This window comes from Pseudomonas taeanensis MS-3 (assembly GCF_000498575.2).
GTDB classification, from domain to species: Bacteria; Pseudomonadota; Gammaproteobacteria; order Pseudomonadales; family Pseudomonadaceae; genus Aquipseudomonas; species Aquipseudomonas taeanensis.
The window spans coordinates 402,232-459,902 of the sequence record NZ_AWSQ01000001.1; the positions used below are offsets into that span (position 1 = coordinate 402,232).

At 62.3% G+C, this 57,671-nt stretch carries 47 protein-coding genes (2 of these 47 only partly in view); 19 read left to right on the forward strand and 28 right to left on the reverse strand.

Annotated elements, in window-relative coordinates; genetic code table 11:
- On the reverse strand, nucleotides 1-139 hold the beginning of the coding sequence (locus TMS3_RS01715; RefSeq protein ID WP_025163513.1) for an RNA pyrophosphohydrolase. 341 nt of this gene lie to the left of the window's left edge; only the first 139 of its 480 coding nucleotides appear in the window; it begins with the start codon at nucleotides 137-139; its stop codon lies beyond the left edge, outside the window.
- A gap of 143 nt (nucleotides 140-282) precedes the next feature.
- Here TMS3_RS01715 and TMS3_RS01720 point away from each other — a divergent pair, with 143 nt between their 5' ends.
- Complete coding sequence (locus TMS3_RS01720; protein ID WP_025163514.1) at nucleotides 283-936, forward strand: histidinol-phosphatase; 654 nt, start codon at nucleotides 283-285, stop codon at nucleotides 934-936.
- Nucleotides 937-1,001: 65 nt separating this feature from the next.
- On the opposite strand, the gene TMS3_RS01725 is transcribed toward TMS3_RS01720, so the two are convergent.
- Nucleotides 1,002-1,442 (reverse strand): DUF2269 family protein, encoded by a 441-nt coding sequence (locus TMS3_RS01725; RefSeq protein ID WP_025163515.1) that lies wholly within the window; start codon nucleotides 1,440-1,442, stop codon nucleotides 1,002-1,004.
- A gap of 4 nt (nucleotides 1,443-1,446) precedes the next feature.
- A complete protein-coding gene (gene ilvA / locus TMS3_RS01730) occupies nucleotides 1,447-2,994 on the reverse strand; it encodes a threonine ammonia-lyase, biosynthetic (RefSeq protein WP_268787833.1) in 1,548 nt (515 codons plus the stop codon).
- 196 nt (nucleotides 2,995-3,190) lie between these two features.
- Between ilvA and rpiA the strand changes: the two genes are divergently transcribed.
- Entirely contained in the window at nucleotides 3,191-3,862 is a 672-nt protein-coding gene (gene rpiA, locus TMS3_RS01735) for a ribose-5-phosphate isomerase RpiA (RefSeq protein ID WP_025163517.1), read from the forward strand.
- Between the two features lie 166 nt (nucleotides 3,863-4,028).
- Here rpiA and TMS3_RS01740 read toward each other — a convergent pair whose 3' ends face one another.
- The 3 genes from TMS3_RS01740 to TMS3_RS01750 all read right to left on the reverse strand — a co-directional run bounded on the left by TMS3_RS01740 (nucleotide 4,029) and on the right by TMS3_RS01750 (nucleotide 7,328).
- On the reverse strand, nucleotides 4,029-4,937 hold the full coding sequence (locus TMS3_RS01740; RefSeq protein ID WP_025163518.1) for an SdiA-regulated domain-containing protein: 909 nt from the start codon (nucleotides 4,935-4,937) through the stop codon (nucleotides 4,029-4,031).
- 100 nt (nucleotides 4,938-5,037) lie between these two features.
- Nucleotides 5,038-5,703 carry a fumarylacetoacetate hydrolase family protein gene (locus TMS3_RS01745; protein ID WP_025163519.1) on the reverse strand — a complete coding sequence of 222 codons (666 nt, stop codon included), beginning with the start codon at nucleotides 5,701-5,703 and terminating at the stop codon, nucleotides 5,038-5,040.
- A gap of 233 nt (nucleotides 5,704-5,936) precedes the next feature.
- Entirely contained in the window at nucleotides 5,937-7,328 is a 1,392-nt protein-coding gene (locus tag TMS3_RS01750) for an FAD-binding oxidoreductase (RefSeq protein WP_025163520.1), read from the reverse strand.
- 188 nt (nucleotides 7,329-7,516) lie between these two features.
- On the opposite strand from TMS3_RS01750, the gene serA reads away from it, so the two are divergent.
- Nucleotides 7,517-8,746, forward strand: a complete 1,230-nt coding sequence (gene serA, locus TMS3_RS01755; protein WP_025163521.1) for a phosphoglycerate dehydrogenase — start codon at nucleotides 7,517-7,519, stop codon at nucleotides 8,744-8,746.
- Nucleotides 8,747-8,891: 145 nt separating this feature from the next.
- On the opposite strand, the gene TMS3_RS01760 is transcribed toward serA, so the two are convergent.
- Both TMS3_RS01760 and TMS3_RS01765 read right to left on the reverse strand, forming a co-directional pair.
- Nucleotides 8,892-9,383: a DUF523 domain-containing protein gene (locus TMS3_RS01760; protein WP_025163522.1), complete on the reverse strand. Its 492-nt coding sequence runs from the start codon at nucleotides 9,381-9,383 to the stop codon at nucleotides 8,892-8,894.
- A gap of 12 nt (nucleotides 9,384-9,395) precedes the next feature.
- Nucleotides 9,396-10,031 carry a 2OG-Fe(II) oxygenase gene (locus TMS3_RS01765; RefSeq protein WP_029866051.1) on the reverse strand — a complete coding sequence of 212 codons (636 nt, stop codon included), beginning with the start codon at nucleotides 10,029-10,031 and terminating at the stop codon, nucleotides 9,396-9,398.
- An 87-nt stretch (nucleotides 10,032-10,118) separates the two neighbouring features.
- On the opposite strand from TMS3_RS01765, the gene TMS3_RS01770 reads away from it, so the two are divergent.
- Nucleotides 10,119-10,886: a DUF2059 domain-containing protein gene (locus TMS3_RS01770; protein ID WP_025163524.1), complete on the forward strand. Its 768-nt coding sequence runs from the start codon at nucleotides 10,119-10,121 to the stop codon at nucleotides 10,884-10,886.
- Between the two features lie 9 nt (nucleotides 10,887-10,895).
- Here TMS3_RS01770 and TMS3_RS01775 read toward each other — a convergent pair whose 3' ends face one another.
- Nucleotides 10,896-11,828 (reverse strand): phospholipase BipL, encoded by a 933-nt coding sequence (locus tag TMS3_RS01775; RefSeq protein WP_025163525.1) that lies wholly within the window; start codon nucleotides 11,826-11,828, stop codon nucleotides 10,896-10,898.
- A gap of 286 nt (nucleotides 11,829-12,114) precedes the next feature.
- On the opposite strand from TMS3_RS01775, the gene TMS3_RS01780 reads away from it, so the two are divergent.
- Nucleotides 12,115-12,705 carry a DUF6436 domain-containing protein gene (locus TMS3_RS01780; RefSeq protein ID WP_025163526.1) on the forward strand — a complete coding sequence of 197 codons (591 nt, stop codon included), beginning with the start codon at nucleotides 12,115-12,117 and terminating at the stop codon, nucleotides 12,703-12,705.
- Nucleotides 12,706-12,752: 47 nt separating this feature from the next.
- The gene (locus TMS3_RS01785) at nucleotides 12,753-15,134 is read left to right on the forward strand and encodes a penicillin acylase family protein (RefSeq protein WP_025163527.1); all 2,382 of its coding nucleotides are present in this window, start codon (nucleotides 12,753-12,755) and stop codon (nucleotides 15,132-15,134) included.
- Nucleotides 15,135-15,169: 35 nt separating this feature from the next.
- On the opposite strand, the gene TMS3_RS01790 is transcribed toward TMS3_RS01785, so the two are convergent.
- From TMS3_RS01790 to TMS3_RS01845, 12 genes are all read right to left on the reverse strand, one after another.
- Nucleotides 15,170-15,511, reverse strand: coding sequence for an FKBP-type peptidyl-prolyl cis-trans isomerase (locus TMS3_RS01790; protein ID WP_025163528.1), 342 nt, complete (start codon nucleotides 15,509-15,511; stop codon nucleotides 15,170-15,172).
- A gap of 350 nt (nucleotides 15,512-15,861) precedes the next feature.
- Nucleotides 15,862-17,799, reverse strand: coding sequence for a DNA topoisomerase III (locus TMS3_RS01795; protein WP_025163529.1), 1,938 nt, complete (start codon nucleotides 17,797-17,799; stop codon nucleotides 15,862-15,864).
- A gap of 149 nt (nucleotides 17,800-17,948) precedes the next feature.
- A complete protein-coding gene (locus TMS3_RS01800; protein WP_025163530.1) occupies nucleotides 17,949-18,437 on the reverse strand; it encodes a GFA family protein in 489 nt (162 codons plus the stop codon).
- A 44-nt stretch (nucleotides 18,438-18,481) separates the two neighbouring features.
- Nucleotides 18,482-19,168: a cupin domain-containing protein gene (locus TMS3_RS01805; RefSeq protein ID WP_025163531.1), complete on the reverse strand. Its 687-nt coding sequence runs from the start codon at nucleotides 19,166-19,168 to the stop codon at nucleotides 18,482-18,484.
- Between the two features lie 182 nt (nucleotides 19,169-19,350).
- Nucleotides 19,351-20,250 (reverse strand): ABC transporter permease subunit, encoded by a 900-nt coding sequence (locus TMS3_RS01810; protein WP_025163532.1) that lies wholly within the window; start codon nucleotides 20,248-20,250, stop codon nucleotides 19,351-19,353.
- A complete protein-coding gene (locus TMS3_RS01815; protein WP_200929606.1) occupies nucleotides 20,247-21,128 on the reverse strand; it encodes an ABC transporter permease subunit in 882 nt (293 codons plus the stop codon). The genes TMS3_RS01810 and TMS3_RS01815 overlap by 4 nt, the downstream gene beginning before the upstream one ends.
- A 26-nt stretch (nucleotides 21,129-21,154) precedes the next feature.
- A complete protein-coding gene (gene potA, locus TMS3_RS01820) occupies nucleotides 21,155-22,297 on the reverse strand; it encodes a polyamine ABC transporter ATP-binding protein (protein WP_025163534.1) in 1,143 nt (380 codons plus the stop codon).
- Between the two features lie 53 nt (nucleotides 22,298-22,350).
- Nucleotides 22,351-23,445, reverse strand: coding sequence for a polyamine ABC transporter substrate-binding protein (locus TMS3_RS01825; RefSeq protein WP_025163535.1), 1,095 nt, complete (start codon nucleotides 23,443-23,445; stop codon nucleotides 22,351-22,353).
- A gap of 271 nt (nucleotides 23,446-23,716) precedes the next feature.
- Entirely contained in the window at nucleotides 23,717-24,811 is a 1,095-nt protein-coding gene (locus TMS3_RS01830; RefSeq protein WP_025163536.1) for a polyamine ABC transporter substrate-binding protein, read from the reverse strand.
- A 163-nt stretch (nucleotides 24,812-24,974) separates the two neighbouring features.
- Nucleotides 24,975-26,339, reverse strand: a complete 1,365-nt coding sequence (locus TMS3_RS01835; RefSeq protein ID WP_025163537.1) for an aspartate aminotransferase family protein — start codon at nucleotides 26,337-26,339, stop codon at nucleotides 24,975-24,977.
- Nucleotides 26,340-26,400: 61 nt separating this feature from the next.
- A complete protein-coding gene (locus tag TMS3_RS01840) occupies nucleotides 26,401-27,759 on the reverse strand; it encodes a glutamine synthetase family protein (RefSeq protein ID WP_025163538.1) in 1,359 nt (452 codons plus the stop codon).
- A 43-nt stretch (nucleotides 27,760-27,802) separates the two neighbouring features.
- Nucleotides 27,803-28,555 carry a gamma-glutamyl-gamma-aminobutyrate hydrolase family protein gene (locus TMS3_RS01845; protein WP_025163539.1) on the reverse strand — a complete coding sequence of 251 codons (753 nt, stop codon included), beginning with the start codon at nucleotides 28,553-28,555 and terminating at the stop codon, nucleotides 27,803-27,805.
- A 276-nt stretch (nucleotides 28,556-28,831) separates the two neighbouring features.
- On the opposite strand from TMS3_RS01845, the gene TMS3_RS01850 reads away from it, so the two are divergent.
- The 5 genes from TMS3_RS01850 (at nucleotide 28,832) to aguA (ending at nucleotide 34,774) form a co-directional block, all read left to right on the forward strand.
- The gene (locus TMS3_RS01850; protein ID WP_025163540.1) at nucleotides 28,832-30,211 is read left to right on the forward strand and encodes a glutamine synthetase family protein; all 1,380 of its coding nucleotides are present in this window, start codon (nucleotides 28,832-28,834) and stop codon (nucleotides 30,209-30,211) included.
- A 202-nt stretch (nucleotides 30,212-30,413) separates the two neighbouring features.
- Nucleotides 30,414-31,499 (forward strand): extracellular solute-binding protein, encoded by a 1,086-nt coding sequence (locus tag TMS3_RS01855; protein WP_025163541.1) that lies wholly within the window; start codon nucleotides 30,414-30,416, stop codon nucleotides 31,497-31,499.
- A 187-nt stretch (nucleotides 31,500-31,686) separates the two neighbouring features.
- Nucleotides 31,687-32,325: a TetR/AcrR family transcriptional regulator gene (locus TMS3_RS01860; RefSeq protein ID WP_025163542.1), complete on the forward strand. Its 639-nt coding sequence runs from the start codon at nucleotides 31,687-31,689 to the stop codon at nucleotides 32,323-32,325.
- Between the two features lie 256 nt (nucleotides 32,326-32,581).
- Complete coding sequence (gene aguB, locus TMS3_RS01865) at nucleotides 32,582-33,460, forward strand: N-carbamoylputrescine amidase (protein WP_025163543.1); 879 nt, start codon at nucleotides 32,582-32,584, stop codon at nucleotides 33,458-33,460.
- Between the two features lie 207 nt (nucleotides 33,461-33,667).
- The gene (gene aguA, locus TMS3_RS01870; protein ID WP_029866053.1) at nucleotides 33,668-34,774 is read left to right on the forward strand and encodes an agmatine deiminase; all 1,107 of its coding nucleotides are present in this window, start codon (nucleotides 33,668-33,670) and stop codon (nucleotides 34,772-34,774) included.
- On the opposite strand, the gene TMS3_RS01875 is transcribed toward aguA, so the two are convergent.
- The 6 genes from TMS3_RS01875 to TMS3_RS01900 form a co-directional block, all read right to left on the reverse strand.
- A complete protein-coding gene (locus TMS3_RS01875; protein ID WP_029866054.1) occupies nucleotides 34,771-36,498 on the reverse strand; it encodes a SulP family inorganic anion transporter in 1,728 nt (575 codons plus the stop codon). The genes aguA and TMS3_RS01875 overlap by 4 nt on opposite strands.
- On the reverse strand, nucleotides 36,498-37,361 hold the full coding sequence (locus TMS3_RS01880; protein WP_025163544.1) for an MBL fold metallo-hydrolase: 864 nt from the start codon (nucleotides 37,359-37,361) through the stop codon (nucleotides 36,498-36,500). Before TMS3_RS01880 ends, TMS3_RS01875 begins: the two co-directional genes overlap by 1 nt.
- Nucleotides 37,362-37,503: 142 nt before the next feature.
- Nucleotides 37,504-37,923, reverse strand: a complete 420-nt coding sequence (locus TMS3_RS01885; protein ID WP_025163545.1) for a DUF6691 family protein — start codon at nucleotides 37,921-37,923, stop codon at nucleotides 37,504-37,506.
- Nucleotides 37,924-37,925: 2 nt separating this feature from the next.
- Nucleotides 37,926-38,387: a YeeE/YedE family protein gene (locus tag TMS3_RS01890; protein ID WP_025163546.1), complete on the reverse strand. Its 462-nt coding sequence runs from the start codon at nucleotides 38,385-38,387 to the stop codon at nucleotides 37,926-37,928.
- Nucleotides 38,384-38,710: an ArsR/SmtB family transcription factor gene (locus TMS3_RS01895; protein WP_025163547.1), complete on the reverse strand. Its 327-nt coding sequence runs from the start codon at nucleotides 38,708-38,710 to the stop codon at nucleotides 38,384-38,386. Before TMS3_RS01895 ends, TMS3_RS01890 begins: the two co-directional genes overlap by 4 nt.
- A 342-nt stretch (nucleotides 38,711-39,052) precedes the next feature.
- On the reverse strand, nucleotides 39,053-40,315 hold the full coding sequence (locus TMS3_RS01900) for an OprD family porin (protein ID WP_025163548.1): 1,263 nt from the start codon (nucleotides 40,313-40,315) through the stop codon (nucleotides 39,053-39,055).
- 666 nt (nucleotides 40,316-40,981) lie between these two features.
- Here TMS3_RS01900 and TMS3_RS01905 point away from each other — a divergent pair.
- The gene (locus tag TMS3_RS01905) at nucleotides 40,982-41,395 is read left to right on the forward strand and encodes a PilZ domain-containing protein (RefSeq protein ID WP_025163549.1); all 414 of its coding nucleotides are present in this window, start codon (nucleotides 40,982-40,984) and stop codon (nucleotides 41,393-41,395) included.
- Between the two features lie 200 nt (nucleotides 41,396-41,595).
- Here the strand turns inward: TMS3_RS01905 and desA are convergent, their stop codons facing one another.
- The gene (desA, locus tag TMS3_RS01910; protein ID WP_025163550.1) at nucleotides 41,596-42,783 is read right to left on the reverse strand and encodes a delta-9 fatty acid desaturase DesA; all 1,188 of its coding nucleotides are present in this window, start codon (nucleotides 42,781-42,783) and stop codon (nucleotides 41,596-41,598) included.
- Between the two features lie 168 nt (nucleotides 42,784-42,951).
- Here desA and dibA point away from each other — a divergent pair, with 168 nt between their 5' ends.
- The 7 genes in view from dibA to TMS3_RS01945 are tightly spaced (at most 41 nt apart) and all read left to right on the forward strand, a layout consistent with a single transcriptional unit that may run on beyond the window.
- On the forward strand, nucleotides 42,952-45,273 hold the full coding sequence (gene dibA, locus TMS3_RS01915) for a phosphodiesterase DibA (RefSeq protein ID WP_025163551.1): 2,322 nt from the start codon (nucleotides 42,952-42,954) through the stop codon (nucleotides 45,271-45,273).
- Nucleotides 45,274-45,282: 9 nt separating this feature from the next.
- Nucleotides 45,283-46,410: a response regulator gene (locus TMS3_RS01920; RefSeq protein ID WP_025163552.1), complete on the forward strand. Its 1,128-nt coding sequence runs from the start codon at nucleotides 45,283-45,285 to the stop codon at nucleotides 46,408-46,410.
- A gap of 41 nt (nucleotides 46,411-46,451) precedes the next feature.
- The gene (locus tag TMS3_RS01925) at nucleotides 46,452-51,668 is read left to right on the forward strand and encodes a PAS domain S-box protein (protein ID WP_025163553.1); all 5,217 of its coding nucleotides are present in this window, start codon (nucleotides 46,452-46,454) and stop codon (nucleotides 51,666-51,668) included.
- Entirely contained in the window at nucleotides 51,665-53,626 is a 1,962-nt protein-coding gene (locus TMS3_RS01930; RefSeq protein WP_025163554.1) for an ATP-binding protein, read from the forward strand. The genes TMS3_RS01925 and TMS3_RS01930 overlap by 4 nt, the downstream gene beginning before the upstream one ends.
- On the forward strand, nucleotides 53,623-56,226 hold the full coding sequence (locus TMS3_RS01935; protein ID WP_025163555.1) for a hybrid sensor histidine kinase/response regulator: 2,604 nt from the start codon (nucleotides 53,623-53,625) through the stop codon (nucleotides 56,224-56,226). The genes TMS3_RS01930 and TMS3_RS01935 overlap by 4 nt, the downstream gene beginning before the upstream one ends.
- A gap of 39 nt (nucleotides 56,227-56,265) precedes the next feature.
- Nucleotides 56,266-56,652, forward strand: coding sequence for a response regulator (locus TMS3_RS01940; RefSeq protein WP_025163556.1), 387 nt, complete (start codon nucleotides 56,266-56,268; stop codon nucleotides 56,650-56,652).
- A 39-nt stretch (nucleotides 56,653-56,691) separates the two neighbouring features.
- Nucleotides 56,692-57,671, forward strand: partial view of a PAS domain S-box protein gene (locus TMS3_RS01945; protein WP_025163557.1) — the start only. It continues 2,173 nt past the right edge of the window; the window shows 980 of its 3,153 coding nt (coding positions 1-980); the start codon lies at nucleotides 56,692-56,694; its stop codon lies beyond the right edge, outside the window.

The window sequence follows — 57,671 nt, forward strand, 5'->3', positions numbered from 1 at the left end:
CAGGCGACTCATGGTCGTTGATTCCACCTTGCGGAAACTGCCAGGCCTCCTGGTTAATCCGACGCGCCCACAGCACCTGGCCGACCTCATTGGTCAGGATGATGCCGACATTGGGACGAAAACCATCTGGATCGATCACGGCGCACAACCTCGTAAACGCATGTTTCGGCATTGTTCCACAAAGGCCGCAGCAGCGGCAACGCGACGGACAAGCCTAATAGGAATGGCCGCTAAAAGCCGCTATTCTGGCCGCCATTCGATGTTTTTATTTAAAGGTGTCCCGTGCGTTTGGCTCTATTCGATCTCGACAACACCCTGCTCGGCGGCGACAGCGACCACGCCTGGGGCGACTATCTGTGCGCGCGCGGCATTCTCGACGGCGTCGCTTACAAGGCGCGCAACGATGCCTTCTACCAGGACTATCTAGCCGGACAACTGGATATCACCGATTACCTGAATTTCAGCCTGGAAATCCTCGGCCGCAGCGAGATGGCTCAGCTCGAACAGTGGCACCGCGAGTTCATGCGCGACTGCGTGGAGCCGATCATCCTGAGCAAGGGCGAGGCCCTGCTGGCCGAACACCGCGCCGCCGGCGACAAGCTGCTGGTCATCACCGCCACCAACCGCTTCGTCACCGCACCGATTGTCGCGCGCCTGGGGGTCGACACCCTGCTGGCCACCGAGTGCGAGATGCATAACGGTCGCTACACCGGTCGCACCACCGACGTGCCCTGCTTCCGCGAAGGCAAGGTCACCCGCCTGAATCGCTGGTTGCAGGAAACAGGCTTCAACCTGGACGACAGCTGTTTCTACAGCGACTCGATGAATGATCTGCCGCTGCTCGAGCAGGTAACCCGCCCGGTGGCAGTCGACCCCGACGCGAACCTGCGCGACGAAGCACAAAAGCGCGGCTGGCCAGTGATTTCACTGCGCTGACACGAGCCGGCTGCACAACGAAAAACGCCGCCTGAGCAGGCGGCGTTTTTGTCTGCCAGCCAGCCTCAGGCCGGCTTGGCGCCCATCAGCCCCATGATCACCAGCACCAGCAGCAGTATCAGCCCGGCATAAGCGGCCGTAAAACGCAGCAAGCGGGCCGGCGCCGGAGTGTCGCCCAGAGCCTGCCAAGCCGACAGACGAGCGGCCAGCAACAGCAGCAACACCGCCAGCACCCCGAACAATGCACTACTCGCCAGCAGCCAGGTCTGCCCCAGTGGCCAGGCGGCCAGATTCACCAACCACCAGCCGCTGACCGGCAGGCTCAAGGCCAGCAACCCGAGCAGCGGCAGGCTGATCAGCCGGGTACGCCGCAGCTTGCGCTGCAATACGGCCGCATCGCCGCCGCGCCAGGCCTTCCACAGCATCACCACGTGAGCTATTAGGCCGAGCAGCAGCAGAATGCCTGGCAGGCTATGGGCGATTTTCAGCAACTGATAGTGCTCCACGGACTTACCCCAGAAAAAGTTTGTAGGCCGGGTTGTCGGTTTCATCCCAATGCGGATAACCGATGGCATCCAGCGCCGCGGGAATCAAATGACGCTCCTCGTCCGGCACCTGCAAAGCCGCCAGCACTCGACCATCGGCAGCGCCGTGGTTGCGGTAATGGAACATCGAGATATTCCAGCGCCCACCGAGCTTTTGCAGGAAATTGAATAGCGCACCGGGCCGCTCGGGGAACTCGAAGCGAAACACTACTTCATCGCTGACCCGCGCCGCATGGCCGCCGACCATATGGCGGATATGCAACTTGGCCAGTTCGTTGTCGGTCAGATCCTGCACCGGAAAGCCCTGGCTGCGCAGGCTTTCCACCAGCGCCGCACGCGGGTCGCTTTCCGGGTGGGTCTGCACACCGACGAAGATGTGCGCCTCGGTGGCGGTGTGGTAGCGGTAGTTGAATTCGGTGATCTGGCGCTTGCCGATCGCTTCGCAGAAGGCCTTGAAGCTGCCCGGCCGCTCCGGGATGGTCACGGCGATGATCGCTTCGCGTTTCTCGCCCAACTCGGCCCGCTCGGCGACATGCCGCAGGCGGTCGAAGTTGACGTTGGCGCCCGAGTCGATACCGACCAGTACCTGCCCGCTGCAGCCTTCGCGCTCGACATATTTCTTGATCCCGGCCACACCCAGGGCGCCGGCCGGTTCGGTGATCGAGCGAGTGTCGTCGTAGATGTCCTTGATCGCCGCACAAATCTCATCGCTGCTTACGGTGATGACTTCGTCGACATAGTCCTTGCAGATGTCGAAGCCGTGCGCGCCGATCTGCGCCACCGCCACGCCGTCGGCGAACAATCCCACCTGGCTCAGCACCACGCGTTCGCCGGCGGCCATGGCGGCCTGCAGGCAGTTGGAGTCGTCCGGTTCGACACCGATGATCTTGATCTCGGGACGCAGGTACTTCACATAAGCCGCGATCCCGGCGATCAACCCACCGCCACCGACCGGCACGAAAATCGCGTCCAGCTGGCCGGGGTGTTGACGGAGAATTTCCATGGCCACGGTACCCTGTCCGGCAATGGTGTGCGGGTCGTCATAGGGGTGGACATAGATGTAGCCCTTTTCTTCCACCAGCTTCAGCGAATGGGCCAACGCCTCGGGGAAGCTGTCACCATGCAGCACCACCTTGCCGCCGCGCGAGCGCACGCCATGCACCTTGATCTCCGGGGTGGTCTTGGGCATCACGATGGTCGCCTTGACCCCCAGCACCTTGGCCGCCAGGGCCAGACCCTGGGCATGGTTGCCGGCCGAGGCCGTGACCACGCCGCGCGCCTGCTCTTCGGGCGTGAGCTGCGCCAGCTTGTTGTAGGCCCCGCGAATCTTGAACGAGTACACCGGCTGCAGGTCTTCGCGCTTGAGCAGAATCTGGTTGCCCAGTCGTTCGGAAAGCTGGTTGGCGGTTTGCAGAGGGGTTTCCACCGCCACGTCATAAACGCGCGAGGTGAGGATCTTCTTGACGTACTGTTCGAGCATGGCGGCATCGCTGGCGGGCTTTCGGGGAACCACCGAGTCTACCCCAGGCGTCCGCCGAACGACCACCGGCAATCTAAGGGGCTCGCGGGCGCTAGCCACCCTGACCTGTGGCGCATGCCGCTTTGGCGGCGAGTCGGCGGACACAGCGCTTGATCCTGGGCGAGGTTTGCCTGCGCTTGCGGCTATAATCCACAGCCTCCGTCTCTCTTCTCTCTGTGTGGAACCCGGCATGAATCAGGATCAACTCAAGCAAGCGGTCGCCCAAGCGGCAGTCGACTTCATCCTCCCCCAACTCGACGCCAAGAGCATCGTCGGGGTCGGCACTGGCTCCACCGCCAATTGCTTTATTGATGCCCTGGCCCAGCACAAAATGGCATTCGACGGCGCCGTAGCCAGTTCGGAAGCCACCGCCGCTCGCCTGAAAAACCACGGCATCCCGGTCTATGAACTGACGACGGTTAGCGACCTGGAATTCTATGTCGATGGCGCCGACGAGAGCGACGAGCACCTCAACCTGATCAAGGGTGGTGGCGCCGCGCTGACCCGCGAGAAGATCGTCGCAGCCGTGGCCAAGACCTTTGTCTGCATTGCCGACGCCAGCAAGCTGGTGCCGGTACTCGGCGCCTTCCCACTGCCAGTGGAAGTGATCCCGATGGCGCGCAGCCATGTGGCCCGCGAGCTGGTCAAACTGGGCGGCGATCCGGTGTATCGCGACGGCGTGATCACCGACAACGGCAACCAGATCCTCGACGTGCACAACCTGAGCATCGTCAACCCGCGCGAATTGGAAGCGCAGATCAACAATATCGTCGGCGTAGTCTGCAACGGCCTGTTTGCCGCACGCCCTGCCGACTTGCTGTTGCTCGGCACCGACCAGGGCGTCAGGCAGCTCAAGCGCTAGCCATCCAGGCTGGGGGATACGCGCACGAAGTGGTTCGCTCAAGTAGCCGAGCCTGGCGCGACGTAACCCAGCATGGCTGGCGCGAGTGCCGACGTCATGCTGGGTTACGCGGCGCTGTACGACGAGGGCCGAGGCCAGGCGGCATGTGAGAGCCGCGTTCTATCACCTAGCCGGCGTTCTTCTTGAATACGTACAGCAGGTTGGGCTCGCTGACGATATAGATATTGCCCGCCGCATCCATGGTCACCCCTTCCCCTTGTTTGATGCTGCTGCGCAAGCCATGCAGGCCTGCGCTGAGGCTGATGAAACTGACCGGCTCACCGCGACCGTCCAACTCAAGCAGCATGCGTGACTCATCGGACAGCACCAGCGAGTGCCCGGTGCGCGCGTCGTAAGTCAGGGAGGAGATATCGCGAACGAACAGATTTCCTGCCGGCATGGCTTGCAGGCCACTCGACACACCGTCCTCTCCAGGCAACGCCAGGCTGAACAAGCCCAAGGGGCCACGTTCCTTGCCCAGCAGCACCCGCTGCCGGCGGGAGTCCCAGGCAATACCCTCAAAGCCCTTATTGCCGGCATCGGCAAAGCCCAGATCGAAGGATGGATAATCCTGCGCATCGAGGCTCAGCGCATCGGCGGCCAGACTGAAGGCGGTCAGCGTGCGCAGACGCTCGTCGATGATCGCCAACTGGCCGCCCGCGAGTACCTCGACCCCCTCGGGATTGGCGAAGCCGGTGAGCGCAATGCGTCGCAGCACATCGCCGCCGAGCGACAACTCGACCAGCTGCGGATGCCTACCGGTCACGGTGAATAGCGTATCGGTGCCGGCGTTGTAGGTCAGACCGGAGGTTTCATCCTCTTCCAGCCCGGCGAGCGGCCTGCCCTGGACCACCACCCGATAGCCTGGCAGCCAGATGCTCGCCTGCTGATCGGCGCGACTCAGGCGCTGTTCTTTAAACCAGAAATAAGCACGGTCATCCCAGTGCTGATAGTTGACCAGCGCCGTAATGAGGGCCAATAGAACGATCAGCGTCAGCCAGCGCAGACGCGAGACACGGAACAACACAGCAGGCATCGAGCTCAACTCAATAGAACGATGGCCATCAGACTAGAGGTCAGCGATTAAGGTTCGATTACCGACGAGGTCGATAGAGGCGCCTCCTGGCGCCCCATACTTAGAGCACGCGACTGGCGAAGCGGGAGTGGCCAGGCAACTCTAGCACCAGCTCGTCGCCTTTATGTAACGGCCCGACGCCTGCCGGCGTGCCGGTGAGAACGACATCGCCCGGCTGCAGGCTGAAATGGCCGCAGATGTGCTGGATCATCGGCAGGATCGGATTAAGCATGTCGCGGCTGTTTCCATCCTGCCGCACCTCGCCGTTGATGCTCAAGCGAATGCCGATGTCGCTCAGGTCTTCCGGCGCGTCACCCGGGACGAACGGGGCCAGCACGCAGGCGCCGTCGAAAGACTTGGCGACCTCCCAGGGGTAGCCCTTTTCCTTCAGTCGGGCCTGCAGGTCGCGCAGGGTCAGGTCGAGGGCCGGAGCGAAACCGGAGATGGCATCCAGCACCTCTTCACTATTGGGCGTGCGGGACAGCGGCTTGCCGATCAGCACGGCGATCTCCGCCTCGTAATGCACCGCACCGCGATCGGCCGGGATGCTGAAGCCATCGTCCAGCGGCACCACACAGCTGCCGGCCTTGATGAACAGCAGCGGCTCGCTCGGCACCGGGTTATTCAATTCCTTGGCATGCTCGGCGTAATTGCGCCCAATGCACACCACCTTGCCCAAGGGGAAGTGGATATGGGTGCCGTCGACATACTGGTGCTGGTAACTCATCACCGACTCCTAGGTCTGATCAATACTGGACTGGCCATGATGGCCGAGCGACAGGACGCTGTCGCTGCTACCAAAGGCTCAGGTTGTGGGCTATCGCTGCGCTCAGCCCAACCTACGCGCTTCGTAGGAGCCAGCTTGCTGGCGATCCTATGCAACGCAACAGCATCGCCAGCAAGCTGGCTCCTACCGCGCGCAAACTCCGCAAGCATGGCGCGCGAAGCCCGCAGTAGCCTTCAGGGGAAAATCTTGCCAGGGTTCATGATTCCGTTCGGGTCGAATACCGCCTTGATCGCCTTCATATAGCCGATTTCCGCCTCCGAGCGGCTGTAGGCAAGGTAATCACGCTTGGTCATGCCGACGCCGTGCTCGGCGGAGATCGAGCCGTTGTATTTCTGCACGATCTCGAACACCCATTTGTTCACCGTGGCGCACTTGGCGAAGAACTCGTCCTTGCTCAGCTCCTCCGGCTTGAGGATGTTCAGGTGCAGGTTGCCGTCGCCGATATGGCCGAACCAGACGATTTCGAAGTCCGGGTAGTGTTCGCCGACGATGGCGTCGATGTCGTGCAGGAAGGCCGGCACCTTGGAGACGGTGACCGAGATGTCGTTCTTGTACGGGGTCCAGTGCGAGATGGTTTCGGAGATGTATTCGCGCAGTTTCCACAGATTCTGCAGTTGCTGCTCGCTCTGGCTCATCACGCCATCCAGCACCCAACCCTGCTCGACGCAGTGTTCGAAAGTGGCCAGGGCGGCGTCGGCCACCTCCTCGGTGGTCGCCTCGAACTCCAGCAAGGCGTAGAACGGGCACTCGGTGTCGAAGGCAGCCGGCACATCGCCGCGCGCCAGCACCTTGGCCAGCGCCTTGTCGGAGAAGAACTCGAATGCGGTCAGGTCGAGCTTGTTCTGGAAGGCGTGCAACACCGGCATGATCGAGTCGAAATCGGCGGCGCCGAGGACCATGGCGGTGAGGTTCTGCGGCGCACGATCCAGGCGCATGGTTGCCTCGACCACGAAGCCCAGGGTGCCTTCGGCGCCGATGAACAGCTGGCGCAGGTCATAGCCGGTGGCGTTCTTGATCAGGTCCTTGTTCAGCTCCAGCAACTCGCCTGTGCCGGTGACCACTTTCAGCCCGGCCACCCAGTTGCGGGTCATACCGTAGCGAATCACCTTGATCCCGCCGGCATTGGTGCCGATATTGCCGCCTATCTGACTGGAGCCGGCCGAGGCGAAATCTACCGGGTAATACAGCCCCTGCTCTTCGGCGAAGGCCTGCAACTGCTGAGTAATCACGCCCGGCTGACAGACCACGGTACGGTCAAAGGCGTTGAAACCGAGAACCTGGTTCATGTAGTCGAAGGCGACTACCACTTCGCCGTTGGCTGCCACCGCTGCGGCGGACAGTCCGGTACGCCCGCCAGACGGCACCAGCGCGACCTTGTGCTGATTGGCCCAACGGACGATGGCTTGCACCTGCTCGATGCTCTTGGGGAAGACAATGGCGCTAGGGGCCGGCGCGAAATGCTTGGTCCAATCCTTGCCGTAGGCGTTGAGCGAATCGGCGTCGGTGAGCACCTTGCCGGGCTCAACCAGGGTCTTTAGTTCGTCGATCAAGGCAGTTGTGGTCATCAAGTGAACTCTCAAACGATTCATGGTCGCCCTGAGAACCATTCAGGTCGCAACCAAGCATGGAAAAAGGAGATCATGCTAGCATATGCCCCCCGCGAATCGAGCCCTACGTGCCGACTTGCGGGGCCCGCTCAGCATCGCCGCTGACGCTTCCCCTGACACTAATTTGTGGGACTACAGGTACTCCGATGAGCAAGACCTCCCTCGACAAGAGCAAGATCAAGTTCCTTCTCCTCGAAGGCGTCCACCAGAATGCCGTGGACACCCTGAAGGCTGCCGGTTACACCAACATCGAGTACCACACTGGCTCGCTGCCGGAAGCCGAGCTGAAGGAAAAGATCGCCGATGCCCATTTTATCGGCATCCGCTCGCGCACCCAGCTGACCGCAGACCTCTTCGACGGCGCCCATAAACTGGTCGCAGTGGGTTGCTTCTGCATCGGTACCAACCAGGTCGATCTGGACGCCGCCCGCGAGCGCGGCATTGCGGTGTTCAACGCCCCCTACTCGAACACCCGTTCGGTCGCCGAGCTGGTGCTCGCCGAGGCCATCCTGCTGCTGCGCGGCATCCCCGAGAAGAATGCCTCCTGCCACCGTGGTGGCTGGATCAAGAGCGCCGCCAATTCCTTCGAGATCCGCGGCAAGAAGCTCGGCATCGTCGGCTACGGCTCGATCGGCACCCAGCTCTCGGTACTGGCGGAAAGCCTGGGTATGCAGGTGCTGTTCTTCGACCCGCTGACCAAACTGCCGCTGGGCAACGCCACCCAGATCACCAGCCTGACCGAGCTGCTCGGCATGGCCGACATCGTCTCGCTGCACGTGCCGGAGCTGCCGAGCACCAAGTGGATGATTGGTGAGAAAGAAATCCGCGCAATGAAGAAGGGCAGCATCCTGATCAACGCCGCCCGCGGCACTGTGGTGGAGCTGGACGCCCTGGCCGACGCGATCAAGGACAAGCACCTGATCGGCGCCGCCATCGACGTCTTCCCGGTCGAGCCGCGCTCCAACGACGAAGAATTCCAGAGCCCGCTGCGTGGCCTGGACAACGTCATCCTCACTCCGCACATCGGTGGTTCCACCGCCGAGGCCCAGGCCAATATCGGCCTGGAAGTGGCGGAGAAGCTGGTCAAGTACAGCGACAACGGTACTTCGGTGTCCTCGGTCAACTTCCCCGAAGTGGCCCTGCCATCGCACCCGGGCAAGCACCGCCTGCTGCACATCCACGCCAACATCCCCGGTGTGATGAGCGAAATCAACCAGGTGTTCGCGGAAAACAGCATCAACATCTCCGGCCAGTTCCTGCAGACCAACGACAAGGTCGGCTATGTGGTGATCGACGTCGACGCCGATTACTCCGACCTGGCCCTGGAGAAACTCCAGCACGTCAAAGGCACCATCCGTAGCCGCGTACTGTTCTAACACGCCGCTGCAACGAAAAAGGGAGGCTTCGGCCTCCCTTTTTTGTGTCCATCCGTAGCCTGGCTTGGCTTAGCGAGGTATTGACCGACAGCCACTGACGACGCGACTTTCAGCGCCACATCCCCCCGCGCGCGTCTACCCCATCCTACTGCGCCTCCAACTCGCGCACCGCCGCCTCGGCAGCGGCCAGCTCATCTTCATTGAACACCCGCACCCCGGCGCGCCGCAGCAAGGCCGCAGTCACCCCCTCACCGGCGACTCTCACCCCGGTGAAGCTGCCGTCGTAATTCTCGCGATTGCCGCACGAGGGGCTGCGCGCCTTGAGCAACGCCAGGCGAATGCCGTGCCGCTCGACCAGCGTCAGCGCCTGCTCGGCGCCGGCGAGAAACGCCGCACTGACATCCTCACCGTCCACAGTCATCACCGCCAGCTGACCATCGAGCACCTGCACGCCCTGGCCGCCGGAAATTTCCGCCGGTGCTCGCGGAGTGGGCAAGCCGCCGGCGACCTCCGGACACAAGGCCACCACCCGCCCTTCAGCCTGCCAGCGCTCGAGCAGGTCGAACGGACCGTGCGCACCGCCGTCGTAACGCACGCGATGGCCCAACAGGCAGCGGCTGACCAGAATCTTCTCCATGTGCCCTCCGGCTCACATCGTACTCAACAAGGGATTGTCACCGCGCCGGCGGAACCAGCCGGTCAATGACAGGCGATCACAGGTGGTCGGCAACACTTCGTGCGGCATCTCGGCCGAGAGAAAGACCACCAGCGTACCCGCCACTGGGCTGACATCGCGCACCTCACCACTTTTCAGGTACAGACGCAGCGCGCCACCGTGCTCAGGCTGCCAGTCCTGATTGAGGTAGAGCACCACCGATACCGCCCGGCGGTCGTCGTCGCGAAAACGGTCGAGGTGCTTCAGATAGAAAGCCCCCGGTGGATACAGGGCAAAGTGGCTTTCGCAGTCTTCCAGGCCCAGGTACAAGCCGAAATTGAGGGCCTGGCGCAACTCGTCCAGTAGCGCCATGTACTGATCACAGGCCACGGATTGCCCGGCTTCCAGCCAGTCGATGCGATCGCCGCGCACCCCTTCAATCACCGCCTGGGCAACGCCGCGACCGATGCTAGCCGGCGTCAGCTCACCTTGCGCCGCACGCGTGCGGCACTCCTCGGCCAGTTTGGCGGTCAGAGTCTGTGGAGCGAACAGTGGTTGCAACGACCAGCCGTGCTCGGCCAGGTCGTCGACAATGCGCGCTAACAGCGTGTTATGGGTATCTATAGACATGTTGGCGATTCTATCAGCAGTGCCGAGTGCGCCTCGACAAGCACTCACCGGCCATTGAAAATAGTCACCCGCCAGACAGGAGTCTTTATGCGCGCCTTATGTGTTGTTTTTCTGTTGCTGTTCAGTTTGCCCAGTCTGGCTGACGGCCATCTTCAGCTGTATCAAGCGGCCGGTTGGCCGCAGCAACGGGTGCAGTTCAACGATGCCCTGAGCGCCGCGCAACAGCGCTATCGCAGCAGCCTGCCACCGGCGGTCTATCAGGCGCTGCTGGATAACAGCAACCTGCGCTTCGACCCGCGGGCGATGGATCAGCGCGCACAACGCAGCCTCAGGGACAATCTCGCCGACCCGGCACCCGCGCTGCGCTTCTTTCAGTCGCCACTGGGGCGCAAGGTGGTCGCCGCCGAACTGCTCGCCACCCGCCGCGAACAACTGCAACAACATGCAGATGGCCTGCCGCGCGTTGAGGCCAGTGCCACCCGGCGCCTGCTGATCCGCCACCTGGCCCAGGCGCTACCGGCCAAGGAAGCCGGCGCCGAAGTCAGCCTGGCCCTGGCCGGCGTTGCCGCCGACAGCCTCAGCCAGATGATCCCAGGCCTGCTCGGCGGCGGCGCCGCGCAAACGCTGCTGAACAGCCAGCGGCAACGCCTGATGGAGCAGATTGGCGAGGACCTGGACAACACCCTGCTGCATGTTTACCGCGAGCTGTCCGACCCCGAACTCGATGAGTTCGCCGACTTCGCCCAGTCCGTAGAAGGCCAGGCCTATTACCAGGCCGCCCTGGCGGCGATACGCGCCGGCCTGGCCGTGGGCCAGAGCACCTCCAGCCTGGCACCCGCGCCTCAGGGGATTTGAGCAGGCGGCTTAGGTCAGCCGCTGGCTGAGGAACTCGAAATAGCGCTGGCGCAAGGCCGGCGCTTCATTGGCCAGGTGATGCAGCGCCTCTGGTAGACGGAAAATCTCCGCCGCGGCGAACTTGTCCTGCAGCACCGCCAGGTTGTGTCGCCAATCCACCGTCATGTCCGCCTCGCCCTGGATGATCAGGGGGCTACGGGCACTGCGTGGTGCGCCTTCGATACGCGGCACCCAGCGACTCAAGGCGCCGACCCAGGCGGTGGGCAAGCTGCGCGGCTGCAGTGGGTCGCGATGCTGGACGAAGTCGAGAAAGTCGGCGTCATGGGAGTTCTCGCTGAAACGCCGGGGGATCTGCGTGACGAAGGGCTTGAGCAGGCGATAGCTGAGTTGCGACCAGGCCCAGGCGCGTGGCCGCACCAAGGGCGCCAGCAAGATGGTTTCGCCCACTTCGGGGCGCGGCTCGCCGGTCAGCAGATAATCGAGGAGGATCGCCCCGCCGGTGCTTTGCCCGCATAGGTGCCAGGGCTGCGGCAGCTCCAGCGCCGCTGCCTGGTCTAGCGCGCCTTGCAGCACGGCCTGGTATTCGGCGAAATCACCGATGCTGGCGCGCGCACCGGTAGACAGGCCATGCCCCGGCAAATCGAAGGTCAGCACGGCGAACCCCAGGCCCAGCGCCCACTCGACCACATGACGGTACAGACCGCTGTGATCGTAATAACCGTGCAGCAACACCAGGGTCGCCCGTGGTGCCTGCGGCCACCAGACTTGCACGGCGATGCGGTAACCGGCCACCTCGAAACAGCCCAGCCGACTGTGTTGCGCGCCCATCGGCTGGAACCCATAGAAATCGCGGTAGGCCTGCTCCTGTGGCAGCAAACTGGTCGCTGCGGCCAAGGGTCGCAGGCTGGCGAACAGGCTGGCGGGCTGAAAACGCACAGGCATAAGGCTTTCCATCAATCGGGCGAAGATTCCGCGGGGCAGTCGAAGCCGCGCTATCGGCTGCCGATATTCAGCTGCCGGGCGCGTCGTGGCAAGCTAGGAGCCTGTCTGACTTAACGCTGCCCTGCTGCGGAAAAGCCGGATTTGGCCATTTTCGCTGCTCTTTCTCGTTAAATAGCTCGCTATTCTCCTCGAAAAATCAGCAAAACTGACTCAACCCGGACTTGCCCTCGCAACGGACGGTCATGCCCGACAGGCCCCTAAACAACTCTTCATCGACTGATCCGCCATGCCTCGAGCCTCCCGCAAGACCCTGCTCATCAGCCTCAGCGTTATGTTTCTGGCCGCCGCCCTGCTGGCGGCCTATGGCTGGTTCGAGGCGCGTTATGTCCGCGCCTTCAGTGAACGCGCGGCAGTATTCTCCGGCGCCGGTCTGCGCCTGCCGGCCGAACTGGCCGGGCCAGGGCCGATTCGGCTGGTGCACTTCTGGGACCCGGCCTGCCCGTGCAATGTGACGAATCAGCAGCATCTGGCCGAGCTGATCGAACACTTCGCCCCGCAAGGCGTGGCCTTCTATGCCGTGCAAAAGCCGGGGAGCCGCGGCCAGTTGCCGATGACCCTGGGCGATCCGCAGCCGCTCGCCGACCTGCCCGGTGCCGAGCAGATCCCGGCCAGCCCCGCCGTGGCCATCTGGGATCGCAACGGCCAACTAGCCTATTTCGGGCCCTACAGCGAAGGGCTCACCTGCAATTCGAGCAACAGCTTTATCGAACCCATCCTCGACGCGCTGGCCAGCGGACGCCCGGTCAACGCCAGCAATACCCTGGCGGTGGGCTGTTTCTGCGAATGGGCCGCAGTGCCAACAGATGCTGTTCCCTGACTGCATGCTCGCCGTTAACAGCGCCCGCCGATAACAAGGAAGACTCGATGAAACGCAGCCTGACCGTCCTCGCCCTGCTGGTCACCGCTGCGGCGGCCGGCACTGCCTGGTACCTCCTCAGCAAGCAACCCCAGCGCGAGGGCGAACTGGCCCTGGCCCACCTGCAAGCCCCGGTCAGCGTGCGTTACGACGAACGCGGCGTGCCGCACATCCAGGCGCAGAACGAGGCCGACCTGTACCGCGCCCTGGGCTATGTGCACGCTCAGGACCGCCTGTTTCAGATGGAAATGCTGCGCCGCCTGGCCCGCGGCGAACTGGCCGAGGTACTGGGCAGCCAACTGGTCGACACCGACCGCCTGTTCCGCACCCTGGGCATCCGCGCGCACGCCGACGCCTATGCCCAGAAGGTCGACCCGCATAACCCGGCGACCCAGGCCCTGCAGGCATACCTGGACGGGATCAATCAGTACCAGGCCAGTCGCCCAGCACCGCTGGAGTTCGCCCTGCTGGGCATCACCCCGCGCCCCTTCAGCATCGCCGATACCCTCAGCGTAGGCGGCTATATGGCCTACAGCTTCGCCGCCGCCTTCCGCACCGAACCGGTACTGAGCTATGTCCGCGACCAACTGGGTGCCGACTACCTGCGGGTCTTCGACCTCGACTGGCACCCGCAGGGCGTGGTCGGCCAGCCACTGGCAGCCGGCGACTGGCAAGACCTGGGCGCCATCGCCCAACTCAGCCACGCCGCACTGGCCGACGCCGGCCTGCCGCAGTTCGAGGGCAGCAACGCCTGGGCGCTGTCCGGCAGCCGCACCGCCAGCGGCAAGCCGCTGCTGGCCGGCGACCCGCATATCCGTTTCGCCGTGCCGGCGGTGTGGTACGAGGCGCACTTGAGCGCTCCGGGCTTCGAGCTGTACGGTCATCACCAGGCGCTCAATCCGTTCGCCTCGCTCGGGCATAACCGCGACTTCGCCTGGAGCCTGACCATGTTCCAGAACGACGATGTCGACCTGATCGCCGAACGGCTCAACCCGGACAACCCCAACCAGGTCTGGTACCGCGGTCAGTGGGTCGAGCTGCAGAGCCGCGAAGAGCTGATTGAGGTCAAAGGCGCCGAGCCGGTCAAACTCATTCTGCGCCGCTCGCCACACGGCCCGCTGATCAACGACGCCCTGGGCCAGACCGCTGGCGACACGCCGATTGCCCTGTGGTGGGCCTTCCTCGAAACCGACAACCCGATCCTCGACGGTTTCTACCAGCTCAACCGCGCCGACAGCCTGGTCGAGGCCCGCGCCGCGGTGGAGAAGATCGAGGCGCCCGGCCTGAATATCGTCTGGGCCAACGCCAGCGGCGATATCGCCTGGTGGGCCGCGGCCAAGCTGCCACGCCGCCCGGCCGGGGTGAACCCGAGCTTTATCCTCGACGGCAGCAACGGCGAGGCGGAAAAATCCGGCTATTACCCCTTCACCGATAACCCTCAGGAAGAAAACCCGCCGCGCGGCTACATCGTCTCGGCCAACTTCCAACCACTGTCGCCCAGCGGCATCGAGATCCCCGGTTACTACAACCTGCCCGATCGCGGTCAGCGGCTGAATCAGCGCCTGACCGATACGTCGGTCAAGTGGGACCTGCACAACAGCCAGGCGCTGCAACTCGACCCTGGCAGTGGCTACGGCCCGCGTGTGCTGGCACCGATTCTGGATGAGTTGCGCGCGGCCGCCGTCGACGACGGCGAGCGCGCCCTGGTCGAACAGCTGGCCCGCTGGAACGGCGACCATGATCTCGATTCGAGCGTCGCCAGCCTGTTCAACCAACTGGTCTACCAGCTGAGCGAGCGGGCCATGCGCGATGAGTTGGGCGACGCCTTCTTCGACAATCTGCTGTATACCCGCGTGCTGGACGTCGCCTTGCCCCGCCTGACGGCCGACGCTGATTCGCCCTGGTGGGATGACCGCAGCAGCACTGCCGTGGAAGGCCGCAGCGAGACCGTCAAGGCCGCTTGGCGGGCGAGCATCGCGCACCTGCGACAGACCCTCGGCGACGCCCCGACTGACTGGGCCTGGGGTAACGCCCACACCCTGAGCCACGGTCACCCGCTGGGTCAGCAAAAACCGCTGGATAAGCTGTTCAACGTCGGCCCCTTCGCCGCGCCGGGCGGCCACGAGACGCCGAACAACCTGTCACACCGTATCGGCCCGGCGCCCTGGAGCGTGGTCTACGGGCCCTCGACCCGCCGCCTGATCGACCTGGCCGACCCCGAGCACAGCCTGGGCATCAACCCGGTTGGGCAGAGCGGCGTGCTGTTCGACCGCCACTACAGTGACCAGGCCGAAGCCTACAGCGCCGGCCAGTATCAACCGCAGCACCTGAGCGAAACGGATGTGGCGGCCCACAGCCGCAGCACCCTCAACTTGATACCGCTGCGCTAGGAGTCAGGCTCTGGCAGAGCTCCTGCGGAGCGCCATCAATCGTCGCGGGTCAGCACTTCCAACAGCTCGATCTCGAAGATCAGGTTCGAGTTCGGCTTGATATGCGCGCCGAACTGGCTGTCGCCATAACCGAGACGGGACGGCACGAAGAGTTTGCGCCGGCCGCCGACCCGCATGCCCATCAGCCCCTGATCCCAGCCTTTGATCACCCGTCCGGTGCCGATCACGCACTGGAAGGGCTTGCCGCGATCATAGGAGGAGTCGAACTTGGTACCGTCTTCGAGAAAGCCGTTGTACTGGGTGGTGATCAGGGCACCTTTGACCACTTCCTTGCCGTCGCCCAATTGAAGGTCCTCTACCTGCAATTCGCTGCTCATGACTCGCTCTCGCTCATTAGCTCGCCCATGCCGGGCTGTGACCGACATGTTTTCCCAAAAAACCCGCTGTCGCAAGCGTTCCAGCCCCTCAAGGTCATTGTGGTTCGTTTCACCTAGCAGGCCGTTAAAAACTGCTGCGTTCGGCTAGGGTCTGTTGCCGTTTCATTCGCGGCCGCGCCGTAGCCTGTTTTGGCGCGAGGCAAGACACGAGGAGCGCAGTTTGGTTGTTCCAAATGAGCNNCCGCTGTTGTTGCAGGACTTGACAAGGGAATGACCATTACCTGCGTCCTGCGCCTAACCGGGGACCATTTCTCGCGGCAACGCGGCTCACAATGAAACGGCAACAGACCCTAGGCTGGCTTTCTCGCGCGCTTAGCAGCCGCGACCCTGGGCTTGCCCGCCTTCCTCTTGTTCTTCCAAGGCGCGGCGCCACGACCGGCCGGGCTCGCCGGACCACTGATGGTCAGGCGCAGGCCGGCGCAGCGCTGTACCTGCTTGCTCATCCAGGCCGACTGCTTGGCCACGAACTCCTCCAGGCTCATCTCGCCACTCTGCACCATGTCCAGCGCCTGCTCCCAGATGGCGGTGGTGCCGGGATCGGCGATGGCGCGGGGCACGGCGTCGATCAGGCTGAAGGCGGCGGGCGTGGCAGCCAATGCCTTGCCCTGTTTGAGCAGGTAGCCGCGGTCCAGCAAGCCCTGGATGATCCCGGCGCGGGTCGCCTCGGTGCCGATGCCGGTGGTGTCCTTGAGTTTCTGCTTGAGTCGAGGATCGGCGACCAGCTTGGCGACGTTCTTCATCGCCTTGATCAGATCGCCCTCGGTATAGGGCTTCGGCGGCTGGGTCCACAGATCCTTGAGCGCCACCTCCGCGACTGCACAGTCCTGCCCCTCGCTCAGCGCCGGCAGGGTTTGCACCGCAGGCCCTTCGCTGCCCTTGCTCGGCGCCAGGGCTTGCGGCAGGGCACGCTTCCAGCCGGGCTCGACGATTTGCTTGCCCACCGCACGCAAGGCCTGACCGGCGCAGTCGAAGTCGGCCTGGGTGCGGTCGTACTCGTGGTTGGGCAGGAACTGCGCCAGATAGCGCGCGCGGATCATGCTGTAGACCGCGCGTTGCTTGCCGACCAGGCGTTCCAAGTTCAGCCCGGCGGCGGTCGGGATGATGCCGTGGTGCGCGCTGACCTTGGCATCGTTCCAGGCCCGAGAGCGGCGCTGCGGCTCGATATGTTGCAGCAGCTCGCGCAGGCTCGGATCGGCACGCCCCAAGGCCGCCAGTATCACCGGGGCCTCGCCGTGCTGGCTGAGCGGCAGGTAGCCGCAGTCGCTGCGCGGGTAGGTGATGACCTTATGGGTCTCGTACAGCGCCTGGGCGATGTCCAGGGTTTCCTGCGCGCCGAGGCCGAGCTTCTTGGAGCAGACTTCCTGCAGGGTGCCCAGATCGAACGGCAAGGGCGCGGCCTCGCGCATGCGCTCGGTGCGCAGCCTGACCAGCCGGGCGCTGGCGGCATTGCGCATGGCCGCCGCAGCCTGCTGCGCGAGCGCCTGGTTCAGGCAGCGACCGTGCTCGTCACAGGTGTCATCCGCGGCGCGCCATTGGGCGCTGAACGAAGCGCCGTCACCGAGTAGCTGGACCTCGATGGCCCAGTAGGCGACGGGGATGAAATCGGCAATGCTGCGGTCGCGGTCCACCACCAGGCGCAAGGTTGGCGTCTGCACCCGCCCCACCGGCAGCACGCCTTGATAACCGGACTGCTGGCCGAGCAGGGTGAACAGCCGGCTCATGTTCATGCCGATCAGCCAGTCGGCGCGCGAGCGACCCAGCGCCGCGTGGTACAGGCTGAAAGTCTCGGCGCCGGGCTTGAGTGCGGCCAGTGCCTTGCGGATCGAGGCATCGTCCAGGGCCGATAGCCAGAGCCGCAGGATCGGTCCGCGATAGCGGCAATGCTCCACCAGCTCGCGGGCGATCATCTCGCCTTCGCGGTCGGCATCGGTGGCGATGACCAGCTCATCGGCTTCGCCGAGCAGACGCTTGACCGCCTTGAACTGGCCGGCGGTCTTGGGTTTGACCAGCATTTTCCAGCGTTCGGGGATGATCGGCAGGTCACTCAGCACCCAGCGTTTGTAGCGGGCGTCGTAGGCATCCGGCGGTGCGGTTTCCAGCAGGTGGCCGATGCACCAGGTCACGGTCACATTGCTGCCTAACCAGCAGCCGTCGCCACGCCGATTGGCCTGGAGCATCTTGGCGATGTCCTTGGCCTGGGAAGGTTTTTCACACAAAAAAAGCCGCATGGCTGCCATCACTCATGGTCGCGATGGCGCAAAGCATGTGCAGTCATGGCCGCTCAGGCAAGCTTTATATGTATATCCATACAGCAAAAAACTGCCAATAGCCTTGCAGCCAGGCTTTGGCCTGGGTCGAAGGCCCTTCTGCCTCGCCGTCAGCGACTCAACCCAAGCCGCTCATGCCACTCGGCGATAGACTCTTCGGGATAGCCGGCGAATTGTAGATCGCCAGGCTGCGCGTCGACCTCGACCCAGGACGCCTTGGAATCCAGCAGCAGATGAGTGTGTTCCGGCGGCACTGGGAGAGGCGAGTCGATCGCCGAGGCGAAGGGATGGATCAGCTCCGGCCACTCCGGGCTGAATAGCCAGAGGGCGCTGCCACAGAGTCGGCAGAAATGCCGCTCGGCGCTGCTGCGCTGGGCGCGACGCTGGCCTTCACCCTTGATCTTGGCGTGATACACCGATATCTGTTTGCGGCCCCTGACCTTCAGACTCCGCGCATCGCCGGCCAAGTTGATCGCGTAACCACCACCGCCCTGGGTTTTGCGGCAAATCGAGCAGTAGCACCGCTGATAAGGGTAGGGATGGGCGCTGGTAAGACTGAAAACCACCGCACCGCAATGGCAGGAACCTTGGAGCTGCATGGGTGAGCCTCCTGGTGAGCGGACAGAGTCAGCCGGCTATCAGGCTACCTCGCTACAGGCGGAGTGAGTGTCTGCTCCGCGAGGTGCCCGGTCTTCACCCACAGCCGGCACCCTTGCGAACCTGTGCGGGCCTGGAGCGACTCCCCTGCAGGTAAGCGCAACCAGGAGTGTTTGACGAATGTTTCGTCGTTGCTACTGAACGCCCCATGCAATACCAGCACTTCGATACCCCCTGCCACCGTGAGATCGATGCTCGAGTCAGGAGCCCACAGCTCCAGGCGTACATCCTCCCGTGCATCCTGAAACAGCGGTATATGGCAAACGCCTGGTCTGCCGGGGACTGGTAGATAAGGCAGTCTGTTAGTGTCGATCCGCACAGGGGTGCGGTCCTCCGGGGCGAATTGCCAGAGTTTGACGAAGATCGTGCAGCCCTCTGCCGAGCGGGGGACGTGCTGCGAAGTAGGCGGGTTGCGCACATAGGTGCCCGCCGGATAGTCACCATGCTCGTCCTGGAAGACACCGTCCAATACCAGAAACTCCTCACCACCGTCATGCACATGCGCAGAGAAACTGCTGCTTGCGGCATAGCGCACGACAGAGGTGGCACGTGCCACCTCCGCACCGACCCGATCCAGCATGCGCCGGTCCACACCAGGCATCGGCGAGGGTGTCCAGGCCAGCGAGTCGCTGTGTACGACCGCCCGCAGGCTGAAGTCGGCGTTCAGTTGCATGTATCTACTCCTGTTCAGGCCAAGGCGATGATCTCCACGACTGAGAATTTATCACCGGCAAGGTATGGCTGGTTCGCCAGTACTGGAAACAGATCAACTGCCACAACAAAGCAGCGGTCTGTTTCGGCCAATAAACACAAAGGGCCACCGCAGTGACCCTTTGTGTTTATGCAAGCAGCGACCTAAGCCGTTGCGTGGACCTGCGACGGATCGCGGCGGCTGTCCGGGCCCTGCTGCTCGCGGATGCCCGTGGTTTCTTCCATGGCTTGCTGAATGGCCTTCTTGCGTCTGTGCTCGGCACGACGGGCGAAGAACCAGATAATGAAAGTCATCAGCGATACCGACAACAGAATCAGACTGGCGATCGCATTGATCTCCGGCTTCACACCCAGACGCACGGCAGAGAACACCTCCATCGGCAGGGTGGTAGAGCCTGGGCCGGAGACGAAACTGGCCAGCACCAGGTCGTCCAGCGACAAGGCGAAGGACATCATGCCGCCGGCCGCCAGGGATGGCGCGATCATCGGAATGGTGATCAGGAAGAACACCTTCAACGGCTTGGCGCCCAAATCCATGGCCGCCTCCTCGATGGACAGATCCAGTTCACGCAGACGCGAGGACACTACCACTGACACGTAGGCGGTACAGAAGGTGGTGTGGGCGATCCAGATGGTCAGGATGCCGCGCTCGGCCGGCCAGCCGATCAACTGGGCCATCGCTACGAACAGCAACAGCAGCGACAGACCGGTGATCACTTCCGGCATCACCAGCGGTGCGGTGACCAGCCCGCCAAACATGGTGCGGCCCTTGAAACGAGTCACCCGAGTCAGCACGAAGGCCGCCAGGGTACCCAGAATCACCGCGGCGATCGCCGTGTAACAGGCGATCTCCAGGGAGCGCATCACCGCGTTCATCAGCTGGGTGTTGTCGAGCAGGCCAACGTACCACTTGACCGACCAACCGCCCCACACAGTGACCAGGCGCGAGCCGTTGAACGAGTAGATCACCAGGATCAGCATCGGCAGGTAGATGAACGCGAAGCCTACCCACAACATTAGGCGGGAGAAACTGAAACCTCTCATGCTCTACCCTCCATTTCTTTGGCCTGGTTACGATTGAACAGAATGATCGGGATGATCAGGATCGCCAGCATCACCACCGCCAGGGCGGAAGCCACCGGCCAGTCGCGGTTGTTGAAGAACTCCTGCCAGAGCACCTTGCCGATCATCAGCGTCTCCGGGCCACCTAGCAGTTCGGGGATGACGAACTCGCCGACCACCGGAATGAACACCAGCATGCAGCCGGCGATGATGCCGTTCTTCGACAGCGGCACGGTGATTTTCCAGAAGCTGTTGTAGGTGCTCGAACCCAGGTCCGCAGCGGCCTCCAGCAGGCTCTGGTCGTGCTTGACCAGGTTGGCGTAGAGCGGCAATACCATAAACGGCAGGTACGAGTAGACGATGCCGATATACACCGCGACGTTGGTGTTGAGGATACGGATCGGATCGTCGATCAGACCAATGCTGAGCAGGAAGCTATTGAGCAAACCGTTGCTACTGAGGATACCCATCCAGGCGTACACGCGGATCAGAATCGCCGTCCAGGTCGGCATCATGATCAGCAGCAGGAACACCATCTGCATGTCCTTATCGGCACGGGCGATGGCATAGGCCATCGGATAACCGATCAGCAAACACAGCAGGGTGCTGAAGAAGGCCATCTGCAACGAGCCTAGGTAGGCGGCCAGGTACAGGTCGTCTTCACTGAGAAAGATGTAGTTGCTCAGGTTGATGACAATCGACAGCTGCTGCTCCGCCCAAGCGTAGATCTCGGTATAGGGTGGAATGGCCACGTCGGCTTCGGCGAAGCTGATCTTCAAGACGATGATGAAGGGCAGCAGGAAGAACATGAACAGCCAAACGAACGGCACGCCGATGACGAAGTGCCTGCCTTTTGGCATGCGGCGACTGATACTTCGGGAAATATTCATGAGCGCAACGCCACCCCGCTATCGTCCTCCCACCAGACGTAGACTTCGTCATCCCAGGTCGGCCGCGCGCCACGCCGTTCGGCATTGGCGACGAAAGACTGGACGATCTTGCCGCTCGGCAACTCGACATGGAACACCGAATGACCGCCCAGGTAGGCGATGTCGTACACGGTACCGCGCGACCAGTTGTGCTCGCCGGCGGGCTTTTCCGTAGTGAACAGCAGTTTCTCCGGACGAATCGCGTAGGTGATGCTCTTGTCCTGTACCGAGGTGCTGACGCCATGGCCGACGAAGATATTGCGCTCAAGGTCCGGGCTGTCGATCAAGGCATGGCCTTCGGCGTCTTCCACCACCTGGCCCTCGAACAGATTGACGCTGCCGACGAACTCGCAGACCAGGCGACTGGTCGGGGTCTCATAGATATCCACCGGGCTGCCGATCTGGGCGATCCAGCCCTGGTGCATGATGGCCACACGCTGGGCCATGGTCATGGCCTCTTCCTGGTCGTGGGTCACCATCACGCAGGTCACGCCGACCCGCTCGATGATCTCTACCAGCTCCAGTTGCATCTGCGAGCGCAGCTTCTTGTCCAACGCGCCCATGGGCTCGTCGAGTAACAGCAGCTTGGGGCTTTTGGCCAGCGAGCGAGCCAGGGCCACACGCTGGCGCTGTCCGCCTGACAGCTGATGCGGCTTGCGCCTGGCGTACTCGGTCATCTGCACCAGTTTGAGCATTTCCTCGACACGGACTTCGATCTCGGCCCTGGGCATCTTGTCTTGCTTGAGGCCGAAGGCGATGTTATCGGCCACGCTCATGTGCGGGAACAGGGCATAGGATTGGAACATCATGTTGATCGGCCGCTCGTACGGCGGCATATCGGTGATGTCTACGCCGTCGAGGAAGATGCGTCCATCGGTCGGTCGCTCGAAACCGGCGAGCATGCGTAGCAGGGTGGATTTGCCCGAGCCCGAGCCACCGAGCAGCGCGAAGATCTCACCCTTGTTGATGGTCAGAGAGACATCATCGACGGCGACCGCTTCGTCGAATTTCTTCGTCACCCGTTCGATCTTGACCAACACCTCTTTGGGTTGCTGGTCTCCCTCAAGAACCTTTTTATAGGTACTGGAAGCAACTGACATTACCAAAACTCCCGCAAAAATTGCGTCCGACCCCGGCGGTCAGACGTTTGAAATTACCGACCTGATTTGACCTTGGTCCAGCTACGGGTCATGAGCCGCTGTACTTTGATCGGCAACTCCGCCGAGATAAACAACTTGTCCAATACGGTTTGCGGCGGGTACACCGCCTCGTCGTGGCGTACGTCCTGATCCATCAACTCACCAGCTTTGGGGTTGGGATTGGCGTAGCCGACGTAATCGCTGACCCCGGCGATCACCGCCGGCTCCAGCAGGTAGTTGATGAAGGCGTGGGCTTCCCTGGCGTTCGCTGCATCGGCTGGAATGGCGAGCATGTCGAACCACAGGTTGGCGCCCTCTTTGGGAATCACATATGCAATTTCAATGCCTTTACCGGCCTCTTCGGCGCGAGCGGCCGCTTGCAACATGTCGCCGGAGAAACCGGCCGCCACACAGATGTTGCCGTTAGCCAGGTCACCGATGTACTTGGACGAGTGGAAGTAGGTGACATAAGGGCGCACGGCCAGCAGCTTGGCTTCTGCCTGGGCATAGTCGGACGGATTTCTGCTGTTCGGGTCCAGGCCCAGGTAGTTGAGCACCGAGGGAATCATCTCATCGGCCGAATCGAGAAAACTCACCCCACAAGTGGCGAGCTTCTTGATGTTTTCCGGTTCGTAGAGCACCGCCCAGGAGTCTATTTTGTCGACGCCGAGCGCTGCCTTGACCTTCTCGACGTTGTAGCCGATGCCGTTGGTGCCCCACAAGTAAGGCACTGCATATTGGTTGCCCGGGTCGTTGACCTGCAGCTGCTTGAGCAGTGCCGGGTCGAGGTTGTCCCAGTTCGGCAGCTGGGCGCGGTCAAGCTTCTGGAACGCACCGGCCTTGATCTGCTTGCCGAGGAAATGGTTGGAAGGCACCACCACGTCATAGCCGGAACGCCCGGCGAGCAGTTTGCCTTCGAGGGTTTCGTTGGAGTCGAACACGTCGTAGAGCGGCTTGATGCCCGTCGCCTGCTGGAACTCGGCGAGGGTGTTCTCACCGATGTAATCGCTCCAGTTATAGATATGTACGGTCGACTCGGCCTGGGCCGTAGCCGCCAAGCCAAGCGCCAGGGCACCGGCTGTCAGGGTTGCAGCGAAGGGAGTACGCATACGTGAATCCTCTTTTATCGGGCAGCCCCGCAAGGGCCAGCTCTCTATCGGAAAAGTCGCTCTCTGCTCAGCGTGCCGCTACCGGCCACCCCGGACGGCACGGCAATACCGCGCTCCGCAGCCATGGCGCAGATGATCGTGACTCGCTGAATGGCGCGCGCACAGAGGCGCCCAGAAGAGGTGTACAACGCATGCAAACTTCCTTCTTATTGTTTGGGTTTCTGGCGGGTTATCCCGCCAGAAACTGGGTGCTACTTGGGATCTGCCGGACTTAACGTCCCGATTTCACCTTGGTCCAGCTACGCGTCATCGCACGCTGCACTTTCGGGCTCAGCTCGGTGAAGGTGTAGAGCTTCTTCGAGGCCTCTTCGGTCGGGTAGATACCCGGGTTATTGCGAATTTCCTCTGACACCAACTGCGTGGCGGCGCTGTTGCCGTTCGGGTAGGCCACGTAGTCGGAGATCGGCGCGATCACTTCCGGGGTGAGGATGTAATTGAGGAAGGTGTAGGCCGCCTCGACGTTCTTGGCATCGCCTGGGATGGCCATCATGTCGAAGAAGGTGGCGGCACCTTCCTTGGGAATGGCGTAGGCGACCGGCACGTCGTTCTTCGCTTCCTCGGCGCGAGCCTGGGCCTGGAACACGTCGCCGGACCAGCCGACCGCTACGCAGATGTTGCCGTTGGCCAGATCGGAGATGTACTTGGAGGAATGGAAATAGGTGATATGGGGGCGCACCTTGAGCAGCAGCGCTTCGGCGGCCTTCACGTCTGCCGGGCTTTTCGCGATCGGGTCCTTGCCTAGATAGTGCAGCGCTGCGGCGTAGATTTCCTCAGGCGCATCGAGCATGGCGACACCACAGGACTTGAGCTTCGCCATGTTCTCCGGCTCGAACACCGCAGCCCAGGAGTCGATCTTGTCTACGCCCAGCGCGGCCTTGACCTTGGCCGGGTTGTAGCCAATGCCAGTGGTGCCCCACAGATAGGGGAAGGCGTACTGATTGCCCGGATCGGCGGCTTCCAGAGCCTTCATCAGATCGGGGTTGAGGTTCTTCCAGTTCGGCAGCTTGGACTTGTCCAGTTTCTGGAACACGCCAGCCTTGATCTGCTTGGCGAGGAACTGGTTGGACGGAACCACCACGTCGTAGCCCGAGCCGCCTGAAAGCAGCTTGGCTTCCAGGGTTTCGTTGCTGTCGAAGACGTCGTAGACCACCTTGATGCCGGTTTCCTTCTGGAAGTTGTCCAGGGTGTCCTCAGCGATGTAGTCCGACCAGTTGTAGACGTGCAGCACCTTATCCTCGGCCTGCGCAGCACTTGCTACAGCGCCCGCAAGGGACAACGCGAGAAGGGTTTTGCCGAATGTTTTCATGCGTGCAGCTCCTGTTGTTGTAAAAGTTTTCCGCCAGATGGCGCAGCCCAACTGCACCATCCTCCGGTGAGCCTGGCCAACGCACTGCTGCAGTCTGGCAAGGTCATGCGACTCTTTACAACTTTCAGACATAACAAACCGAAAGCCATAAAGCGCACCTGCGTTAATCGCGCAGCGCCTCGGCGGTCAGATCCAGGCATTTACGCGCCTTGTCCACCAGTTCGTCGACCTCCGCCTTGCTGATCACCAGCGGCGGAGCAATGATCATGGTGTCGCCTACGGCGCGCATGATCAGACCATTGTTAAAGCAGTGACCACGGCAGATCATGCCGGCGCCCGCCTCGCTCGGATAACGCTCGCGGGTGGCCTTGTTCTTGACCAGTTCGATGGCGCCGAGCAGCCCTACACCACGTACCTCACCCACCAGCGGATGCTCCGCCAGTTCGCGCAGACGCTGCTGGAAGTAGGGCGCCGTGTCGGTCTTGACCCGCTCGACGATCTTTTCCTCGCGCAGGATGCGGATATTTTCCAGCGCTACCGCCGCCGCCACCGGATGTCCCGAGTAGGTGAAGCCGTGGTTGAAATCGCCGCCGGCTTGAATCACCTCGAATACCTTGTCACTGACGACTAACCCACCCATCGGCACATAGCCCGAGGTCAAGCCTTTGGCGATGGTCATCATGTCCGGCTGGAGGCCGTAGTAGTCGCTGCCGAACCACTCACCGGTGCGACCGAAACCGCAGATCACTTCATCGGCAACGAACAGGATGTCGTACTTGGCAAGAATCTCGCGGATACGCGGCCAGTAGCTGTCCGGCGGAATGATCACCCCACCGGCACCCTGAATCGGCTCGGCGATAAAGGCACCTACATTGTCTTCGCCGACTTCGAGGATTTTTTGCTCCAGCTGATCGGCGGCCCAGACACCGAACTCGTCCGGGCTCATGTCACCTCCCTCGCCAAACCAGTACGGCTGCGGGATATGCACGATGCCCGGAATCGGCAGGTCGCCCTGCTCGTGCATGAACTTCATGCCGCCCAGGCTGGCGCCGGCCACGGTGGAACCGTGATAGCCATTGACCCGACTGATGATGACCTTCTTGTTCGGCTGGCCCTTCAGCGCCCAGTAGTGGCGCACCAGGCGCAGCATGGTGTCGTTACCTTCCGAGCCGGAGCCGGTGAAGAACACATGGTTCATGCCTGGCGGCGCGATCTCGGCAATGGTCTTGGCCAGCTCCAGAACCGGCGGGTGGGCAGTCATGAAGAAGGTGTTGTAGAACGGCAACTCCTGCATCTGCTTATAGGCAGCATCCGCCAGTTCCTTGCGCCCATAACCCACCGCCATGCACCACAGCCCGGCCATGCCGTCGAGGATCTTGTTGCCCTCGCTGTCCCACAGGTACACCCCCTCGGCGGTGGTGATGATCCGCGGGCCCACTTCCGCCAGCTGCTTGTAATCGCTGAAGGGCGCCAGGTGATGCTCGCGGCTCATGGTCTGCCACTCGCGGGTTTTCGGGTTGCTAGTCATATCCACCTCAGAATGTGTGCATTTACCGGGGGTCGACGGATCACGCGCCGCCCTCGTTCGGTCAAACCGACAACAGCAGGAACTCGCGTTCCCAGGAGCTGATCACTCGCTTGTAATTTTCGTGCTCGGCGCGTTTCACCGCGACGTAGCCGCTGACGAACTTGCGGCCCAGGTACTCTTCGAGGGTCGCGCAGGTTTCCATGCGCTCCAGTGCGGCCTCCAGGGTCAGCGGCAGGCGCAGGTTGCGCCGCTCGTAACCGCGGCCGACGACCGGGGCACTCGGCTCGATCCGTTCGACCATGCCGATGTAGCCGCACAGCAGGCTGGCGGCCAGGGCCAGGTAAGGGTTGGCGTCGGCACCGGCCAGGCGGTTCTCGACCCGACGACTCTGTGGCGTGGCATCCGGCACGCGCAAACCGACGGTGCGATTTTCCTCGCCCCACTCGACGTTGACTGGCGCTGAGGTGTCCGGCAGGAAACGGCGGAACGAGTTAACGTTGGGAGCGAACAGCGGCAAAATTTCGGGGATGAATTTCTGCAGGCCGCCGATGTGATGGAGGAACAGTTCGCTCATCGAGCCATCGTCGTTGGAGAAGATGTTCTTGCCGGTCTTCTTGTCGATGATGCTCTGGTGCAGGTGCATGGCACTGCCCGGCTGATCGGTGATCGGCTTGGCCATAAAGGTCGCCGCCACGTCGTGCTTCAGCGCGGCCTCGCGCATGGTGCGCTTGAACACCAGCACCTGGTCGGCCAACGATAACGGGTCACCGTGACGGAAGTTGATTTCCATCTGCGCCGGACCTTCCTCGTGGATCAGCGTATCGAGATCCAGGCCCTGAATCTCACACCAGTCGTACATGTCCTCGAACAGCGGGTCGAATTCGTTCGCCGCATCGATGGAGAAGGACTGGCGCCCGGTTTCCGGGCGGCCCGAGCGGCCGAGCGGCGCCTGCAACGGAAAGTCCGGGTCTTCACAGCGCTTGGTCAGGTAGAACTCCATTTCTGGAGCGACGATCGGCTGCCAGCCTTTGTCGGCATACAGACCCAGAACCTTCTTGAGAATGTTGCGCGGCGACAACTCGATCGGGTTGCCCTGCTTGTCGTAGGTGTCGTGGATCACCTGGGCAGTCGGTTCGATGGCCCAGGGCACCAGAAATACGGCATTCTCATCCGGGCGGCAGACCATATCGATATCAGCCGGGTCGAGCAGGGCGTAATAGATGTCGTCCTCGACGTAATCGCCGGTGACGGTTTGCAGCAACACGCTCTCGGGAAGGCGCATGCCTTTCTCGTCAAGAAACTTGTTGGTCGGCGAGATCTTGCCACGGGCGATCCCGGTAAGATCGCTGACCAGGCATTCAACTTCGGTGATTTTGCGTTCTTTCAGCCAGCTGGAGAGCTGGTCTAATTTGGTGCTCATAGAGACCTCAGGGTTTATAGAAACCGACTTATTTATAGCCGGTTCAGCGGTGCCCCGCCCTCTTCCTGCAAGCCTCACCAAAGGCCTGGAAGATGGCGAGATAATTCGGGTCGGATCGTACCTGCCACTCGGGATGCCATTGCACCCCCAGGGCAAAATTCTGTGCACCTTCGACAGAGAAGGACTCGATCAACCCGTCAGGCGCCAGTGCTTCGACTCGAAGGCCAGGCGCCAGACGCTCAACGCCCTGACCATGAATGGAGTTGACGGTAATCTCGCTCGGCAAGCCGATACCGGCGAGTACGCCGCCCGGCTGTACCTGCAACGGGTGACTGGGTGCATACTGCACCTCTAGCGGCTGATTCTCCGGCTCGCGATGATCCATAAAACCGTCGAGCTCGTGCACCTTCTGATGCAGGCTGCCACCGAAGGCGACGTTCATTTCCTGGAAGCCGCGACAAATACCCAGTATCGGGATACCCGCCGCTACAGCGGCCTTGATCAACGGCAAGCTGGTACGATCACGTTCGGGATCATGTTGGGTGCCCGGCGCGCTGGCTGGCCCACTATAATGATGAGGCTCGACATTCGAGGGCGAGCCGGTGAACAGCAGACCGTCCAGATTATCGAGCAGGGTGGGCTGATCGATCAGCTCGCCCAACGAAGGAATGATCAGCGGCATGCCACCGGCGCCGAGCACCACGGCCCGCAGATACTTGTCGCCGGCTATGTGGTAGGAGTGCAGACCGATCTGCTTGGTGCAGGCGGTGACGCCGATTAACGGCAGATGTGACATGAGGCACCCGTTTTATTGCTGTTATGGGTTTGAAGCGAGCTTAGCCTTGTTCATTTTTTTTCACAATAGTCATGTAAAAAATTGAACACACTCTGCTGAGCACCGCGCCGGCCAAGGCCGAGACGCCATAAGCGATGCCCTGAAACGCCCTATAAATGGCCACATTGCCCTTTTTAAGGGCGCCTCACGCGTCACTTGACAGCGCCTAGCGTTTAAGATTGACTCACCATTGTGCATTCGCATGATTGATATTTTTAACAAAAAAGGTGTTGCATCATGTCGGTACCCCCGCGTGCCGTTCAGCTTAATGAAGCGAACGCGTTCCTTAAGGAACATCCTGAGGTCCAGTTCGTCGACCTTCTTATTGCAGATATGAATGGCGTGGTGCGCGGCAAGCGCATCGAACGCGCCAGCCTTCACAAGGTGTACGAAAAAGGCATCAATCTTCCCGCCTCTTTGTTTGCCCTGGATATCAACGGCTCCACGGTGGAAAGCACCGGCCTGGGCCTGGATATCGGTGACGCTGACCGTATCTGCTACCCCATCCCCAATACCCTGTGCAATGAACCCTGGCAGAAGCGCCCGACCGCGCAACTGCTAATGACCATGCACGAGCTGGACGGCCAGCCTTTCTTCGCCGACCCGCGTGAGGTGCTGCGGCAGGTGGTGCAGAAGTTCGACGAACTAGGCCTGACTATATGTGCGGCTTTCGAACTTGAGTTTTACCTGATCGACCAGGAGAACGTGAACGGCCGTCCGCAGCCGCCACGCTCGCCGCTTTCCGGCAAACGCCCGCACTCGACCCAGGTTTACCTGATCGATGACCTCGACGAATACGTCGACTGTCTGCAGGACATGCTGGAAGCCGCCAAGGAACAAGGCCTGCCGGCCGACGCCATCGTCAAGGAAAGCGCCCCGGCGCAATTCGAAGTCAACCTGCACCACACTAACGATGCGCTGCTGGCCTGCGACCATGCGCTGCTGCTCAAGCGCCTGATCAAAAACATCGCCTACGACCATGAGATGGACTCGACCTTCATGGCCAAGCCCTACCCGGGTCAGGCGGGCAACGGTCTGCACGTGCATGTCTCGTTGCTCGACAAGGAAACCGGCAAGAATATCTTCACCTCCGAAGACCCGCTGCAGAGCGATGTACTGCGCCATGCCATCGGCGGCATCCTGGAGACCATGCCGGCGTCGATGGCCTTCCTCTGCCCGAACGTCAACTCGTACCGTCGCTTCGGCGCGCAGTTCTACGTGCCCAACGCTCCGAGCTGGGGCCTGGACAACCGCACCGTGGCCGTTCGCGTCCCCACCGGCAGCCCCGACTCGGTGCGTATCGAGCAGCGCGTCGCCGGTGCCGATGCCAACCCCTACCTGATGATGTCGGCAATTCTCGCCGGTATTCATCATGGTCTGACCAACAAGATCGAACCGGGTGAGCCGATCGAAGGCAACTCCTACGAGCAGCTGGAGCAGAGCCTGCCGAACAACCTGCGCGATGCCCTGCGCGAGCTGGACGACAGCGAAGTGATGAACAAGTACATCGATCCTAAATACATCGACATCTTCGTCGCCTGTAAGGAAGCCGAGCTGGAAGAGTTCGAGACCACCATCTCCGACCTCGAGTACAACTGGTACCTGCACACCGTGTAAGCACTACCCGACGCCGGCCTTGAGCCGGCGTCGTTTTATCTGGCTCGACCTAGCCCTAAGCGCACACCCCGGCCGCGCGCTCACGCTCGTGGCGGACTAACGCTGCCCGGCATTCAGCCGTCCTGCGCCCGCAACACCCGAACCCAACGGCCACGCCGGATGGCGCGGCCCTATTGCATTCACTGCACTCAGGGAGATGCCCATGCCTCGCTTGTTCGCCGCGCTACTGCTCGCACTGACGCCCTTGCTGGTAAGCGCCAATGAAACCGTTCAGCCGCAAGATCGCGAGGAGATGATTCGCGTCTACAACTGGAACGACTACATCGCCCCACAGGTGCTCAAAGCCTTCGAAGCCGACACCGGCATCCGCGTCGAATACCGCACCTTCAGTACCGCCGAAGAATTGAGCGCGGCCCTGGCCAGCGGCGAAACCATCGATGTCGCCGTACCCACACACAACGATCTACCCGCCCTGATCCGCAGCGGGCAGCTGCAACCCCTGGACTTCAATCGCCTGCCCAACCGCACACACCTGGACAAGGGGCTGCTGAGCAAACTGGCCGCAGTCGACCCGAACAACCGCTACGCGGTGCCTTACCTCTGGGGCATGGTCGGTCTGGCGATCAATACACCGCAGGCTGAAGCCGCCTACGGTGGACCGCTGCCGGAAAGCTGGAGCCTGCTGTTCGACGAAGCGCAGAGCAGCCGCCTGGCCAGCTGTGGTATCAGCGTACTGGACGCACCGGATGAGACCCTGTCGCTGCTGCTCAATTACCAGGGCCGCAACCTGGTACGTAGCGCCCCGAGTCGCGTCGAGCGCGCCGGCAAACTGCTCGACGCCTTGCGCCCACATTTGAAATACGTCGACAGCGAGCGCTATATCGACGACCTCAACAACGGCCGTTTATGCGTGGCAATGGCCTGGGTCGGCGACGCCCTGGCCGCAGCCGACGCCGGGCAACCGGTACGCTTCGTGGTACCGACAGAGGGCTCGACATTGTTTATAGATAACCTGGTGATTCCCAGCAGTGCTCGGCGCGCCGATCTCGCCCACCGTCTTATCGACTACCTGATGCAGCCGCAAGTCGCCGCGCTGATCACCGAAGAAACCCTCTACCCCAACGGCAACGCCGACTCTCAGGCATTTCTCGCCGAAGCCCTACGCGAGCAACCCGGCCTCTACCCGGACCGCGACACCAAGCGACGCCTGTTTGCCCTGGAGGCCATGCCGGAACAGCATCGCCTGATCCGTGACAAGCTATGGGCACGCTTTCGCGCCGACCAATAAAACGGCCCATAACCTGTATTCTGGGTAGAGCGCAGCAAAGTCCAGCTCCGGACTTTGCTGGGTTTCGCCAAAAAAAGCGGCTCTACCCAGCCTACGGGACATCCACCGTTCATCCGCCACGCATCCTGACTTGCCTGCTCGGCACCCGCTGACGTCCAATAGCGCGTCCCTTGCCGAGATGATCGCCATGCCGCGCCCCACCATTGCCCGCAAACCCCGCGCCAGCAGCCAGGCGCGCATCGCCGTAATCCTCGGCGCCGCTCGCGAATTGCTCGCCGAACAAGGCGTCGCCAGCCTGTCGATTTACAGCGTGGCCGAGCGCGCGGCGATTCCGCCCTCCTCTGTCTACCACTTCTTCGCCAGCGTACCGGCCCTGCTCGAAGCACTGACCGCGGACATTCACGCGGCCTTTCGCGCCTGCCTGCAGGAGCCCTTGGCGCACACCGAACTGCGCGACTGGCGCGACCTGTCGCGCAGCGTCGAGCAGCGCATGCTGGCGATCTATGCCGGCGATGCGGCGGCGCGCCAATTGATTCTCGCCCAGCACGGTCTGAGCGAAGTAACCCAGGCCGACCGCCAGCACGACATCGAACTGGGCCGCCTGATGCAGTCGCTGTTCGAACGGCACTTTGTCCTGCCACCACTGCCCAACGATGTGGATGTGTTTGCCCTGGCCATGGAGCTGGGTGACCGGGTCTACGCCCGCTCGGTACAGCTGCACGGCAGTATCACCCCGCGTCTGGCCGAGGAAGGCATGCGCGTATTCGATGCCTACCTGGGCCTGTACCTGCCGCCCTTCCTGCCCAAGCGCAACGCACCACTCTAGCTCGAGGGCAATCCGGGCGAAGCGTTCCCGGATCACATCCGGGCTACAGCTCTAGTCGCCACGACAAATACAGATATTTATCTGCTTTTTAATCGACTATTTGCTTTCAATAGAAAAAATACGCTTTTAAAGCAGATTTATATCGACTATAAAGTCATACACCCACTCGGCGAATCCATGTCCGTCGACCCGGCACCATCATCGGTCGTCTGCTAGTTTGTTACGGCCACCGCTCATTGCTCTTACGAGGTGTTCCATGTCCCGCATCGTCACCGTCGCCGCCACCCAGATGGCTTGTTCCTGGGATCGCGCCGCCAACATCGCCAACGCCGAAAAGCTGGTACGCCAGGCCGCCGCTAAAGGTGCGCAGATCATCCTGATTCAGGAACTGTTCGAGACCCCGTACTTCTGCCAGAAGCCGAACCCGGACTACCTGCAGCTGGCTACCAGCGTGGACGCCAACGAAGCCATCGCGCACTTTCAGAAAGTCGCCAAAGAGCTCGAAGTGGTGCTGCCGATCAGCTTCTTCGAACTGGCCGGGCGTGCCCGTTACAACAGCATCGCGATCATCGACGCCGACGGCAAAAACCTCGGCATCTACCGCAAGAGTCATATCCCGGACGGCCCCGGCTACCACGAGAAGTACTATTTCAATCCGGGCGATACCGGCTTCAAGGTGTGGAACACCCGCTACGCCAAGATCGGTGTGGGCATCTGCTGGGACCAGTGGTTCCCCGAGTGCGCACGCAGCATGGCCTTGCTCGGTGCAGAAATCCTGTTCTACCCGACCGCCATCGGCAGCGAGCCGCATGACCCTAACATCACCTCGCGCGAACATTGGCAGCGCGTGCAGCAGGGCCACGCCGGCGCCAACCTGATGCCGCTGGTCGCCTCCAACCGCATCGGCAAGGAAGAGCAAGGCGACTACGACATCACCTTCTACGGCTCATCCTTTATCGCCGATCAGTTCGGCGCCAAGGTCGAGGAACTCAACCAGACCGAAGAAGGCGTGCTGGTGCACAGCTTCGATCTCGACCAGCTGGAACATACCCGTAGCGCCTGGGGCAGCTTCCGCGACCGTCGGCCGAACCTCTATGGGCCGATCAAGACCCTGGACGGCGTGCTGGAATCCTGAATAAGCGGCTGTGCGGGCGAATCGCCGCGTTGCCCGGTGCTCGCAAACCTCGCCTACCCCTAGGCATGTCTCGTTTGCTGCGCGCCGGGCGCCTTGCGCTTCATCCCGCTCGCTCGCTTATTTGCAGAGGGTAACCCGGATGAAATCCGGGGACTTCTGTTACGACGATACGACTTCCCGGATTACTTCCGGGCTACAGGTGGATCCATGACAACCCTCAACAGCACCCCACGCGCCGACGGCTTCCGCATGCCGGCCGAGTGGGAACCCCACAGCCAGACCTGGATGGTCTGGCCCGAGCGCCCGGACAACTGGCGCCTCGGCGGCAAGCCGGCGCAGGCGGCCTTCGCCGCGGTGGCCAAGGCCATCGCCGAATTCGAGGCGGTCACCGTCTGCGTCTCGGCCAGCCAGTACGAGAACGCTCGCGCGCGTCTCGACCATGGCAATATCCGCGTGGTCGAGATCAGCAGCAATGACGCCTGGGTACGCGACACCGGGCCGACTTTCGTCACCAACGACAAGGGCGAAGTACGCGGCGTCGACTGGACTTTCAACGCCTGGGGCGGTTTCGACGGCGGCCTCTACTCGCCGTGGAGCCACGACGATCAGGTAGCCAGCAAGATCCTCGAGATCGAGCGCTGCGCACGCTACCGCAGCGAAGGCTTCGTGCTGGAGGGTGGCTCGATCCACGTCGACGGCGAAGGCACCCTGATCACCACCGAGGAATGCCTGCTCAACCGCAACCGCAACCCGCATCTGGAGCGCGAAGAAATCGAGCAGGTGCTGCGTGAGCACCTGGCCATCGACCGCGTGATCTGGCTGCCGGACGGTCTGTTCAACGACGAAACCGATGGCCACGTCGACAACTTCTGCTGTTACGTGCGCCCGGGTGAAGTACTGCTGGCCTGGACCGACGACGAGCACAACCCCAACTACCCACGCTGTCAGGCGGCCATGCGCGTGCTGGAAACGGCGCGCGATGCTCAGGGCCGCCAGCTGGTCGTGCACAAAATGCCGATTCCCGGGCCACTGCACGCCACGGCCGAAGAATGCGCCGGCGTCGACCTGGCCGCCGGCACCCAGGAGCGTGATCCCTCGGTGCGCCTGGCGGGCTCCTACGTCAACTTCCTGATCGTCAACGGCGGCATCATCGCGCCGAGCTTCAACGACCCGCTGGACGAAGAGGCGCGCGCCATCCTGCAACGTCTGTTCCCCGAGCACCGCGTGGTGCTGGTGCCCGGCCGGGAGATCCTCCTGGGCGGCGGTAATATCCACTGCATCACCCAGCAGCAACCGGCGCCGCAACGCACTTAACGGACCTCGTGTGACAGCGCGCGCTGGGTACTCTGCGGGTCCAGCGCGCGCAACGCCTCAAACTGGCTGACGAATACCCGCCCGCCGAAGCGCTCGAGGAAATCCGAACGCTTCAGTTGGTCCATCACCGGTCCCTTCACTTCAGACAGATGTAACTGCACCCCGGCACTGTGCAGGCGCTCGACGATGGCCTCCAGGCTGTCCAGCGCACTGGCGTCGATCAGGTTGACCCCCGGGCACATCAGCACCAGATGACGCACCAACGGCCGCGTCGCGATCAACTCGCCGATGCGCTCCTCGAGGTAGCGCGCGTTGGGGAAATACAGGCTCTCGTCGACCCGCAGCGACAGCACGCTGGGACTCTCCACTACGGCAAAACGCAGGATGTTGCGAAAGTGCTCGCTGCCCGGTAACTGACCGACCACCGCCATGTGCGGGCGACTGGTACGCCAGAGAAACAACAGCAACGACAACCCCACCCCCAGCAGAATGCCGGCCTCGACGCCGAGCAGCAGCACGCCGCCCAGAGTGGCGAGTTGCGCCGCGCCGTCCGCTCGGGAAAAGTGCCAGGTCCGCCGCAACGCGCCGAGGTCGACCAGGCCGAGCACCGCGACGATGATGGTCGCCGCCAGCACCGCCTGCGGCAGGTTGTGCAGCAAGGGGGTGAGCAGCAGCACACTCAAGGCAATCCCTGCAGCGGTCAGCACCCCAGCCATGGGCGTCTGCGCGCCGGCCTCGAAATTCACCACTGAACGGGCGAAGCCGCCGGTCACCGGCATGCCACCACTGACCGCTGCCGCAAGGTTGGCGGCGCCCAGACCGAGCAGCTCCTGATCCGGTTCGATGCGCTGGCGACGCTTGGCTGCCAAGGTCTGCGCCACCGACACTGACTCGACGAAACCCACCAGGCTGATCAATGCCGCCGCTGGCAGCAGTTGCCAGATTAACGCCAAGTCCAGACTCGGCAGGCTCAGCCCCGGCAAGCCCTCGGGCACCACGCCAACCACCTTGACCCCGGCCTGGACCAGTTGCAGGCCCGTCACCGCCAGGATCGACAGGACGATCGCCAACACCGGCCCAGCCTTGGCCAGATTACCGGCCAGCAGCGGGCTGACCCCACGACCCACCAACCAAGCCTTGAGATAACCGCGCACCCACCAGAGGAACAGCAGACTGCAGCCCCCGATCAACAGGGTCGGCAGATGGGTCTGCGGCAGATTCAGCAAGAGCGCGGGCAGCAGTTGCAACAGCGTCTCGCCGCCGCCCGGCACCCCGAGAATATGCCTGAGCTGCCCCAGTGCAATGAGGATGCCAGAGGCACTGATAAAGCCAGTAATCACCGGATGGCTGAGGAAGTTGGCGAGAAAACCCAGGCGCAGCAAGGCCATGCCCGACAGAATCAGCCCGGAGAGCAGTGCCAGCAACATCGCCGCGCCCAGGTACTCGGCACTCCCTGCGGGAAACAACGGACCGAGGGCAGCGGCGGTCATCAGTGACACCACCGCCACCGGACCGACCGCCAGGGTGCGGCTGGAGCCGAACAGGGCGTAGCCCAACAACGGCAGGATGCTGGCGTACAGTCCGGTCACCGGCGGCAGGCCGGCCAGCATGGCGTAGGCCAGGCTCTGCGGAATCAGCATCAGGGTGACGATCACTGCGGCCAAACCGTCCTGCCCCGCCAGTTGTCGGTTGTAGCCCTGCAGCCAGTATGGGCGCCAGCGCATCAGAACACGTCCACGGGGATTTTCAGGTAGCGGATGCCGTTGCCCTCGGCCGGCGGCAACTCGCCGCCACGCATGTTGACCTGCACCGAGGGCAGGATCAGAGCCGGCATATTGAGCTCGGCATCACGGGCGCGACGCATGGCCACGAAGGTCTCTTCATCGATGCCGTCGTGTACGTGCACATTGTCAGCACGTTGCTCGGCCACCGTAGTCTGGTAGAGATGATGATCGCGGCCAGGCGCCTTGTAATCGTGGCACATATACATCCGGGTCGCGCCCGGCAGTTCGAACAGCCTGCGGATCGAACGGTACAGACTGCGCGCATCACCGCCGGGGAAGTCGCAACGGGCGGTGCCGTAATCGGGCATGAACAAAGTGTCACCGACGAAGGCTGCATCGCCGATCAAGTAGGTCATGCATCCTGGAGTATGCCCCGGGGTGTGCAGGGCTCGCGCTGAGATAGCACCTATGCTGAAACACTCGTCATCGCGGAATAATTGGTCGAACTGGCGGCCGTCGGTGGCGAACTCGCTACCAGCATTGAACAGCTTGGCGAAGTTGCTCTGAACCAAGGTGACCCGCTCGCCTATGGCCAGCCGCCCGCCCAGTTGATGCTTGAGATAAGCAGCGGCGGACAGGTGATCGGCATGCACATGGGTGTCCAGCAGCCAGTCCACTGCCAGGCCCTGCTCATACACATAGGCAATCAGGCGTTCGGCATTGTCTAGCGAGATGCGCCCGGCAGCCGGGTCGTAATCCAGCACCGGATCGATGATGGCGCAACGCTTGCTGGCCGGATCGCTGACCACATAGCTGTAGGTGGATGTGGCTGGATCGAAGAACGCGACGATTTCAGGCGACATGACAACTCCTCTGAGCAGCGGCCCGCAAGCCGTCCGCGAAACAGACCCTAGCCGTTTACAGCCATTGATGACCAGCGGCGAGCATCTCGGGCAAACAGACGCGTTCGAATGTTGCAACATGGCATCTCATCGCACCCTCAGGTTACAGGCCGCGCCGACGCTCCAGTGCAGTGAACAACAGCATCCCGGCCAACATAGCCAGAACGAACACGACGCTCTGCCAGTGACCACTGAACAGGATGGCCACCGCAGGTCCCGGACACAGACCGGCGATGCCCCAACCGATACCGAACAGCAGGCTGCCTCCGATCAAGCGCGGATCCAGCTCACGCTTGACCGGCAACTGCATGGACGCACCCAGCAGTGAGCGTGAACGCTTGCCGGCCCAGGCCATCGGCGCCGCCGCGACGCCGATGGCGCCGAGCATCACCAACAACAGCGATGGGTCCCAGGCCCCGGCCAAGTCGAGAAAGCCGAGTACCTTGCTCGGGTTGGCCATGCCGGACAGCAGCAGGCCGATGCCAAACACCAGTCCGGCTAGCAATGCAGTCAATTTACGCATGCTCACCCCCCAAACAGATGGCGTAGGACGAAGACCGTGGCGAAACCACTGGCCATGAAACCGAGGGTCGCCAGCAACGAGCGCGGCGACAGCCGCGACACGCCGCACACGCCATGCCCGCTGGTGCAGCCAGAGCCGTAACGGGTGCCGAGGCCGACCAGCAACCCCGCGACCAGTAGACTCAACCACCCGACCTGGAACTCGATCACCGGCATCACCGCGAACAGCCCCCACAGCAGCGGCGCCAACAGCAGCCCGAGCAGGAACATGGCCTTCTCTGCGCGCCCTTCACCGCCCTGCAGAACTGCGCCCAACAGGCCGCTAATACCGGCAATGCGTCCGTTCAACAGCACGAACAGCGCGGCGGCCAGGCCGATCAGGGCGCCTCCCGCCAAGGAGGTCCATGGCGTGAAGTGGAGCCAGTCTATAGCGACCCCATCGGTAGCGATCCTATCGATACTCATGGCGTTTCTCCTGCGCAGAACAACTGATAGAGGGTGCCGATCACCGCCAATGCCGCCGGGCTACTGATCCGATAATAGATCTGTTTACCCTCGCGCCGGGTTGCCACCAGCTCCTCGCGGCGCAATACCGCCAGTTGCTGCGACAGCGTCGGCTGCTGGATGCCCAGCAGGGTTTCCAGCTCGCTGACATTGCGCTCGCCTTGCGAGAGCTGGCACAACAGCAACAGACGGTCGGGGTTGGCCAGTGTCTTGAGCAACTGACCGGCGGCATTGGCGTTGGTTCGCAACTGCTGGATATCGAGAGTGGTTTCGCCCGGAGTCATGATGGCCGCTCAGTTAAGATAACTACAATATGTATTTTTATATACTGTATGACAACAGCTTGGCAAGCAGTACACGGCGCGCTACGTGCAGCCTTGGTCGCGGTGTTTTTGTCTTTTGCTCGCGGCCAGACCGTCCAAGCGCATGGCGGCGTAGTCAGGATGAAATCCAGCGCCTGGCAAACCACTCCCGGATTGAATCCGGGCTACCCGTTGCGCTTCATAAGAGGCGGCATGGCGCAGTCTTCTCGCGGACAGCGGAAACAAAAAAGCCCGGAGCAAAGTCCGGGCTCTAATCGTCACGACTGAAAGGATGCACCGTTCAGTCGAACTGCGTCGTCGCCATCAGAACAGCGGCAGGCTGTAGCTGACGATCAGACGGTTCTCGTCGATGTCATTGGCGAAGTTGGAGCGCACAGTCGCGTTGCGCCAGCGCACACCGAGGTTTTTCAGCGCGCCTTCCTGGAACACGTACATCAGCTCAGTGTTGCGCTCCCACTCCTTGCCCTCGGAGCGATTGGCACCCAGTTCGACGTTGTCGCCGGTCAGGTAGCGGGTCATGAAGGTCAGACCGGGAACGCCGATGGAGGCGAAGTTGAAGTCGTAACGCGCCTGCCAGGACTTCTCGTCCTTGTTGGCGAAATCGCCGATCTGCACGTAGTTGACCAGGAACGGATCGGTACCATTGATGTAGGCAAAACCAGTGTCGCCGCTCATCTTCTGGTAGCCCAAGCCGAAGCTGTGGCCGGACAGGCCGTAGGTGATCATCGCACCGAATGCCTTGTTATCGACGTTGCTGCGCCCGTCGTCGGTGGAGCGGGCATAGCGCAGATCGGTCTTCAGGGTCTGTTTGTCGGCCAGCGGCAGCACATGCACCAAGTTGAAGGAGTTCTGCTTGTAGAGGTCCTCCAGGTTGGAGTGGTAGTAGGCCGCGGTCAGATCCTGGGTGAGCTTGTAGCTGCCGCCGAGGAACTGGAACGAATCGGTCGTGATGCCGCCAGTGGTGGCGATGCCACGGCGGCCGCCACTGGTGATGGCGATGTCTTCGAAGTCGCCGGAGTTGCGGTGGTTGACTTCGCGCAGGTAGCCGCCATCCAGGGTCAGGCCGTCGATCTCCTGGGAAATCAGCTGGCCACCCTTGAATACCTGCGGGGTCAGGCGGCTGTCGCTGGAGGCGATGGCCATGTTCTTGAACTGCATGCTGCCGGCACGCAAGGTGCTCTTGGATACCTTGACCTTGCCGGCAACGGCCAGATCGGAGGAGTAGTCCTGCGAACCGCCCGACGAGCGATCGGGCACCAGCAGGCCGCTACCCGCCGTGCCGTCGCCCGAATCCAGTTTGAAACCGAGCATGCCGATGGCATCAAGGCCAAAGCCCACGGTGCCTTCGGTATAGCCGGAATCCATGCGCAGGATAAAACCTTGTGCCCATTCTTCCTGCTTGGCCTGGCTGGGGGTCGGCCGAGCATCCTGACGGAAGTCGCGGTTGAAGTAGAAGTTGCGCGCCTCCAGGCTGGCCTTGCTGTCCTTGATGAATTCAGCATTGGCGAGCTGGCTCAGGGACAGGGTGCCGACCGCTACAGCCAGCGCCAGGGTTGTCTTTCTCATTATTCTTTACTCCAGTGTTTTAGGGGTGTCACTTCGTTCATGCACCGGGATTACCCGAAGCAGCGGGTGCAGAGCGAATTCGTTCGATCAGCCACCGGGACTTCGCTCACGAGCAGCCACGCAGGCGCCAGAGCAGAGAATCGTTCGGTGGGCGAAGGGAATCAGGACTGTGTGTCGGGGCACACATGCAAAACATTGTGCGACTGCTTTGTGACAATTTGAGGTGAGCAGGTGATCTTCATCGGCGCAGATCTCAGTATTTTTATTGTGTGCCGGCCAGGGAGCCAGCTTTAGGTCTGCAAAGCCTTACGCAGATACTGTGCCAGCTGCCAAATAACGCCAGGCAACCGCTCTATTTCGGGATGCTGTGAGCAGATGCAGGCTTTGCGCCGCAATCATCCAAAGAAAAAATAAGCGGATTTTTGCCGAGAAACACATCGCTATCGGCGGGTTATCGCCAAGAGCAACAGGTCTGGCCGCATGGCCTGAGGCACGCTTGCCGGAGCGGGTAGAGTCAGCTAGCGTCGACAGTAAGGACTGCCTGCGCAGCGGAGCAGCACGTGAACACAGGAGATGGATGGAGTTACTGGGCAAGATGGGCCCGTTCATGGATGCGAGTGAAGCGACTCCCTATTCGGCCATCGGCCAACGTAGGAGGGATTGACTATGCGTCTGTTCATCCGACACCCCACGGACGTGCCGATTGAGATTCAGGATGCTCCCGAGCATGGCTATGTCAGACAAGCCACTCAGGATATCGGCTTTGGCGGATTGGCCTTCATTTCCACTAAAGCCTTCGAACCAGAGTGCCTCATTGCGCTACGGATTCCCTGTCTGCGACCCGCCTTCGAGGTGGCGATGGCCCGTGTCACCTGGTGCCATAGCAGCAACAGCCACTTTGCCATCGGCGTGGAGTTTCTCGACTCAGCCGAGGCGTTCCGGGTGCGCATGATCGAGCAGATCTGTCACATCGAGAGTTATCAGCGCGAGGTCGAACAACGAGAAGGTCGTCACCTCAGCGCCGAACAGGCGGCAGAAGAATGGATCAGCCGTCATGCCTCGTCGTTCCCCGACCCTTGAGCCTGTCAGAAGCGAGAGATTGCCGGGCTAGACGCAACGCCCGATGCTCTGCTGGCGATGCCTGATCGGCAGCAGAGAGACGGCTGCACGTTTGGCCAGCATTAAAAACCCGCCGAATGGCGGGTTCTAACAGCGCGTCATGAAACAGCCCCGGCGCCCTGCGGCAGCACCGATGGGCACCGCAGCTGAAGCGCTAACACTCAGGCGAGCGTGGCGGGGCGCAGCGAGTAGGTCTTCAGCTGCTCGGCGAACTCGCGCAATGACTGAATGCCGCTGGCTTCCGCGTCATGCACCCACAGCCTGATCGCTTCGAGCATGTCGTGGCCATTGGAGCTGGTCTTGACCCAGATCTGCTGCAAGGCCAGACGCTTCTCGTAGATCACCTTGAGCGCCTGGCTCTGCGCCAGCATGGCGTCGATGCGTACCTGCTGCTGGTCCTGCAACAGGCTCGGCTCACGGGCCAGCAAGCGCTTGGCGCGATGAAATTGGTGGCGCACCGAGGCATCGGCCTTGGCCAGTTCCTGCTTGACCAGCGGCCCAATCACCAACTTGCGGTATTGCGCCATGATCTGGAAACGATTGTTGAGGATGGCCATGGCGGTATCCATATCCAGCTGACGCTTGCCTTCGACGCGGTGGGCGATCGGCGCGACGCGCTGCACCTTGGCCAGACCGAACAGGCTGAGCAACTGAATCCACGCCCAGCCCATGTCGAACTCCCACTTGCGCACCGACAGCTTGGCCGAGTTCGGGTAGGTGTGATGATTGTTGTGCAGCTCTTCGCCGCCAATCAAAATGCCCCAGGGCACCAGGTTGGTCGCCGCATCGCGACACTCGAAATTGCGGTAACCGACGGCATGCCCGAGGCCATTGATCACCCCGGCCGCCCACACCGGGATCCACATCATCTGGATCGCCCACACGGTGATGCCAATGACGCCAAACAACGCCAGGTCAATCAGCGCCATCAACGTCACGCCACCGAAGGTGAAGCGAGAATAGACATTGCGCTCGATCCAGTCGTCCGGGCAGTTCTTGCCGTAGATGCGCAGGGTTTCCGGGTTCTTCGCCTCTTCCTGATAGAGTTCGGCACCCGTACGCAACACCGTGCTCAAGCCCTTGATCACCGGGCTGTGCGGGTCATCGACAGTTTCGCATTTGGCATGATGCTTGCGATGAATGGCGGTCCACTCGCGGGTGTTCTGACCCGTACTCAGCCACAGCCAGAGGCGGAAGAAGTGTTTAACTGCTGGATGCAGTTCGAGCGCGCGATGCGCGGAGTAACGGTGTAGATACACCGTGACGCTGACGATGGTCACGTGCGTCATCAGCAGGATGACAGCAACCAGCTGCCACACTGACAGATCGAGAAAACCGTTGTACCACATGGAGTCGAGTGCCTCTAAAAGGAAGACGCAGCTTGTCCAACAATCCCAAGCCGTGCTGCATTATCACCAACATAGATCAGAAAACCAGTTGGTCTTTTGGATAAGAATGTTACCGCTGCGCCCATCTATATACTGACCAGCAGATAAAAAAGAGCCCCTCAATCTCCTATGCCCTTACTCTACGGCGCTTTGCGCCTGACCCTGATCTATGCGCTGACCGCTGGTCTCTGGGTCTTTTACAGCGACGGACTGCTGACTGCGCTTGGCCTATCCATCGAGCAAATGCAACGCTGGCAACTGCTCAAGGGGCTGGGCTTTGTCCTGCTCACCAGCCTGCTGCTGTACCTGACCCTGCGCGCCCATCTGCGCCTGCACTCCCGCATGCGCAATGCCCTGACTGCCAGCGAGGAGCGCCTGAGCCTGGCGCTGGACGCCGCCAAGGACGGCCTGTGGGACTGGAACCTGCAGACCCTCAAGGTGTTTTTCTCGCCGGGCTATACCCGCCTGCTTGGCCTCGAGCCTGGCGACCTGGGCGATAGCCGTGACAGTTGGCTGCATCACCTGCACCCGGACGATCACGCTCACTGCCAACAGAGCATCGTGCAACTGTTGCACGCCGCCTGTCAGGCACCTTACGAAAACACTTATCGTCTGCGTCATCGCGACGGCAGTTACCGCTGGATTCAAGCACGTGGGCGCTTGCTGCTCGACGCCCAGGGCCGCCCGCAGCGCTTGATCGGCACCGCCAGCGACATCACTCAGCGGCGCGCCGACGAAGACAGCAGACGTCAGGCCGCGGCGGTGTTCGATGCGACTCAGGAAGGCGTGCTGGTGACCGATGCCGCGCAACGCATCGTGCATATCAATCCGGCCTTCAGCCGGATCACCGGCTACAGCGAAGCGGAAATCCTCGGCCAGCAGCCCAGTCTGCTGAAATCCGGACGTCACGACCCCGCCTTCTACGCTGCGCTGTGGCAGACCTTGCAGAGTCTGGGAGCCTGGAGCGGAGAGGTGTGGAATCGGCGCAAGAATGGCGAAATCTATCCACAGTGGCAGTGCATCCGGGCGATCCACGACGAACAGGGGGGTGTCAGTCATTACGTCGCGGTGTTCTCCGACATCAGCGCGCTCAAGCGCTCACAGCACGAGCTAGACTACCTGGCGCACCATGACCCGCTAAGCGACCTGCCCAACCGCCTGCTGTTCACCGAGCGCGTCGCCCATGCCCTGCAACGAGCCCAGCGCGAGCAACACGGTGGCGCGGTGCTGTTGATCGATCTGGACCACTTCAAGCACATCAACGAAAGCCTCGGCCACAACGTCGGCGACCTGTTGCTCAAGGCCGTCGGCGAACGCTTGAGCGCGCAACTGACCACCGGCATGACCCTGGCCCGCCTGGGTGGCGACGAGTTTGGCGTGCTCTGCGAAGATTGCCTGCATGCGCAACTAGCCGCCGAGTTCGCCCAGCAACTGCTCGACACGCTGAATACACCATTTCGACTCGATGGCCACGAACTATTCATCGCCGCCAGCATCGGCATCAGCCTGTTTCCAGGCGACGCGCAGAGCGTCGAGCAAGTGCTGCGCAATGTCGACTCGGCCCTGTTCAAGGCCAAGAGCAACGGCCGCGAAGGCTTTGCCTTCTATGCTCAGGAGCTGACCGAATACGCGCGCCAGCGGGTTGAACTGGTCGGCGCACTGCGCCATGCCTTGGAAGGCAATGAACTGCGTGTGCATTACCAGCCGCTGCTGTGCCTGCAGAGCCAGCGGCTGATCGGTGTCGAGGCGCTGGTGCGCTGGCAACATCCACAGCGCGGCCTGGTCCCGCCGGGAGAGTTCATCCCGATCGCCGAAGAAAGTGGCTTGATCGGCGCCATTGATGCCTGGGTGATGGCGCACGCCTGCCGGCAGATGGTCGCCTGGCAGGCCGCCGGCAGCGCTATCCAGTTCGTCGCGGTGAACGTCTCCAGCCGCCTGTTCAGCCACGGCAAACTGGATGGCCAGGTCGCCCAGGTTCTGGCAGAAAGCGGCCTCGACCCGGCATGCCTGGAGTTGGAGGTCACCGAAAGCGCGGTCATGCAGGACCCCGATGCGGCTCAGGGGCTGCTCGAGCGCTTGCGTGACCTGGGCATTCGTCTGTCCATCGATGACTTCGGCACCGGCTATAGTTCCCTGGCACGCCTGAAACGCCTGCCGGTCCACAAGCTCAAGCTCGACCAGAGTTTCGTGCGCGGTTTGCCGCACGACCACGACGATGCAACCATTACCCGCGCGGTGATTGCACTCGGCCATAACCTGGGCCTGAAGGTACTGGCCGAAGGCATCGAACAACCGCAGCAGATGGAGTTTCTTCGCCAACTAGGCTGTGATCAGGGCCAGGGTTATTACTTGGGTCGCCCGCAGCCGGCCGAACAGCTGCCCACAGCGTTTGAGTTGCCGCAGCCGCTGAAAATCCCGCTCACCGAACGCGTAACCCAGCAACAGGATTAAGGACCGATCATGCGTGTGATGATTCTCGAAGATGACCATTGGATCGCCGACCTGCTCAAGCAAATCGTCCTCAGCCTCAGACCAGGCGCTCAGGTTAGCTGCCTGGAGACGGTGGCCGATGCCCTGCTCGATTGGCAGCAGAACGCCGCCGATCTGGTGATCGCCGACTGGAACCTGCCTGACGACCCCGGCACCCTGCTGCTCGAGCAGATTCGCCGGGACAACCGCCAGGTGCCCCTGGTGATGATCACCGGCCGCGCCGATCGCAACAGCGTGATGGAGGTCAGGCCGCTGGGCATCAGCGCCTTCATCAGCAAACCCTTCCAGGTACCCAAGGTGCTCGAATGCCTGGAACGCTTACTGCCACCGGCCGAAGACAACCCACCGACCGAGACCGGCACCAGCGCGAACCTGAGCGCCTACCTGGCCGAACTGCCCGCCGATGATCTGGACCTGCCATTACAGCCCGGCATGCTCGATGACCTGCAAACAGATGCCGCTGCACCACCGACCCTGCAGGTACTCAACCAACGCTGGCAAACCGATCCGGCCCTGACCGCCCGCCTGGTCGCAGCGGCCAACAGCCGCCAATACAACCAGGCCGGCATCCCCTGCCTGAGCCTGACCGCGGCACTGCAGGCACTGGGGCCAGCCACCAGCCTGAACATTGGCCTGGGTCTCGGTCTGCGTCCGAGCGCAGAACTCCAGGACGCCGAGCTACAACTGCAGGCCCTGGCTCACATGCAACAGGTTGAACGCCTGAGCCAACGGGTTCGCGAGCTGGCGGAACAGTGCCAGATCGACCCGGCCCCCCTGCAGACGGCAGCGGCGCTGCATCGCATTGGCGAGCTGTGTGTGCTACATCATGCCCAGCTCTGGCAGAATGCCGGCAACACGCTGGACGCGGAGCAGCTGAGCCAGGCTCTGGACGAGGTCAGCAACGAGCTGGCCAATCGCCTGAAAGCCCATTGGCGCCTACCTGTTCCTCTTCGCGAGCTGATCGGAGCCTGCTATGTATTGCCCGGCAACAACGTCAAACGCGAGACCCTGCTCATGCGCCTGGCCGCCAGCGAGCTAGACGCCACCCCCAACAGCAACGACCAGGCCCGACTGAGACGCCTGGCCGGATTATCCTGAGGAAGCCCCAGACGCCGTGGTGAAGGATTAGGATGTCGTCAATGAACTCACCCGAGAAGTCTGCCGCGACTCGCTGGATAGTCGGCCTAGGCAGCCTGAGCCTGGCGTTGTTCTTTACCGCGCTGGGCTGGCGTGCCCTGAGCGAGCGCGAAACCCTCTGGCAGTTTCAGATCGCCAAACAGGGCGAGCTGCAACAGCTGGCACTGCAAAACACTCAGTTCGCCCTGCAAAAGCAGGCACAGGTACTGGTCGAAAGCATCGCCGCCGATGCCTGGGTCGTCGAATTGGTGCGTCAGGCCTATGAGCTGCAGCGCCACACCGCCGGGCAAAACAGCGCGGAACTGAACGCCATCCGCAATCAGCTGTATACCCGCCTGGCACCTCGCTGGCGCAACCTGCAGCGCGAGCATCCGTTCCGTCTCTACGTGCACCTGGCGCCCAGGGTCAACGTGTTGCTGCGGGTGCACGAGCCAGAGGCGTTCGGCGACGCCCAATCCGAGCAACGGCCAATGGTCCGCGACGCCCTGCGCGATGGCCTCAGCAAAGCCGGCCTCGGCCTGAGTCGCGGCAGTCTCGGCATGCGCGCCGTCACTCTGCTGCAGGTGGAAGGTTCGTCTGGCGCGGTGACCATCGGCGCCGTCGAAGTGGCTTTAGGCGTACTCAACAACCTGCAGCAACTCGATCGTGAGTTGAACGCCGGGATCGCCCTGCTGCTCCCACAACACGCCTTCGAGCAGCCGCGCAGTGGAGAAAGCCTGCGGGGGCTGGGCAGCGAAACCGACAACTGGCGTCTGATGGACTACTCACGGCCCCAGCTGGAACAGTGGCAGGCGCGCAACATGCTGCCGGACCCGGACAGTGGAACGACGCTCAAGCTGCTCGAAGATCAAGGGCGTACCTATCTGCTCAATCAGATCGAACTGTCGGGTTATCGGCCAACAGAAACCACCGACGCCAGCGCACCCGCCATCGCCCTGACCTGGCGCGATGTCAGCGAGCAGTTCAGCCTGCATCAAGACGAGAAACGCTGGCTGCTCGGCAAGTGGCTGGTGGCCTGGCTGGGTGCGGAAGCCCTGTTGCTGGTATTGCTGCTGGCCACCCGCAACAGCACCCAGACGATGATGCGCCGTCATCAGGACGAACTGCAGCGCAAGCACCAGCAAAGTGAGCATTCGCGCCAATTACTGGCGATCATCGCTCAGGCGCAGGCCGTCTATATCGGCGCGCAGAACCACGAACAAGCCTTCGATGCGCTACTGCTGCGTATCCTCGAACTGACCGCCAGCCAGTTCGGCTTTATCGGCGAAGTGCTGCAAGACGCCGACGGCGCGCCCTATCTACGCACCTATGCGATCAACGACCTCGCCGGGGACAGGGCCAACACGCAAGGCTACGCCGAAAGCAGCTTCGGCGGCCTGGAACTGCGCAACCTCGACAGCCTGTTCGGTGAGGTCATCTGCAGCGGTCACACCGTGATCGACAACGCTCCGACAGACGACCTGCGCTGCTTCGGCCTACCCTCGGCACTGCCTCCCGTGCAGACCTTCGCCGGCCTGCCGATCCACGCCCACGGCCGGCTGGTCGGCATGCTCGGCCTGGCCAACCACGCCGCTGGTTATTCGCCTGAGCTGGCCGGACATCTGCAATCGGTACTCGCCACCCTCGGCCAGCTGATCGAGGCACTGCACCGCGATACCCTGCGCGAACAGGCCCAGCATCGCCTGCAACGCCAGCAGAGTGCGCTGCGCGCACTCAACGAGATCGCCGCCCTGCCTAAGCTGCTCAGCCAGGAGCAGTTGCGCCAGGCCCTGCAGGTCGGCGCCAGCTACTATCAGACGCCGCTGGCGATCATCAGCCAGATCGAAGACGACGATTACCGGGTGCTGGTGCAGGTCTCACCAGCGGATACCTTGCACGACGATCAGCATTTTCCGCTCGGCCACACCTACTGCAGCATTACCCTGCAAAGTGACAGCGTGCTGGCCATCGAGCGGATGGCGCAGTCGCCGCATGCCGGTCACCCCTGCTACGCGGAATTCGCCCTGGAATCCTATATCGGCATCGGCATATGGGTCGGCGGACGGCGCTTCGGCACCCTGAACTTCTCCTCAGCCGAGGCCCGCAGCCAGCCCTTCGACGAAGCCGACCATGAGTTTCTGCGCCTGTTCGCCCGCTGGGTCGGCTCGACCCTGGAGCGCCAGCAACAGGAGCAGGCACGCCAGACCCTGCTCGAACGCCTGGACGAATCCCAGCGCATCGCCCGGCTCGGCCACTGGGAAGTCAACCTGGAGAACGGTGAGCTGTACTGGTCGAGCATGGTCTTCGAGATTTTCGGTCGTGACCCAGAAGACTTCACCCCTAGTGCTAAAGCCTTCAGGCAAGCCGTGCATGCCGATGACCGGGCCTTGCTCGCGGCCAGCGAACAACACGTTCTGGCGGGAGGCACCTACGATGTCGTGCACCGGATAGTCCGGCCCAGCGGCGAAGTCCGCTGGGTGCATGAACTGGCGCACCTGCAACCGGACCAACGAGGTCGGATGACTCGCCTGATAGGCACCGTGCAGGACATCAGCGAACGGGCCAAAGCCGAGGCGGCACTCAAGGAGCAGAGCCAGCGCCTGGCCAGCATCATCGAAGGTACCCACGTCGGCACCTGGGAATTGAACCTGCGCAGCGGCGCCACGCAATTCAACGAATTGTGGGCAGAGATCATCGGTTATCGTCTGGATGAGCTGGCGCCGCTGGACATCCACAAAGCGCTGAGCTTCGTGCACCCCGATGACCTGCCTCAGGCCCACGAGCTGTTGCAACGACATTGCCGCCGCGAGCTGCCCTACTACGACTACCAGTGCCGCATGCGCCACAAGCACGGCCACTGGGTCTGGGTCCACGTGCGAGGCCGGGTGGAGCGCTGGAGCGCCGACGGCAAACCGCTGATGATGTACGGCACTCACGCCGACATCAGTGCCAGCAAGCAGTACGAGGAAGAAATCCATGCGGCCCGCGCCTTCCTCCAGGCGGTACTCGACTCGGCCACCGGCGTATCGATCATCGCCACCGACCGCAACGGCCTGATCACCCTGTTCAACTCCGGCGCCGAGCGCCTGCTCGGCTACCGTGCAGAAGAGATGGTCGAACGCTGCACGCCTGCGACTTTTCATCTGGACAGCGAGGTGCAGCTGCGCGGCGCCGAACTCAGTCAGACCCTGGGACAGCCGCTCGAGGGCTTCGAAGTATTCGTGCACAACTCACGCACAGGCGAGCCGGAAACCCGCCAGTGGACCTATGTCTGCAAGGATGGCCGACAACGCCGAGTTAACCTGACCATCAGCGCCATCCACGACGGCTCAGGGAGTATCAGCGGCTTCCTCGGTATTGCCAGCGACATCAGCGCCTTGCAACAGGCCACTCGCGCCTTGCAGAAGAGTGAGAGTCAGTTCCGCGGCATGGTCACCAACCTGCCCGGCGTGGTCTATCGCTGCCGCAACGACGCAGCCTGGACCATGAGCTATATGAGCGAGGAAATTCTCGCCCTGAGCGGCTACCCGGCCGCCGATTTGATCGACAACCGGGTGCGCAGTTATGCCAGCGTGATTCATCCGGACGACCTGCCAGTGACTTACGGTGCCGCGGACGCCATCGCGCGCCGAGAAGTCTTCGAGCTGACCTACCGGCTGCTGCATGCCGACGGTCATAGCGTCTGGGTCAGGGAAAAAGGCCGTGGCGAATACGACAGTCGGGGCAATCTGCTGTGGATCAGCGGGTTCATCTGGGACATCAGCGAGCGCAAGGCGGTCGAGGACGAACTCAAACTCATCCAGCAGCGCTTCAGCATTGCCTTCAGCTCCGCGCCCCTGGGCATGGCCCTGGTGTCACTGCAGAACCACTGGCTGGAGGTCAACGACCAACTCTGCCGCATGTTCGGCTACAGCCGTGACGAGCTGCTGCTCACCACGCCGCAGCAACTGACCCATCCTGATGATCAGCACGCCAGCCGGCACAACGTCGAGGACCTGCTGGCCGGTCGTATCAATGCCTACCAGATGGAGAAACCCTACCTGGACAAACAGGGCAAGATTATCTGGGTGCTGCTCAGCGTCTCGCTGGTGCGCGACCGGGAGGGCCAGCCCCTGCACTTCATCGCCCAATTCCAGGACTTCAGCGACCGGGTCGCCGCCGAGCGCGCGCTGCGCGAACGCGAGGACTACCTGCGCACCCTGCTGGATAACGTGCTCGACGCGATTATCAGCTTCGACGAACTCGGCGCGATCGAGACCTTCAACCAGGCCGCCGAGCATATCTTCGGCTACTGCCTGGCCGAGGTCACCGGGCGCAACGTCAGCCTGCTGATGCCCGCATCCGCAGAGTCGGAGTCAAGCGACCCCTTTGCTCTGCGGCTGGGCCGCGAACAAACTCACAGCCTCGACACGGTACGTGAGATTCAGGGCCTCAAGCGCAACGGCGAAACCTTCACCATGGAGCTGGCGGTCTCGCAAATCAGCCACCAGGGCGAGCGGCGCTGTATCGCGGTGATCCGCGACATCAGCGAACGCAAGCGCATCGAGCGGATGAAGAACGAATTCGTCTCCACCGTCAGTCATGAACTGCGCACGCCATTGACCTCCATCGCCGGCTCGCTGGGTCTGATCAATGGCGGTGCCCTGGGCGAGGTGCCGGCCAGCATGCAGCAGATGCTGAGCATCGCCCAGGACAACAGCCTGCGCCTGAGCGAGCTGATCAACGACCTGCTGGACATGGACAAGCTGGTCGCCGGGCAGATGAGCTTCGAGCTGTGCGAACAACCACTGATGCCCCTGGTCGAGCAGGCGTTGCAACATAACCAGCCCTATGCCAACCAATACCAGGTGCAGTTGCAGCTGAGCCAGCGCGCCGATGCGGTTCAGGTGCGGGTCGACAGTCAGCGCCTGGGCCAGGTCCTGGCCAATCTGCTGTCCAATGCGGCGAAATTCTCCCCCACCGGTCAGACGGTGGAGATCCGCGTGCAGCAGCACGCCGAGCAGGTGCGGGTCAGCGTGCAGGACCTGGGCCCAGGTATTCCCGCCGCCTTCCACCAGCGCATCTTTCAGAAGTTCGCCCAGGCCGACGCCTCCAGCACCCGCGAGAAGGGCGGCACCGGCCTGGGTCTGGCAATCAGCAAGGAAATCATCGAACACATGGGCGGCCAGATTGGTTTCGACTCACGGCACGGCGAGGGCACCACCTTCTGGTTCGAACTGCCGTACGAGGGCGCGGCATGAGCCCCTTCAGCGACCAGCCAACCCCCTCGCAGAATCGCCGCACCCTGGGCCGGACGCTCAGCTGGGGGCTGAGCCTGGGCCTGTTGCTGTTACTCGGCGTAGGCGTCGAGCTGCTGCTCCAGCAGTATCACCTGCGCCAACACGAGACCATTCAACAACGGCTCACCGCCAGTGCCGGTGAGGTTCGCGCGGTGCTGCTCAGCGAGTTGAGCTCCACCTTGCACCTCGCCACCGGCCTGGCCTCCTACATCACCGCCAAGCAAGGGCAGCTGGATGAAGCGGAGCTGCAACCCTGGCTGCAGGGCTTGCTGCGTCAGGGCCGCTATATCCGCAACATTGGCCTGGCCCCGGACAACCGCATCAGCTACATCTACCCGTTGGCGGGCAACGAAGCCGCACTCGGCCTCTACTACCCCGATATGGTCAAACAGTGGCCCGCGGTGCAGCGCATCATCGCCAACCGCACGCCTATGCTCGACGGCCCGCTACGACTGGTTCAGGGCGGCAACGGGCTGATCTACAGAGTCCCGGTGTTCCTCGATGATCAACGCTACTGGGGCATGATCAGTACGGTGATCGATTACGACCAGCTGTACGCCCTGGTACAACAGGTGGCCCGCCAACGTGATCTGTCCATCCAGCTCAACCGCCACGATGACGAGACCGCGGCCGACCTGCTCACCCTCAATCTGGACAGCGAATCACCAAGCGTGAGTTTGCCGGTCCGTTTCGCCGGGGCCCGTTGGCGACTCGAAGCCAGCGAACGGGTGGCGGATGAGCTACCGCTCGGCTGGCTGCGTTTGCTCGGCTGGAGCCTGGCGCTGGCCGTGGCCGGGCTGATTGGCCTGACCCTGCACGCGCAGAACCGTCAAGCGGCCCTGTTGCTGGCCCTCAACCGCAGTCAGCGGCAATTCCATCAGGCGTTCGAGATGGCCCCGCAGGGTTTGGCCCTGCTCGACCTCGAGGGTCGGCTACTGGCGGTCAACCAAACCCTCTGTCTGCTGCTCCAGCGCAGCCCGCAGAGCCTGCTCGGCCAGCCCCTCAGCCGGTTCAGTGATGATCCACTGAGTGCCCGGCTGGACGGTGATCTGGCCGAGCTCGGCGGCGAACAGGGGCGCACCTGGCAGCTGCGCCTGCTCGACGCGCAAGGCGAAAGTATCGATGTGGAACTGAGTGCCGCGGCCCTGAGCGCCGATCAGAGTACGCAAGGCAGCTGGATCATGCATATCCAGGACATCCGCGAGAGCAAGCGCCTGCAGCGCCTGCAAAGTGAATTCGTCTCCACCGTCAGCCACGAGCTGCGCACTCCGCTGACCGCCATCAGCGGCCCACTGGAGCTGATCAACGCGGGCGCCCTGGGCGAGGTGCCGGAAAGCCTGCGGCAGATGTTGCAGATCGCCCAGCACAACAGCCAGCGCCTGGCCATGCTGATCAACGACCTGCTGGATATCGGCAAGTTGGAAGCGGGCAAGATCGTTTTCGACCTGCAACCGCAAGCCTTGCAGCCCCTACTCGACCAAGCCCTGAGCAGCAACCAGGCCTATGCCGCGGAATACGCGGTCAACCTGCGCCAGATCGGCGTCTGCGAGGACTGGCTCAACGTCGATGGGCTACGCCTGCAGCAGGTGCTGAGCAACCTGCTGTCCAACGCCGCCAAGTTTTCACCTCGCGGCAGCGATGTCGAGCTCTACACTGAACGACTAGGCGCACAGCTGCGCCTCAGCGTACGTGATCGCGGTCCGGGAATACCCACGGCCTTTCAAAGCCGCATCTTTCAGAAATTTGCCCAGGCCGACGCCTCCGATACCCGCCAGAAAGGCGGCACTGGCCTGGGTTTGGCCATCAGCAAGGAGTTGATCGAGCGTATGCACGGATGTATCGGCTTTGACTCGCAGGAAGGCCAGGGCACCACGTTCTGGTTCGAACTCCCGCTGCACCCCACTGAGGCACAGGCATGAGCGACCCAAGGAAGACACCCACGACGGGCTATTGGCGAGCTTTTTTCAGCCGCCGCAACGCCATCGCCTGGGCCGTGCTGGCCATCGCCCTGCTGGCCAACCTGGCCGTGTGGCAGTACCTGCACAGCCGCGAGAACCTGGCCGCCGAAGGTCAGTTCCAGCTACTGACCAACGAGGTCAGCGGAGCCATCCGCAAGCGTATGATCGACCATGAGCAGATTCTGCTGGGTGGCGCCGGCCTGTATGACGCCAGCCGACAGGTCGACCGGAACGAGTGGCGTGTGTATGTCGAGCGTTTGAACCTGGCCGCCAACTACCCCGGCATTCAGGGGGTGGGCTTTGCCCGTATCCTGCAACCGCAGGCAGTGGCCAAGTTCGAGGCCGATGTGCGACGTGAGGGCTTTCCCAACTTCACCTTGCGTCCGCCCGGAACGCGCGAACTGTATAGCTCGATCCTGTTTCTCGAACCATTCAGCGGGCGCAACCTGGCTGCCTTCGGCTACGACATGCTTTCCGAGCCGACCCGTCACGCCGCCATTCTGGCCGCCGCACGCAGCGGTGAGAGCCGCATCACCGGACGGGTGACCCTGGTCCAGGAAACCCATGGCAAGGTGCAGGCCGGCCTGCTGATGTATGTGCCCGTATACCGCTCAGGCCAGCCCCTGGGCACGCCCGAACAACGTCTCGACGCCTTGCGCGGGGTGGTCTACAGCCCCTATCGGATGGATGACCTGATGGCCGGCATCATCGGTGACCAGGCGCCCAAATTGGACTTCGCCATCTATGACGGTGACCAGCCGCGCAGCGAGAACCTTCTGTTCAACAGCCAGGAGCAGCAGGTCGATCGCCAGCCCCTGCTGAGCAAACAGCTGCAACTGCCACTCTATGGGCAGAACTGGACCCTGAACTTCAGCAGCCGACCGACCTTCGAGGCCGGCTTTCACAACGACGGTATCCTCGTGTTGCTGGGCGCCGGTGTCAGCCTGCTGCTGTTCGTCCTAGCGTCCCAGCTCACCCTGCGCCGCGAACAAGCCGAGGCTCTGGCACAGAGGATGACCGTGCAGATTCGCCAGAGCAGCGAGGACCTGCGCAAGAGCGAGGAGCGTCAAAGCCTGGTGCTCAAGGGCAGCAATGACGGCTGGTGGGATATCGACCTGCAGGTCCAGAGTTTCATCGCCTCGGCGCGCGCCTGGGAAATGCTCGGCTACCCGCCCGACGAGAGCCCCCAGGCCATCGACCGCTGGCATCAGCTGGTACTCCCCGAAGACCTCGGAGCACTGCAGGACAGTCTGCGCCAAGCCATCGAGTCCGGCGCCGAGTCGTTCAGCAGTGAGGCGCGCATGCTGCAGCTGAACGGAAATCAGCTGCCGGTACTGCTGCGCGGCTTCATCCAGCGCGACGCTGCGGGCCGGCCGCTGCGCTTGAGCGGCACCATGCAGGACCTCAGTGAGGCCAAGCGTATCGAACGAATGAAGAACGAGTTCGTCTCTACCGTCAGCCATGAGCTGCGCACCCCGCTGACCTCCATTTCCGGTGCCTTGGGCCTGGTCAACGGCGGCGCCTTGGGTGAGGTCCCCCCCTTGATGGGGCAGATGCTGCAGATCGCGCAACAAAACAGCCAACGTCTCAGCCACCTGATCAACGACCTGCTGGATATGGAAAAGCTGGCCGCCGGCAAGTTGTCCTTCGAGCTGCATATCCAACCGATCAAGCCGTTGATCGAGCAGGCCTTAGTGGCCAACCAGGCCTTCGCCGAACAGCACCAGGTCAGTTTTCAATTCGATCAGCCCGGCGACATGTGGGTACGGGCGGACGCCCTGCGCCTGCAACAGGTGCTGAGCAACTACCTGTCCAATGCCTGCAAGTTTTCCCCGGCCGGCTCTGCCATACGCATCCATACCGAATTACGCGGTTCGCTGGTGCGGGTCAGCGTCTGCGACCAAGGACCGGGCATTCCTGCGGAATTCCAGAATCGCATCTTCGAAAAATTCGCCCAGGCCGATGGCTCGGATCGACGCGAGCAGGCCGGTACCGGGCTTGGCCTGGCCATCTCCAAGGAGCTGATCGAACGCATGGACGGCAGCGTCGGCTTCCATTCGGTACCAGGCCAGGGCGCCACCTTCTGGTTCGAACTGCCACTGATCGAAGAGCACTCACTGCCGAGCCGCAGCCCGCCAGGGTCAGCGGCGCCCCTGGTGCTGGTGGTGGAAGACGAGCCTGGCATCGTCCACCTGCTGGAAGTCATGCTCAGTCACGCCGGCTACCGGGTCGACAGTGTGTTCAGTGAGAGTCAGGCCCTGCAGCGACTGGCGGAAGGTGAATACGCCGCCATCACCCTCGACATGCGCCTGAGCGACGGTCACGGCCTGGCATTGATTCGCGACCTGCGGCGTAACCCAGCCACCCACCACCTGCCAATTCTGGTGATTTCCGCCTACTGTGGCGAAGGCCGCAAACTGCTGGACCGGGTTGATGACAACATTGCCTGGCTGGAGAAGCCGATCAACGAGGCCCTGTTATTGGAGACCCTGGATCAGTTCATCACCACGTCGAGCCAAGCCGCCATTGAACATACCGCTGGCCACGAGGCCTTAGAGTGAGCAGGCTAAACAACCTGCCAGCGATACTGGAGTAGTGCCATGAGAGAGTTCAAACGCATCCTGCATGTAGAGGACGACCCTTCGATCCAGGCCGTGGCCAAGGTGGCTCTGGAGGCGGTGGGTGGCTTCGAAGTGCTCTCCTGCAGCTCTGGCACTGAAGCGCTGGAAAAAGTCCAGGCCTTCGACCCTGACTTCATTCTGCTGGATGTGATGATGCCCGGTATGGATGGCCCGCAGACCCTGGCGGAGCTCGGCGAACTGATCGATATCAGACAGATCCCGGTGGCTTTCATGACGGCCAAGGTGCAACCCGCGGAAGTCGAGCACTACCGCAGCCTGGGTGCTCGCGATGTGATCACCAAACCCTTCGATCCGATGCAGCTGGCCACTCAGGTGCGGGATATCTGGAACCTGGCGCATGCTTAACCGCTCACAAGTGCTGCATCGCTCTGGGGGTGCATTAACATGGCTCTAGCCCCCACTGGCCCGGCCCTCCCTGTCAACGAAGCCGCACGACTGGCCGAGCTTGAGCGCTACGGGCTGCTGGACAGCCCTGCCGAAGAGGAGTTCGATGACTTCAGTCACCTCGCCGCACAGCTCTGCGCAACGCCGATTGCCCTGATCTCCCTGGTGGATGAGCAGCGTCAGTGGTTCAAGAGCAAAGTGGGCCTGGATGCCTGCGAAACGCCTCGTGAGTACGCCTTCTGTGCCCACTCCATTCTCGCCAACCAGCTCTTCGAGGTGCCCGATGCCCTGGAAGATCCGCGCTTCTGCGACAACCCCCTGGTCACCGAGGCGCCGCATATCCGCTTCTACGCGGGCGTGCCACTGACCACTTCGAGCGGACACAACCTCGGCACCCTGTGCGTGATCGACCAACGCCCACGCCAACTCAGCGCGCCGCAGCGTAAGGGGCTGGCCCGCCTCGCCCGCCAGGTCGTGCGCTTGTGCGAGCTGCGTCGGAGTATGCGCCAACATGCCGAACAGGCGGCGATGCAGCGCGCCATTCTCAGCAGCGCCGGCACCGCGATCATCGCCACCACGCCCAGCGGCGCCATCAGCAGCGTCAACCCGGCCGCAGAGCAACTGCTCGGCTATGCCGAGGCCCAACTGCTCGACCAGGCGTTTGCAGCCACCCTGCTCGATCCCACGCAGTTGGCCAGCCGCGCAGAAAGCCTTGGCCATAAACTGGGTCAACCGCTTGCTGCGGACTTCTCAGTGCTGGTGAACAAAGCACTGCACGGTCAGGGCGAGTCCCGCGAGTGGACCTATGTGCGACAAGACGGCCATTACCTGCCCGTACTGCTGTCGATCTCGGCAATTCGTGACCAGCACGACTCGCTGCTCGGCTTCCTCGCCATCGCCCAGGACCTCAGTCAGCGCGAACAGGCCCAGCAGCGGCTGAAGCAGATCGCCGCGCAGCTTCCGGGCATGGTCTTTCAGGC

Excerpts from the sequence above, each read along its gene's own strand:
- TMS3_RS01920 (WP_025163552.1), top strand. The coding sequence starts at position 45,283 with ATGCGTGTGATGATTCTCGAAGATGACCATTGGATCGCCGACCTGCTC.
- serA (WP_025163521.1), top strand. The coding sequence starts at position 7,517 with ATGAGCAAGACCTCCCTCGACAAGAGCAAGATCAAGTTCCTTCTCCTC.
- potA (WP_025163534.1), bottom strand. The coding sequence starts at position 22,297 with ATGTCAGTTGCTTCCAGTACCTATAAAAAGGTTCTTGAGGGAGACCAG.
- TMS3_RS01835 (WP_025163537.1), bottom strand. The coding sequence starts at position 26,339 with ATGACTAGCAACCCGAAAACCCGCGAGTGGCAGACCATGAGCCGCGAG.
- TMS3_RS01770 (WP_025163524.1), top strand. The coding sequence starts at position 10,119 with ATGCGCGCCTTATGTGTTGTTTTTCTGTTGCTGTTCAGTTTGCCCAGT.
- TMS3_RS01840 (WP_025163538.1), bottom strand. The coding sequence starts at position 27,759 with ATGAGCACCAAATTAGACCAGCTCTCCAGCTGGCTGAAAGAACGCAAA.
- TMS3_RS01925 (WP_025163553.1), top strand. The coding sequence starts at position 46,452 with ATGAACTCACCCGAGAAGTCTGCCGCGACTCGCTGGATAGTCGGCCTA.
- TMS3_RS01860 (WP_025163542.1), top strand. The coding sequence starts at position 31,687 with ATGCCGCGCCCCACCATTGCCCGCAAACCCCGCGCCAGCAGCCAGGCG.
- TMS3_RS01750 (WP_025163520.1), bottom strand. The coding sequence starts at position 7,328 with ATGACCACAACTGCCTTGATCGACGAACTAAAGACCCTGGTTGAGCCC.
- TMS3_RS01930 (WP_025163554.1), top strand. The coding sequence starts at position 51,665 with ATGAGCCCCTTCAGCGACCAGCCAACCCCCTCGCAGAATCGCCGCACC.
- TMS3_RS01850 (WP_025163540.1), top strand. The coding sequence starts at position 28,832 with ATGTCGGTACCCCCGCGTGCCGTTCAGCTTAATGAAGCGAACGCGTTC.
- TMS3_RS01900 (WP_025163548.1), bottom strand. The coding sequence starts at position 40,315 with ATGAGAAAGACAACCCTGGCGCTGGCTGTAGCGGTCGGCACCCTGTCC.
- TMS3_RS01800 (WP_025163530.1), bottom strand. The coding sequence starts at position 18,437 with ATGCAGCTCCAAGGTTCCTGCCATTGCGGTGCGGTGGTTTTCAGTCTT.
- TMS3_RS01790 (WP_025163528.1), bottom strand. The coding sequence starts at position 15,511 with ATGAGCAGCGAATTGCAGGTAGAGGACCTTCAATTGGGCGACGGCAAG.
- TMS3_RS01845 (WP_025163539.1), bottom strand. The coding sequence starts at position 28,555 with ATGTCACATCTGCCGTTAATCGGCGTCACCGCCTGCACCAAGCAGATC.
- TMS3_RS01740 (WP_025163518.1), bottom strand. The coding sequence starts at position 4,937 with ATGCCTGCTGTGTTGTTCCGTGTCTCGCGTCTGCGCTGGCTGACGCTG.
- TMS3_RS01880 (WP_025163544.1), bottom strand. The coding sequence starts at position 37,361 with ATGTCGCCTGAAATCGTCGCGTTCTTCGATCCAGCCACATCCACCTAC.
- TMS3_RS01890 (WP_025163546.1), bottom strand. The coding sequence starts at position 38,387 with ATGAGTATCGATAGGATCGCTACCGATGGGGTCGCTATAGACTGGCTC.
- rpiA (WP_025163517.1), top strand. The coding sequence starts at position 3,191 with ATGAATCAGGATCAACTCAAGCAAGCGGTCGCCCAAGCGGCAGTCGAC.
- TMS3_RS01780 (WP_025163526.1), top strand. The coding sequence starts at position 12,115 with ATGCCTCGAGCCTCCCGCAAGACCCTGCTCATCAGCCTCAGCGTTATG.
- TMS3_RS01855 (WP_025163541.1), top strand. The coding sequence starts at position 30,414 with ATGCCTCGCTTGTTCGCCGCGCTACTGCTCGCACTGACGCCCTTGCTG.
- TMS3_RS01745 (WP_025163519.1), bottom strand. The coding sequence starts at position 5,703 with ATGAGTTACCAGCACCAGTATGTCGACGGCACCCATATCCACTTCCCC.
- TMS3_RS01895 (WP_025163547.1), bottom strand. The coding sequence starts at position 38,710 with ATGACTCCGGGCGAAACCACTCTCGATATCCAGCAGTTGCGAACCAAC.
- aguB (WP_025163543.1), top strand. The coding sequence starts at position 32,582 with ATGTCCCGCATCGTCACCGTCGCCGCCACCCAGATGGCTTGTTCCTGG.
- TMS3_RS01805 (WP_025163531.1), bottom strand. The coding sequence starts at position 19,168 with ATGCAACTGAACGCCGACTTCAGCCTGCGGGCGGTCGTACACAGCGAC.
- TMS3_RS01810 (WP_025163532.1), bottom strand. The coding sequence starts at position 20,250 with ATGAGAGGTTTCAGTTTCTCCCGCCTAATGTTGTGGGTAGGCTTCGCG.
- TMS3_RS01905 (WP_025163549.1), top strand. The coding sequence starts at position 40,982 with ATGCGTCTGTTCATCCGACACCCCACGGACGTGCCGATTGAGATTCAG.
- TMS3_RS01885 (WP_025163545.1), bottom strand. The coding sequence starts at position 37,923 with ATGCGTAAATTGACTGCATTGCTAGCCGGACTGGTGTTTGGCATCGGC.
- TMS3_RS01935 (WP_025163555.1), top strand. The coding sequence starts at position 53,623 with ATGAGCGACCCAAGGAAGACACCCACGACGGGCTATTGGCGAGCTTTT.
- TMS3_RS01785 (WP_025163527.1), top strand. The coding sequence starts at position 12,753 with ATGAAACGCAGCCTGACCGTCCTCGCCCTGCTGGTCACCGCTGCGGCG.
- dibA (WP_025163551.1), top strand. The coding sequence starts at position 42,952 with ATGCCCTTACTCTACGGCGCTTTGCGCCTGACCCTGATCTATGCGCTG.
- desA (WP_025163550.1), bottom strand. The coding sequence starts at position 42,783 with ATGTGGTACAACGGTTTTCTCGATCTGTCAGTGTGGCAGCTGGTTGCT.
- TMS3_RS01795 (WP_025163529.1), bottom strand. The coding sequence starts at position 17,799 with ATGCGGCTTTTTTTGTGTGAAAAACCTTCCCAGGCCAAGGACATCGCC.
- TMS3_RS01760 (WP_025163522.1), bottom strand. The coding sequence starts at position 9,383 with ATGGAGAAGATTCTGGTCAGCCGCTGCCTGTTGGGCCATCGCGTGCGT.
- TMS3_RS01815 (WP_200929606.1), bottom strand. The coding sequence starts at position 21,128 with ATGCCAAAAGGCAGGCACTTCGTCATCGGCGTGCCGTTCGTTTGGCTG.
- TMS3_RS01875 (WP_029866054.1), bottom strand. The coding sequence starts at position 36,498 with ATGCGCTGGCGCCCATACTGGCTGCAGGGCTACAACCGACAACTGGCG.
- TMS3_RS01830 (WP_025163536.1), bottom strand. The coding sequence starts at position 24,811 with ATGAAAACATTCGGCAAAACCCTTCTCGCGTTGTCCCTTGCGGGCGCT.
- TMS3_RS01765 (WP_029866051.1), bottom strand. The coding sequence starts at position 10,031 with ATGTCTATAGATACCCATAACACGCTGTTAGCGCGCATTGTCGACGAC.
- TMS3_RS01775 (WP_025163525.1), bottom strand. The coding sequence starts at position 11,828 with ATGCCTGTGCGTTTTCAGCCCGCCAGCCTGTTCGCCAGCCTGCGACCC.
- TMS3_RS01940 (WP_025163556.1), top strand. The coding sequence starts at position 56,266 with ATGAGAGAGTTCAAACGCATCCTGCATGTAGAGGACGACCCTTCGATC.
- aguA (WP_029866053.1), top strand. The coding sequence starts at position 33,668 with ATGACAACCCTCAACAGCACCCCACGCGCCGACGGCTTCCGCATGCCG.
- TMS3_RS01825 (WP_025163535.1), bottom strand. The coding sequence starts at position 23,445 with ATGCGTACTCCCTTCGCTGCAACCCTGACAGCCGGTGCCCTGGCGCTT.